Source organism: Brevundimonas sp. (genome assembly GCF_013912005.1).
Lineage (GTDB): Bacteria > Pseudomonadota > Alphaproteobacteria > Caulobacterales > Caulobacteraceae > Brevundimonas.
Map to the genome: position 1 here is coordinate 1 of NZ_JACESB010000020.1, position 46825 is coordinate 46825.

The 46825-nt window shown below is 72.5% G+C and carries 52 protein-coding genes and 1 tRNA gene; 26 read left to right on the plus strand and 27 right to left on the minus strand.

Going from position 1 to position 46825, the window contains the following annotated elements:
- Positions 1 to 116: 116 nt before the first annotated feature.
- From H2038_RS11850 to H2038_RS11870, 5 genes are read right to left on the minus strand one after another with little or no spacing between them, the layout of a single operon-like run.
- Positions 117 to 1445, minus strand: coding sequence for a tyrosinase family protein (locus H2038_RS11850; protein ID WP_292113372.1), 1329 nt, complete (start codon positions 1443 to 1445; stop codon positions 117 to 119).
- Between the two features lie 36 nt (positions 1446 to 1481).
- Positions 1482 to 2027 (minus strand): hypothetical protein, encoded by a 546-nt coding sequence (locus H2038_RS11855; RefSeq protein WP_292113375.1) that lies wholly within the window; start codon positions 2025 to 2027, stop codon positions 1482 to 1484.
- A 15-nt stretch (positions 2028 to 2042) separates the two neighbouring features.
- Positions 2043 to 3443: an MBOAT family protein gene (locus H2038_RS11860; protein ID WP_292113378.1), complete on the minus strand. Its 1401-nt coding sequence runs from the start codon at positions 3441 to 3443 to the stop codon at positions 2043 to 2045.
- A complete protein-coding gene (locus H2038_RS11865) occupies positions 3444 to 4703 on the minus strand; it encodes a GDSL-type esterase/lipase family protein (RefSeq protein WP_292113381.1) in 1260 nt (419 codons plus the stop codon).
- A gap of 2 nt (positions 4704 to 4705) precedes the next feature.
- Positions 4706 to 5575 carry a DUF459 domain-containing protein gene (locus tag H2038_RS11870; RefSeq protein ID WP_292113385.1) on the minus strand — a complete coding sequence of 290 codons (870 nt, stop codon included), beginning with the start codon at positions 5573 to 5575 and terminating at the stop codon, positions 4706 to 4708.
- A 228-nt stretch (positions 5576 to 5803) separates the two neighbouring features.
- Between H2038_RS11870 and H2038_RS11875 the strand changes: the two genes are divergently transcribed.
- The 4 genes from H2038_RS11875 to H2038_RS11890 all read left to right on the plus strand — a co-directional run bounded on the left by H2038_RS11875 (position 5804) and on the right by H2038_RS11890 (position 9433).
- Positions 5804 to 6508, plus strand: a complete 705-nt coding sequence (locus H2038_RS11875; protein ID WP_292113387.1) for a CoA transferase subunit A — start codon at positions 5804 to 5806, stop codon at positions 6506 to 6508.
- Positions 6508 to 7161 carry a 3-oxoacid CoA-transferase subunit B gene (locus H2038_RS11880; protein WP_292113390.1) on the plus strand — a complete coding sequence of 218 codons (654 nt, stop codon included), beginning with the start codon at positions 6508 to 6510 and terminating at the stop codon, positions 7159 to 7161. Before H2038_RS11875 ends, H2038_RS11880 begins: the two co-directional genes overlap by 1 nt.
- Before the next feature lie 52 nt (positions 7162 to 7213).
- The gene (locus H2038_RS11885; protein ID WP_292113392.1) at positions 7214 to 8056 is read left to right on the plus strand and encodes a hypothetical protein; all 843 of its coding nucleotides are present in this window, start codon (positions 7214 to 7216) and stop codon (positions 8054 to 8056) included.
- Between the two features lie 150 nt (positions 8057 to 8206).
- Complete coding sequence (locus H2038_RS11890; protein WP_292113396.1) at positions 8207 to 9433, plus strand: DUF2254 domain-containing protein; 1227 nt, start codon at positions 8207 to 8209, stop codon at positions 9431 to 9433.
- Positions 9434 to 9466: 33 nt separating this feature from the next.
- On the opposite strand, the gene H2038_RS11895 is transcribed toward H2038_RS11890, so the two are convergent.
- From H2038_RS11895 to flgK, 9 genes are all read right to left on the minus strand, one after another.
- The gene (locus H2038_RS11895) at positions 9467 to 10567 is read right to left on the minus strand and encodes an HWE histidine kinase domain-containing protein (RefSeq protein ID WP_292113398.1); all 1101 of its coding nucleotides are present in this window, start codon (positions 10565 to 10567) and stop codon (positions 9467 to 9469) included.
- A gap of 21 nt (positions 10568 to 10588) precedes the next feature.
- Positions 10589 to 11206 carry an ABC-type transport auxiliary lipoprotein family protein gene (locus tag H2038_RS11900; protein WP_292113401.1) on the minus strand — a complete coding sequence of 206 codons (618 nt, stop codon included), beginning with the start codon at positions 11204 to 11206 and terminating at the stop codon, positions 10589 to 10591.
- Positions 11203 to 12141 carry an MlaD family protein gene (locus tag H2038_RS11905; RefSeq protein ID WP_292113404.1) on the minus strand — a complete coding sequence of 313 codons (939 nt, stop codon included), beginning with the start codon at positions 12139 to 12141 and terminating at the stop codon, positions 11203 to 11205. The genes H2038_RS11900 and H2038_RS11905 overlap by 4 nt, the downstream gene beginning before the upstream one ends.
- Positions 12142 to 12156: 15 nt before the next feature.
- Positions 12157 to 12921, minus strand: a complete 765-nt coding sequence (locus H2038_RS11910) for an ABC transporter ATP-binding protein (RefSeq protein ID WP_292113406.1) — start codon at positions 12919 to 12921, stop codon at positions 12157 to 12159.
- Complete coding sequence (locus H2038_RS11915) at positions 12918 to 14033, minus strand: ABC transporter permease (RefSeq protein ID WP_292113408.1); 1116 nt, start codon at positions 14031 to 14033, stop codon at positions 12918 to 12920. The genes H2038_RS11910 and H2038_RS11915 overlap by 4 nt, the downstream gene beginning before the upstream one ends.
- Positions 14034 to 14151: 118 nt before the next feature.
- The gene (locus H2038_RS11920; protein ID WP_292113409.1) at positions 14152 to 15585 is read right to left on the minus strand and encodes a UdgX family uracil-DNA binding protein; all 1434 of its coding nucleotides are present in this window, start codon (positions 15583 to 15585) and stop codon (positions 14152 to 14154) included.
- The gene (locus tag H2038_RS11925; RefSeq protein ID WP_292113412.1) at positions 15585 to 16826 is read right to left on the minus strand and encodes a putative DNA modification/repair radical SAM protein; all 1242 of its coding nucleotides are present in this window, start codon (positions 16824 to 16826) and stop codon (positions 15585 to 15587) included. Before H2038_RS11925 ends, H2038_RS11920 begins: the two co-directional genes overlap by 1 nt.
- A 66-nt stretch (positions 16827 to 16892) precedes the next feature.
- Positions 16893 to 17819, minus strand: a complete 927-nt coding sequence (locus H2038_RS11930) for a flagellin (RefSeq protein ID WP_292113415.1) — start codon at positions 17817 to 17819, stop codon at positions 16893 to 16895.
- A complete protein-coding gene (gene flgK, locus H2038_RS11935) occupies positions 17819 to 19933 on the minus strand; it encodes a flagellar hook-associated protein FlgK (protein ID WP_292113418.1) in 2115 nt (704 codons plus the stop codon). Before flgK ends, H2038_RS11930 begins: the two co-directional genes overlap by 1 nt.
- A 381-nt stretch (positions 19934 to 20314) precedes the next feature.
- Here flgK and H2038_RS11940 point away from each other — a divergent pair, with 381 nt between their 5' ends.
- From H2038_RS11940 to H2038_RS11965, 6 genes are all read left to right on the plus strand, one after another.
- On the plus strand, positions 20315 to 21331 hold the full coding sequence (locus tag H2038_RS11940) for a flagellar hook-length control protein FliK (RefSeq protein ID WP_292113421.1): 1017 nt from the start codon (positions 20315 to 20317) through the stop codon (positions 21329 to 21331).
- 4 nt (positions 21332 to 21335) lie between these two features.
- Positions 21336 to 22019 (plus strand): flagellar hook assembly protein FlgD, encoded by a 684-nt coding sequence (locus H2038_RS11945; protein WP_292113423.1) that lies wholly within the window; start codon positions 21336 to 21338, stop codon positions 22017 to 22019.
- 20 nt (positions 22020 to 22039) lie between these two features.
- A complete protein-coding gene (gene flgE / locus H2038_RS11950) occupies positions 22040 to 23494 on the plus strand; it encodes a flagellar hook protein FlgE (RefSeq protein WP_292113426.1) in 1455 nt (484 codons plus the stop codon).
- A 161-nt stretch (positions 23495 to 23655) separates the two neighbouring features.
- A complete protein-coding gene (locus H2038_RS11955) occupies positions 23656 to 23940 on the plus strand; it encodes a DUF1153 domain-containing protein (RefSeq protein ID WP_092313331.1) in 285 nt (94 codons plus the stop codon).
- Between the two features lie 106 nt (positions 23941 to 24046).
- The gene (mnmA, locus tag H2038_RS11960; protein WP_292113431.1) at positions 24047 to 25249 is read left to right on the plus strand and encodes a tRNA 2-thiouridine(34) synthase MnmA; all 1203 of its coding nucleotides are present in this window, start codon (positions 24047 to 24049) and stop codon (positions 25247 to 25249) included.
- Positions 25242 to 25811, plus strand: coding sequence for a hemerythrin domain-containing protein (locus H2038_RS11965; protein WP_292113434.1), 570 nt, complete (start codon positions 25242 to 25244; stop codon positions 25809 to 25811). The genes mnmA and H2038_RS11965 overlap by 8 nt, the downstream gene beginning before the upstream one ends.
- Here the strand turns inward: H2038_RS11965 and H2038_RS11970 are convergent.
- Positions 25808 to 26647, minus strand: coding sequence for an acyl-CoA thioesterase II (locus H2038_RS11970; protein ID WP_292113437.1), 840 nt, complete (start codon positions 26645 to 26647; stop codon positions 25808 to 25810). The two genes, H2038_RS11965 and H2038_RS11970, sit on opposite strands and share 4 nt — an antisense overlap.
- 180 nt (positions 26648 to 26827) lie before the next feature.
- Between H2038_RS11970 and H2038_RS11975 the strand changes: the two genes are divergently transcribed.
- From H2038_RS11975 to H2038_RS11985, 3 genes are all read left to right on the plus strand, one after another.
- Positions 26828 to 27325 carry a helix-turn-helix domain-containing protein gene (locus H2038_RS11975; protein ID WP_292113438.1) on the plus strand — a complete coding sequence of 166 codons (498 nt, stop codon included), beginning with the start codon at positions 26828 to 26830 and terminating at the stop codon, positions 27323 to 27325.
- Between the two features lie 243 nt (positions 27326 to 27568).
- The gene (locus H2038_RS11980) at positions 27569 to 28156 is read left to right on the plus strand and encodes a DNA-3-methyladenine glycosylase I (protein ID WP_292113440.1); all 588 of its coding nucleotides are present in this window, start codon (positions 27569 to 27571) and stop codon (positions 28154 to 28156) included.
- Between the two features lie 68 nt (positions 28157 to 28224).
- Positions 28225 to 28824: a ribonuclease HII gene (locus H2038_RS11985; protein ID WP_292113512.1), complete on the plus strand. Its 600-nt coding sequence runs from the start codon at positions 28225 to 28227 to the stop codon at positions 28822 to 28824.
- A gap of 19 nt (positions 28825 to 28843) precedes the next feature.
- Here the strand turns inward: H2038_RS11985 and H2038_RS11990 are convergent, their stop codons facing one another.
- From H2038_RS11990 to pyk, 4 genes are all read right to left on the minus strand, one after another.
- Positions 28844 to 29254: a hypothetical protein gene (locus H2038_RS11990; RefSeq protein WP_292113442.1), complete on the minus strand. Its 411-nt coding sequence runs from the start codon at positions 29252 to 29254 to the stop codon at positions 28844 to 28846.
- Positions 29255 to 29359: 105 nt separating this feature from the next.
- Positions 29360 to 29611 (minus strand): hypothetical protein, encoded by a 252-nt coding sequence (locus H2038_RS11995; protein ID WP_292113445.1) that lies wholly within the window; start codon positions 29609 to 29611, stop codon positions 29360 to 29362.
- A 58-nt stretch (positions 29612 to 29669) separates the two neighbouring features.
- Positions 29670 to 30698: a DNA adenine methylase gene (locus H2038_RS12000; protein ID WP_292113448.1), complete on the minus strand. Its 1029-nt coding sequence runs from the start codon at positions 30696 to 30698 to the stop codon at positions 29670 to 29672.
- Positions 30699 to 30715: 17 nt separating this feature from the next.
- Positions 30716 to 32161: a pyruvate kinase gene (pyk, locus tag H2038_RS12005; protein WP_292113451.1), complete on the minus strand. Its 1446-nt coding sequence runs from the start codon at positions 32159 to 32161 to the stop codon at positions 30716 to 30718.
- 140 nt (positions 32162 to 32301) lie between these two features.
- Here pyk and H2038_RS12010 point away from each other — a divergent pair, with 140 nt between their 5' ends.
- Positions 32302 to 32484: a DUF3606 domain-containing protein gene (locus H2038_RS12010; RefSeq protein ID WP_292113454.1), complete on the plus strand. Its 183-nt coding sequence runs from the start codon at positions 32302 to 32304 to the stop codon at positions 32482 to 32484.
- Positions 32485 to 32487: 3 nt separating this feature from the next.
- Here H2038_RS12010 and H2038_RS12015 read toward each other — a convergent pair whose 3' ends face one another.
- The 6 genes from H2038_RS12015 to H2038_RS12040 all read right to left on the minus strand — a co-directional run bounded on the left by H2038_RS12015 (position 32488) and on the right by H2038_RS12040 (position 35987).
- Positions 32488 to 33057, minus strand: a complete 570-nt coding sequence (locus tag H2038_RS12015) for an alpha-ketoglutarate-dependent dioxygenase AlkB (RefSeq protein WP_292113457.1) — start codon at positions 33055 to 33057, stop codon at positions 32488 to 32490.
- Between the two features lie 39 nt (positions 33058 to 33096).
- Entirely contained in the window at positions 33097 to 33567 is a 471-nt protein-coding gene (locus H2038_RS12020; protein ID WP_292113460.1) for a host attachment protein, read from the minus strand.
- A gap of 88 nt (positions 33568 to 33655) precedes the next feature.
- Positions 33656 to 33740 (minus strand) — tRNA-Leu (locus H2038_RS12025).
- Between the two features lie 52 nt (positions 33741 to 33792).
- The gene (locus tag H2038_RS12030; protein WP_292113462.1) at positions 33793 to 34119 is read right to left on the minus strand and encodes a hypothetical protein; all 327 of its coding nucleotides are present in this window, start codon (positions 34117 to 34119) and stop codon (positions 33793 to 33795) included.
- 76 nt (positions 34120 to 34195) lie between these two features.
- Positions 34196 to 35641: a M20/M25/M40 family metallo-hydrolase gene (locus H2038_RS12035; protein WP_292113465.1), complete on the minus strand. Its 1446-nt coding sequence runs from the start codon at positions 35639 to 35641 to the stop codon at positions 34196 to 34198.
- A gap of 106 nt (positions 35642 to 35747) precedes the next feature.
- Entirely contained in the window at positions 35748 to 35987 is a 240-nt protein-coding gene (locus H2038_RS12040) for a DUF3297 family protein (protein WP_292113468.1), read from the minus strand.
- A 128-nt stretch (positions 35988 to 36115) separates the two neighbouring features.
- Between H2038_RS12040 and H2038_RS12045 the strand changes: the two genes are divergently transcribed.
- The 8 genes from H2038_RS12045 to H2038_RS12080 are packed head-to-tail and all read left to right on the plus strand — an operon-like array spanning position 36116 to position 44234.
- Positions 36116 to 36994 (plus strand): alpha/beta hydrolase, encoded by an 879-nt coding sequence (locus H2038_RS12045; protein ID WP_292113471.1) that lies wholly within the window; start codon positions 36116 to 36118, stop codon positions 36992 to 36994.
- A 26-nt stretch (positions 36995 to 37020) separates the two neighbouring features.
- A complete protein-coding gene (locus H2038_RS12050) occupies positions 37021 to 37872 on the plus strand; it encodes an aldo/keto reductase (protein ID WP_292113473.1) in 852 nt (283 codons plus the stop codon).
- Positions 37873 to 37910: 38 nt separating this feature from the next.
- A complete protein-coding gene (locus H2038_RS12055; protein WP_292113476.1) occupies positions 37911 to 38159 on the plus strand; it encodes a helix-turn-helix transcriptional regulator in 249 nt (82 codons plus the stop codon).
- 42 nt (positions 38160 to 38201) lie between these two features.
- Complete coding sequence (locus H2038_RS12060; RefSeq protein WP_292113479.1) at positions 38202 to 39731, plus strand: UbiD family decarboxylase; 1530 nt, start codon at positions 38202 to 38204, stop codon at positions 39729 to 39731.
- Between the two features lie 59 nt (positions 39732 to 39790).
- Positions 39791 to 41626 (plus strand): M14 family metallopeptidase, encoded by a 1836-nt coding sequence (locus H2038_RS12065; RefSeq protein ID WP_292113482.1) that lies wholly within the window; start codon positions 39791 to 39793, stop codon positions 41624 to 41626.
- Positions 41627 to 41628: 2 nt separating this feature from the next.
- A complete protein-coding gene (locus H2038_RS12070; protein ID WP_292113485.1) occupies positions 41629 to 42033 on the plus strand; it encodes an MAPEG family protein in 405 nt (134 codons plus the stop codon).
- Positions 42034 to 42081: 48 nt separating this feature from the next.
- Positions 42082 to 43434, plus strand: coding sequence for a TldD/PmbA family protein (locus H2038_RS12075; RefSeq protein ID WP_292113487.1), 1353 nt, complete (start codon positions 42082 to 42084; stop codon positions 43432 to 43434).
- Positions 43431 to 44234 carry a 3'(2'),5'-bisphosphate nucleotidase CysQ gene (locus tag H2038_RS12080; protein WP_292113491.1) on the plus strand — a complete coding sequence of 268 codons (804 nt, stop codon included), beginning with the start codon at positions 43431 to 43433 and terminating at the stop codon, positions 44232 to 44234. Before H2038_RS12075 ends, H2038_RS12080 begins: the two co-directional genes overlap by 4 nt.
- Here the strand turns inward: H2038_RS12080 and H2038_RS12085 are convergent.
- Complete coding sequence (locus tag H2038_RS12085; protein WP_292113494.1) at positions 44221 to 44484, minus strand: hypothetical protein; 264 nt, start codon at positions 44482 to 44484, stop codon at positions 44221 to 44223. The two genes, H2038_RS12080 and H2038_RS12085, sit on opposite strands and share 14 nt — an antisense overlap.
- A gap of 101 nt (positions 44485 to 44585) precedes the next feature.
- On the opposite strand from H2038_RS12085, the gene H2038_RS12090 reads away from it, so the two are divergent.
- The 3 genes from H2038_RS12090 to H2038_RS12100 all read left to right on the plus strand — a co-directional run bounded on the left by H2038_RS12090 (position 44586) and on the right by H2038_RS12100 (position 45296).
- Positions 44586 to 44828: a DUF4170 domain-containing protein gene (locus H2038_RS12090; RefSeq protein WP_292113497.1), complete on the plus strand. Its 243-nt coding sequence runs from the start codon at positions 44586 to 44588 to the stop codon at positions 44826 to 44828.
- Positions 44829 to 44889: 61 nt separating this feature from the next.
- Entirely contained in the window at positions 44890 to 45075 is a 186-nt protein-coding gene (locus H2038_RS12095; RefSeq protein WP_292113500.1) for a hypothetical protein, read from the plus strand.
- Positions 45072 to 45296: a hypothetical protein gene (locus H2038_RS12100; RefSeq protein ID WP_292113503.1), complete on the plus strand. Its 225-nt coding sequence runs from the start codon at positions 45072 to 45074 to the stop codon at positions 45294 to 45296. The genes H2038_RS12095 and H2038_RS12100 overlap by 4 nt, the downstream gene beginning before the upstream one ends.
- Here H2038_RS12100 and H2038_RS12105 read toward each other — a convergent pair whose 3' ends face one another.
- Positions 45297 to 45962 carry a sulfur transferase domain-containing protein gene (locus tag H2038_RS12105; protein WP_292113506.1) on the minus strand — a complete coding sequence of 222 codons (666 nt, stop codon included), beginning with the start codon at positions 45960 to 45962 and terminating at the stop codon, positions 45297 to 45299.
- Between the two features lie 119 nt (positions 45963 to 46081).
- Between H2038_RS12105 and H2038_RS12110 the strand changes: the two genes are divergently transcribed.
- A partial coding sequence (locus H2038_RS12110) for a hypothetical protein (protein ID WP_292113509.1) occupies positions 46082 to 46825 on the plus strand: 744 nt, incomplete at its 3' end.

The window sequence follows — 46825 nt, forward strand, 5'->3', positions numbered from 1 at the left end:
GGGCGGCGGCGGGGCCGGCGCATAGACCGGCGGCGGCTCCTGCAGCCAGCTGCACCCGCCCGCGGGCGCCACAGCCAGGCCCGCCAGCAACAGAAACAGGACGATCCTCAGCCGCTTCATGCCCAGCGGGTCTCCGTCAGCGTCAGCTTCAGCTCGATCCACGCGCCCTGCGGCGCCGGCCGCCCCGCCTCCGGCAGCAGGTCCTCGGCCGCGACCGACACCACGGCCGGCCCGTCGGCCGCGGCGAGCAGGTTCAGCACCTCCTCCCCGAAGCGGAACGGCAGCACGTACGGTCCCCGGTGGGCGTGATGGCCGCCGGCCTCAGGGATGTGCACGAAGGTCGGCGACGACCCCAGCGACCGCTCGCGGCCTCCGCTGGCCAGGCGGATTTCCAGCGACCGGTCCTCCAGCGCCGCCTCGCGCGCATAGGCGACGGCGCCGACGGCCTCGATCATCAGGGTGTCGTCCGCCTCCCGCATCCGCGCCACCGCCTCGTCAGGCAGAGCCAGGGTCATGCGGTCCGACCCCGGCTCCGCCGCCGCGCGCAGGGTCCAGCTCCGGCCGCCGAGGGGAACGCGCCGGGTCGCGCCGGGCGGCCCCGCCTCGGGCACGTTGAACACCGGAAAGGGATAGAGACGGTCGTACTCGTACCCGAGCGCCCGGGTCTCCAGCGCCCCCGACACCGGCAGATCGCCCACCGGCTCGCCCGCGGCGTCGACGAAGCCGGTGACCGTCAGGGCGGTCCAGTCCGCCGGATACAGGTTCTTGCCGCGCAGTCCGTGCCACGTCGCCCAGACCCGGTCGACGTTGCTGTGGTGCAGCCAGAACATCGGATCGCGCGCCGAGGTGCGCGGATGCCGCATGGCGCCGCCGATCAGGGCGTGGATGTGGTTGTGGCCGTAGCCCTCGACCATCCCCTGCCCTTCCGGCAGCTTGCCGCAGAAGGTCTCGAAGTCGTCCGACGCCAGCCGCGCCGTATAGGGCGACTCCGCCCACCGGGCCGCGGCGAAGTCCAGCTCGTCCACGCCGCGGGCCCGCTCGCGCTCGTACAGCGGCGAGTCCCGGTCCGTCACCCAAGCCGGCAGGAAGCGGTGCTCCTGCCAGTCCCAGTAGGGCATGGCGAAGCTCTCGTGCCCCGTCAGCCGCGCCACGATGCGCTCCAGATGCGCCAGCTGCAGCCGGTGCCACGGCAGGAACAGGCCGTTGCCGTGCCGGGCGTCGACGTGGTGGATGCGGACCTGCCGGTCCCACGACAGGCCGTCCCGGCGGCGCTTCATCAACCGCACGGCCTCGCCGAAGGCGACCACATCGTCGCTGGTCGCGGTCAGATCCCCGGCGCTCCTGCGGATGCGCAGCGGCGTCTGCGCCCCCGCCGTCCCCGCCACCAGTCCGGCCGCGACTGTCGCTCCCGCGCCCAGCAGCGCCGCCCTGCGGTTCAGCCTCATCCGTACCCCCCGGTCCCCGACGGCCCGGACGTTGGCTCACTCGCCGCGCGGAGTCGACCCCGCACCGGGCGCCGGCGCCTGGCCGATGAAGCGCGCGTCCCGCGCCGCATCCCAGGTCTCGCGCAGGCCGCGCCGCGGCATGTCGACCCCGAACACCGCCAGCTGCTGCGTCCACACCTCCGACAGCCGCTCGACCGTCTGCGGAACCCAGCCCGGCGGCTGCTGCCGGGCCCAGTTCAGCGGCGAGACGGCGTTGAACACCAGCAGGAAGACGGCCGCCGTCACGATCGCCCGGCTGGTCCAGCGCCGGTCGCGGGCCGCCACCCCCTCGTCGTCCAGCGGCGGCGCGGGCGGAAAGGCGAACCGGCCCAGGGCCACGAGGGCGTTCTCGCGCGTCGGCAGGTCGTGGGCGTCGGCGGTCTCGATCCAGTCGCTCGGCGGGTCCGGCGGCGGCTCCTGCGGCGGCGGCAGGCTCTCGTACAGCGGCGGGAAGGGCGACTCCGGCCGGTGCGTCGGGAACGGCTCGAGCGGGATCTCTCCCTCTCCGGGGCCGCTCCCCGTGCTGTTCCGATCGTCGCTCATCGCAGCCTCAACGCCTCAGAACTGGAAGTAGATGAAAGGCGCGACGCCTTCGGGCCGCACCGCCTCGACCAGCAGGATGGCCGCGCCGATCAGAAGGCCGAGGGTGATCGACGGCGCCGCCTGCAGCCGCTCGGCCATCCCTTCCACCGCCCGCGGCGGCAGCCAGTGCATGGCCAGTCCGCCGACGATCAGGGTCAGCAGCAGCGGCGTCAGCACCTCCACCGGCCCGATCCGGCCCAGCCCCTCCAGCATGGCCAGCGCCAGTTCGAAGCTTTCGGCCCGGAACAGGATCCACCCCAGGCAGACGATGTGGAAGGTGACCAGCACGCCGACCGCAGTCGGCAGCACCCGCCGGTCGCCGAAGGCGGCCCTGCCCAGCCGCTCCACCACCTGCACCCCGCCGTGCAGCGCGCCCCAGGCGAGGAAGGTCCACGCCGCCCCGTGCCAGAGGCCGCCCAGCACCATGGTGATGAAGACGTTGACGCAGCTGGCGAACAGCCCCTTCCGTCCGCCGCCCAGCGGCACATACAGGTAGTCGCGCAGCCAGCTGGACAGGCTGATGTGCCACCGCCGCCAGAACTGCTGCATCGAGGCGGCGCGGTACGGCTGGTCGAAATTGCGCGGGAAGGAATAGCCCAGCAGCGCCGCCAGCCCGATCGCCATGTCCGAATAGGCCGAGAAGTCGCAATAGATCTGCACCGCATAGCCGTAGACGGCCGCGGCGATGTCGAAGGCCGAATGCGCGGTCGGGTCGAAGAACACCGGATCGACCAGGTTCACCGACAGCTCGGAGGCGATAACCGTCTTCTTGAACAGCCCCCAGACGATCAGCAGCAGGCCGTGGGTGGCCATCACCCGCGTCAGCCGCGGCGCCCGCTCGAACTGCGGCAGCAGGTCCGACGCCCGCACGATCGGCCCCGCCACGAGGTGCGGGAAGAAGCTCATCAGCAGCATGACGTCGAGCAGGCTCTTCGCCGGCGGCGTCTTCCCGCGATGCACGTCGACCAGGTAGCTGATGCCCTGGAAGGTGAAAAAGCTGATCCCCACCGGCAGGATCACTTGCAGCAGCGGCAGGTCCCGCTCCCAGCCGAAGCGGGCCAGCAGCTCGCCCGCCTGTTCGACGAAAAAGCCGTAGTATTTGAAGAAGCCGAGGATCAGCAGGTTGGCCGCGACGCCCAGCCCGACCAGCCAGCCGTTCTTGCGCCCGGGCCGGCCGGCGATCAGCGCCGCCACCCCCCAGTTCAGCACCGCCGACAGGATCAGCAGGCCGACGAAGCGCCAGTCCCACTGGGCGTAGAAGAACCAGCTGGCCAGCAGCAGGAACACCTTGCGCCGCCCGTTCTCCCGGTCCAGCGACCAGGCGGTGAAGTAGACGAACAGGAAGAAGACGCCGAAGGCGAGCGTGGGAAACAGCATTCAGCGCCCCGCCTTCCACGCCGCGTAGGCGCCCAGCAGGTCGTCGGCGAGCACGCCGCCGATCCAGTCCGCGCCGGCGCTGGTGAAATGCACCCGGTCGCCGCGCATCAGCGGCTCAGGCAGCAGCGCCAGACGATCCGACGAACAGTCTCCCCCCATGCGCCCGCGCCAGTCCCAGAACGCCACACCCGTGTCGGCGGCGACCCGTCGCTGCACGTCCCGGACCACCGCCAGCGACGGCGGCGGGGCCCGCCGGCCGTCGGCGCTGCAGCCGCCCTCGACGCCGCTGCGCAGCGCGTCCGGCGCGCCGAGGATCATCAGCGACGCCGCCGGCGCCAGCCGCCGCAGCCGCCCGATCTGGCCGCGCAGCAGCGCCTCGTAGGCGGCCGGATCGAGTCCGTCCTCGAACCCTTCATTGGTCCCGTAGGCCAGCACGATCAGCGACGGCCGCCAGTTCGCCAGTTGCAGGGCGACCACCGCCTCGTCGCGGGCGGCGAGGTCGCGCAGCGTCGCCCCGACGACGCCGAGGCTGGACAGCACGACCCCCGCCCCCCCGGAGTCCAGCCGCACGTCGTGCAGCTTCAACGATCCGTCCACCGGCCGCAGCACGATCTCCTCCGCCGGACCGTCGGCCCGGCGGTGGACGCAGGACCGGACGGCGCCGCCCCCGTCGAAGCCCTGCTCGAACCGGACCTCGCCGCCGGCCTCGACCCGGAGGCGGCCGGTTCCCTCCCCGCACGCCGCGATCAGCCGGGCCGCGGCCTCCCCCCCTTCCGGCCGCAGCCTCAGTTCGCCGCCGGGCTCCAGCGCCAGCGCCTGCACGCCGGCCAGGCCGACCCCCGCGAGACCGAAGCCCTCCGGCCCCGCCAGCGGCGCCAGCACCGTCCGCCAGCCGGTCGCCGTCACCTCGACCCCGTAGGGCGCATAGCCCTCGTAGGGGATCCCCGGCGGGAGCACGCCCCGTCCGGCGTCGCCGAAGCGCCTCTGCAGCACGGCCCGCACCTTGCCGGTGATGCGATCGCCGGCGGTATGGCTGTCGCCCAGCTGGAGAATATGCACCGCCGTCGCGCGCCGCCCGGCCTCGGTCTCCGCCAGGGCCTCGAAGAGCGTCTCCAGCGCCGCCGGCTGGCAGATGCCGCCCGGGCAGATCGGGGAGCCGGGTTCGGGCAGGGGCGAGGGGGCGTAGGGAACCTCCTGGCCGGCGGCGGCGGCCGCCACCGCCCACAGACCGACGGCCAGGCCCGCCGCGACGCCTTTCATGCTCAGGCGGCGGGCGAGGCGGCGGCGGCCGGGGCCGCCCGATCCAGGCCGGCGTCCCGCTTCAGCCGCGCCGCCACCGGCGCGCTGATGCGCAGATAGCCGGCCATCGACATGTGGATGCCGTCGTTGGCCCGCATCAGCACCCGGCGGCCGGCGTCGTTCGGCAGATAGGCCTCATAGCCGCCGTCCTCGCCGGAGGTCAGCGACACGGTCTCGATATACGGCACGCCGAGAGCCCTCATGCGCGCCTCGACCACCCCGTTGATCAGCGCCATCCGCCCGTCGAACCGGTCCCCCTTCATCCGCGGCAGGCCGACCCAGTAGACGGCGACGTCGCGGCTGCGCAGCAGGGCGACCAGATCGTCGATGCGCCGCGCGTAGGCCGCCTTCCAGCCCTCGCCGCCGAACGGGTGCACCTGCCCGTCCATCTCGATGCCCTGGGCGTCGTTGGTGCCGAACAGGATCACCGCGGCGTCGATCGGCTGCTCGTCCAGCTGCCGCCGCGTCTTCTCCTGGATGTTCACATAGTCGTAGCGGCTCAGGCCGGTGGAGACCTCAGAGAACTTCGCCACCGTCACGTCCGGCTCGCCGCGCAGGTCCCGGTACAGGCCGGCGTAGAGGCCGTCCGCCATGGAGTCGCCGAACACCCCGATCCGGAGCGGTCCCTGCGCCAGGCGCGCCGCCAGCGGCGTCACCGCCGGCGCCATGGGGCGAGCCGCCGGCGCGACGGCGGCGGGCGCGGTCGCGGCGGGCGCCGCCGCGTCCGCGGGCGGGGCCGAGGCGGCGGCCCGCTCGCCCAGCAGAAGGGTCGGCTCGCGCATCCAGGCGCGGCCGTCCGGCGTCAGCGCCAGTCCGGCGACGACCCCGACCACGAAGGCCGCCGTCAGTGCGTTGATTCCGGCTCGCAACCCGTCCCCCGAACAGCGCTCACCCGGCCTTTTTACCCTATCGGCGACGCCCCGCCACCGTGCGCCCCCCTTGGGCGAAGAAAAAGGTTAACGCCCGACCCGACGCCGCTCCCCTTGCCCCGTCTTCCGGCCCGCGTTAGGGACCATCAAGGCCGTCGATATTCATCAGGCGGTGAAAAACACGAGGAAGCGATGCGGAAGATCTTCCCCGACGCGAAGTCGGCGCTGGAGGGCCTGACCTTCGACGGCATGACCGTCATGTCCGGCGGCTTCGGCCTGTGCGGCATCCCCGAGCACCTGATCGCCGCCCTGCGCGACAGCGGGGTCAAGGGCCTGACGGTCATCTCCAACAACGCCGGCGTCGACGGCTTCGGTCTCGGCCAGCTGCTGGAGACGAAGCAGATCGCGAGGATGATCTCGTCCTACGTCGGCGAGAACAAGGAGTTCGAGCGCCAGTACCTGGCCGGCGAGCTGCAGCTGGAGTTCAACCCGCAGGGCACCCTGGCCGAGCGCATCCGCGCCGGCGGCGCCGGCATCCCGGCCTTCTTCACCGCCACCGGCGTCGGCACCCTCGTCGCCGAGGGCAAGGAGGTGCGCGAGTTCGACGGCCGCCAGTACGTGATGGAGACCGGCCTCGTCGCCGACCTGTCGATCGTCAAGGCGTGGAAGGCGGACGAGCGCGGCAACCTCGTGTTCCGCAAGACCGCCCGCAACTTCAACCCGATGATGGCCACGGCCGGCAAGGTCACCGTCGTCGAGGTCGAGGAGATCGTGCCGACCGGCTCGCTCGACCCCGACTGCATCCACACGCCGGGCGTCTACGTCGACCGGATCGTGAAGACCGTGCCCGAGAAGCGCATCGAACAGCGCACCGTCCGCCAGAGGGAGTCCGCCTGATGCCCCGCACCCGCGAACAGCTCGCCGAACGCGCCGCGAAGGAGCTGCAGGACGGCTTCTACGTCAACCTCGGCATCGGCATTCCGACCCTGGTGGCCAACTACATCCCGGAAGGGATGACGGTGACCCTCCAGTCCGAGAACGGCATGCTCGGCATGGGGCCCTTCCCCTACGAGGACCAGGTCGATCCCGACCTGATCAACGCCGGCAAGCAGACCATCACCGAGATCCCCGAGAGCAGCTACTTCAGCTCGGCGGACTCCTTCGCCATGATCCGCGGCGGCCACATCAACCTGTCCATCCTCGGGGCCATGGAAGTGGCCGAGAACGGCGACATCGCCAACTGGATGATCCCGGGCAAGCTGGTGAAGGGCATGGGCGGGGCCATGGACCTCGTCGCCGGCGTCAAGCGCGTCGTCGTGGTCATGGAGCACGCCAACAAGCACGGCCAGTCCAAGGTGCTGAAGCGCTGCACCCTGCCGCTCACCGGCGCCGGCGTGGTCAGCCGCATCATCACCGACCTGTGCGTCTTCGACGTCAAGCCGGACGGCGCCGGCCTCGAGCTGGTCGAGCTGGCCGACGGCGTGACCCTGGACGAGGTCGCTGCGAAGACCGAGGCCAGCTACACCGTTGCCGAAGGGCTGAAGGCGTAGTCATACTCCCGCCCGCACCGGCCGCAGAGCCGGGCGGGTGGGAGTTCGCGACATGGCTGACGGGGCCTACCGGTGGCAGGGCTGCGCGCCCGAACCTGACCCCGCGCGGGTCGAGGCCCTCGACGCCGCCTTCGACGGGACGCAGCCGCACGCCTTCAGCGAACCCGTCCGGGCCGCCGCGCGCGAACGGCTGGAGCGGGCCCTGGCCGAGGTCCGCACCGCGGCGTTGGGCGGGGCGGCCGCCCGGCTCGCGGAGGCGCGCCAGACCCTGGACGCCCTCCGTCCCGCGGAGCTGGAGCCCCGCCGCGGCCTCGCCGGCCTGTTCGACAGCCGCCGCCGGCGGCTCAGGCGGTTCCGCGACTCTTACGGCCGTGCCGCCGCCGCCCTGTCGGAGGCGGCCGCCGACCTCGCGGAGCGGCTGGAGGGCGTCGCCCGTCGCTCCGCCGTCCTCGACGGCCTGTGGTCCGGGCTGCGCGACGCCGTCGTCGACCTCGACGCCCACCGGCTGGTCGCCGCCCGACGCCTCGCCGACCGGCCGCCCCCCGAGGGGGAGCCTCACCCGCTGGACGCCGACCTGGCGGTGCTCGACGCCTGCCGCGCGTCCGTCCTCGCCGCCCTGCCCCTGCTGCGCAGCGTCCAGAACGCCGAGGCCCGCGCCGCCGCCCGTCTGCAGGGCTGCGCCGACGGCGTGGCCGCCTGGCGGGACGACTGGAAGGACGCCCTCGGCCTCGCCGGCCGCCGCCCGAAGCGGGTGCGGCCGGACCCGGAGCGCCTGCTGCGCCTGCGCGACGACCTGCGGGGGCGGATCGACGGCGCGCTCGCCGAACTGGCGGCGGCCGGGGCGCGCCGCGGCGCCGCCGAGCGCCGGCTGTCGGAGCTGTCGGCGACCTCCTGAACCGTCGCGCCGCGGAACGATTCCGCCCCGTGGCGCGCTCCACGCCCGCAGCCCGCCGGTCCGCCTGCGTCGCCCGGGTCCCCGCTGCTGCGGTTGGAGGCCGTCTTGAGGAAGCGACCCGGCGGTCGGAAGGCGTTCATTCTCGCGCGCATGGGCCACGTTCTCTGGCTGCGCGCCTCCCTGTTCACCGCAGGGGCCGTGGGCGCGGCGTTGCTGGCGCAGGTGCTGGGGCCGCTGGTTCCCCGCAGCCTCGTCGACTTCGTCGGCGAGAAGCCGGCCGAGGAGCTGCTCAAGGTCATGGCCTCCAGCATGCTGGCGGTCGCGACCTTCTCCCTGACCGCCGTGGTGGCGGCGGCCGGCTCCATCACCAGCAATGCGAGCCCGCGCGCCGCCGCCCTGCTTCTCGAGGACAAGGCCGCCCAGAGCGCCCTGTCCACCTTCGTGGCCGCCTTCATCTTCAGCATCGTCGGCCTGATCGCCCTCGGCACCGGCCTCTACGACGCCCCGGCGCGCTTCGTCCTGTTCTGCGCCACCCTGGCGGTCCTCGCCCTGGTGGTGATCCGCCTGCTCGGCTGGATGGACCGGGTCTCCCGGATGGGCCGGGTCGGCGCCGCGGTCGACCAGGTCGAACGGGCCCTCACCGACTCCCTCCGGCGGCGCAAGCCCTTCCTCGGGGCCCGCCCCGCCGACGATGCGGCCTCCGGCGCGCCGCTGCTGCCGGAGAAGGTCGGCTATGTGCAGCATATCGACGTCGGCCGCCTCGACGCGGTCGCCCGGCGGCGCGGGCTGCAGATCCACATCCGGGTCCTGCCCGGCGCCTTCGTGCGCCTGTCCACCCCCGTTCTTCTGGTCGAGGGCGTGGAGGCGATCGGGGAGGACGTCGCCTCGGCGCTGCGCGCGGCCGTCCTGGTCGGCGGCCGGCGCACCTACCAGCAGGATCCCCGGTTCGGCCTGGTGATGCTGGCCGAGATCGCGTCGCGGGCCCTGTCGCCGGCCCTGAACGACCCCGGCACGGCGATCGACGTCATCGGCACGGCGGCCCGCGTGCTGAGCGTCTGGGGTGAAAGGCACTGGGAGGAGGAAGAGGCGCCGCAGCCGGAATACCGGCGCGTCACCGCCCCGGGCCTGTCCGCCGCCGACTGCTTCGACGACGTCTTCTCGCCCATCGCCCGCGACGGGGCCGGCTTTGTCGAGGTCGGCGTCGCCCTCCAGAAGACCCTCGCCGACCTCGGCCGCTCCGGCGCCGCCGGGTTCAGCGAGGCCGCACGGCGCCACGCGGCCCGCGCCCTTCGGCTCGCGGCCCGGGCCTCGCTGTTGCCTGAGGACCTGCAGCTCCTGAAGGACCTGGCCGCCGCCGGGGAGACGTCGCCCACGTGAGGACGGCCGCGGCTCCGTCGGCGATCTGTCCCGTCAGCGATCCCCGGGGCCGTCCGGCGCAACCCGGCGGTCCTGCGATCCGCCCCGGTCGGCCCGGTCTGCGGGGAGGGTCCCGACGATCACGCAGCGCAGGCCCTCCGGCGCGAACTCCAGCCGCGCCTCCCCGGCGATCTCCATCGCCAGCGCCCGTTCGATCATCCGACTCCCGAAGCCCCGCCGCTGCGGCGCCTGCACGGGCGGCCCGCCCGTCTCGGTCCAGAGAATCTCGAGCCGCTGGCCTCGCTCCTCCGGGCTGACCCTCCACGTGCAGCTGACGGAGCCGCCGTCCCGCGACAGCGCCCCATACTTGGCGGCGTTGGTCGCCAGCTCGTGCGCCGCCAGGGTCAGGGCGACGGCGCTCCTCGTCTCCAGCCGCGCCTCCGGGCCCGCCAGCGATATGCGCGCGCCCAGCTCGCCGAACGGGCCCAGCGCCGCCTCCAGCACCTTGTCGAGGGTCGGGGCCAGCCGCCCCTCCCCGGTGAGCAGATCGTGGGCGGCGCCCAGGGCCAGGAGCCGCGCCTCGAACGCCTCCACCCGCTGGTCCGCCCGCGGGCTCCCGAAGGTCTGGCGGGCGATGCTCTGCACCACGCTGAGCGAGTTCTTCACCCGGTGGTTCAGCTCGTTCACCAGCAGCTTCCGCTCCTCCTCCGCCTGCCGGCGCTCGCTGATGTCGCGGACGATGAGCACCCCGCCCATGACCCGGCCCCCATGGACGATGGCGGCGTTCGAGCAGGCGACCGGCGTCGCCTGACCGTCGCGGCGCCAGAACACGTCCTCATGCTGTCGCAGCGTGGTTCCGCTGGAGAACACCTCGCCGAGCGGGCACTCGCACATCGGGTAGGCCGACCCATCCGGTCGCTTGTAGTGGATCAGATCGTGCAGCTTGCGGCCCAGCAGCTCGGCCTGGCTCCAGCCGAACATCCGCTCGGCCTCGGGGTTGGCGAAGGTGGTGCGACCCTCGGGATCGAGATGGAAGATGGCGTCGGCCGCCGCGTGGACGATGGTCCTCGCCAGCCTGAGCTCGGCTTCCAGTTCGCGCAGGTGATCGCCCGGGGGCTCCGCCGCCGTTTCACCGGTCCCTCGCCCCTCGGTCACCGCCACGCCCCCTGCCGCCCTCTATCGCGCGTTCTGGTCCGTCCAGGCGACGATCTGCCCGTTCAGGTTCCGGGTCGCCGCGTCGAAGGCCTCGACGATGGCGCCGACCCGGTTGGCCGCGGCGGGCTCCTCCACCGCGAAGATGCGCTCCGCCGCCACCGTCCGCTCGCGCGAGTCGAGCAGCCGCACGCGGGCGACGATCGTCACGGTCGGCGCCGTCTCCGGGGCCGGATAGCGGGCCTCGAAGGTGCGCACGTCGACGTCCAGGGTCTGGCTGGACCGGGTCAGCTCGCGCGGCCCGATCAGGCGCACCCGCTGCGCTCCGGCCGCGAAGGCGTCCTCCAGCGCGTCGCTGAACAGCACGTCGGCCGAGGCCACCCAGCGCGCGCCCGCGATATAGGCGGCGTCGGTGCCGGTCACGCCCAGGATCCGGTCGTCGCGGGCGGCCTGGGCGAACTCCGGCCGCCCCATGGCCACCGCCACCTGCCCGGCGGGCGCGCCCGAGGCGCCGACCTCGGCGGTCGGGGCCGCGCCGAAGCGGTATAGTCGGACCGGCTCGGGGCTGGACAGCAGGGAGCAGCCGCCCAGGGCCGCCAGCGCGGCGGCGGCGACGGCGGTTCTCGTCAGGGCGCGGATCAAGGCTCGACCTCCATTTCGACGGACGGCGGACGCTGGATGAATTCGCGCGGGCTCTCCCGCACGTCGTCGATCAGCGACTGCAGCGAGCGGGTCGCCTCCTCCAGCTGCTGGATCGTCTGCTGCAGCTGCGGCAGGCCGGTGGTCGCGAAGTCGCCGATCGGCTCCTCGAGGCTGGTCGCCGAGCGGTTGATCGAGGCGATGGCCGAGCGGGCGTCGCGGGCGGCGGAGTTGATCTCGGCGATCGCCTCCTGCCCGTCGGTCTCGACGATGCGGCGCGTGCTGACCGCCAGCTGCTCGTACTCGGCGACGGCCGAGTTCGCCCGCGTCAGCGCCTGCTCGAGCTGCTCCAGCATGCCCTTGCGCGCCTCCAGCTCGGTGGTCAGGCTCTCGATGTTCTTCAGGCTGGTCGAGAACGAGCGGACGTTGTCGTCCGACAGCACCCGGTTGATCCGGTTCAGCGCGTCGACCGTCTGGGCCAGCACCGTGCCCGAGCCCGACAGCAGTTCCGAGATCGGCGACGGCTGGCTCTGGATCACCGGCACCACATTGTCGGGGTACTGGGCCTTGAGGATGGCGCTGTTGGGATTGCCGGCGGTGATCTGGATGTAGTTCAGGCCGGTGATGCCCTGCGGCTCCAGCTGGGCGCGCGAGGTCACCCGCACCGGGGTGGTCGCGTCGACCCGCACCCGGGCGATGACCTGGTCGCCCTTGTTCGGGTCGAGGTTCAGGTCGGTGACCTCGCCAACGCGGATGCCGTTGAAGTGGACCTCGCCGCCTTCCGACAGGCCGCGCACCGGACCGTAGAAGACGATGTCGTACTGGTCGAACTCCTCATTGAACGACAGCCGGGCCAGCCACATGGCGAACACCGCCAGCGCCGCCAGCAGGGCGACGGTGGCGATGCCGACGGCGGCGTAATGGGCGTCTCTTTCCATCTCGTCCCGCTCTCCTCAGGCGGCCTTGTGGACGGCGCGTCCGCGCGGTCCGAGGAAGTACTCGCGGATCCAGGGATGGTCGGAGCGCTCCAGCTCCTGCACCGTCGCCTTGGCCACGATATGCTTGTCGGCCACGACCGCGACCTTGTCGGTGATCGCATACAGGGTGTCGAGGTCGTGGGTGATCATGAACACCGTCAGCCCCAGGTCGTCCGACAACTGCCGGATCAGGTCGTCGAACGCCCCGGCCCCGATCGGGTCGAGCCCGGCGGTGGGCTCGTCGAGGAACAGCAGCTCCGGATCCAGCGCCAGCGCCCGGGCCAGCCCGACCCGCTTGCGCATGCCGCCCGACAGTTCGGCCGGCTTCAGGTGGTGCGCCTCCGGCTTCAGGCCCACCATGGCGATCTTCATCTCCGCCAGCTCGCGGATCACGTCCTTGGGCAGGCGGGTGTGCTCGACCAGCGGCGAGGCGACGTTGTCGATCACGCTCAGCGACGAGAACAACGCGCCCTGCTGGAACAGGATGCCGGTGCGGCGTTCGATGTCGGCCGCCTGCTCCTTGGTCAGCTCCGCCCGGTCGTGGCCGAACAGCCGCACGCTGCCCCCGTCCGGCTCCTTCAGCCCGATGATGGAGTTCAGCAGCACGGTCTTGCCCGATCCCGAGCCGCCGACCACGCCCAGCACCTCGCCGCGCTCGACCGTCAGGTTCAGGTCGTCATGGATGACCCGCTCCCCGAACTGGCTGCGCAGGCCGCGCACCTCGACCACCGCCTCGCTCATATGCCGAGCTCCAGATAGGTCAGGGCGAACAGGGCGTCGAGGAAGATGATGGCGAAGATCGCCTGCACCACGGCGGCGGTCACCCGGCGGCCGAGGCTCTCGACGTCGCCCGCCACCGCCATCCCCTGCCGGCAGCCGATGCCGGCGACGATGATGGCGAAGACCGGGGCCTTCGACAGGCCGACGAACAGGTGGTTGCCGATGTCGGGAATGTCGACCATGCGCTGGATGAAGAAGGCCGGCCCCAGCGACAGCTGGCTCCAGGCCACCAGCAGCCCGCCCAGCAGGCCGGCCAGCATGCCGAGGAAGGTCAGCAGCGGCAGCATCAGCACCAGCGCCGCCAGCCGCGGGATGACCAGCGCCTGGAACGGATTGACGCCCATCACCTGCATGGCGTCGATCTCCTGGTTCATCTTCATCGACCCCACCTCGGCGGCGAAGGACGAGGCCGAACGGCCGGCCAGCAGGACGGCGGCGATCACCACCGCGAACTCGCGCAGCACCGAGATGGCGATCAGCTCGACCGCGAACACGTCGAAGCCGAACTGGCTGAGCAGGTCGGCCCCGATGAAGGCCACCACCGCGCCGATGAAGAAGCTGGTCACCACCACGATCGGAATGGCGTCGAGGCCGGACCGCTCGGTCTGGCTCACCCACGCCGGCCAGCGAATGCGCCCCGGGTGTCTGAGAGCGGCGCCCGCGGCGACGATCAGCCGGCCGAGGAAGGCCAGCGACAGGGTCATCTCCGCCGCGATGTCCTGCACGCCCCGGCCGATCTTGGCGAAGCCGCGCACCCAGCCCGGCGAGCGGCGCGGCGGCTCGGCGCTCTCGCGCTCCAGCCGTTCGACCATGGCGTAGATGCGGCCCGCCTCCGGCCGCTGCGTCCAGGCGGTCTCCGGCAGCACGCAGTTGCTGGCCTGCACCAGCGCCAGCGCGCCGGCGGTGTCGAAACGCCCCAGCGCGGTCAGGTCCACCGCCGCCACGCAGCGCTGCTCCAGCTCGCGGTCCAGCCGCTGCGAAATGCGGCCGAGCTCGGTTGCGGTCCAGTCGCCGGTCAGACGCAGGGTCAGATCCGGTCCGCCGTCCTCGATCTCGAATCCCGCTGCGGCCATGCCCCTACCTAGATTGCGCCGTCCGCATTGCCTATCCGGGAGAAACGGCGAAGCTGCGGCGTGCAGCAGAACGCCGCCGCACCGTATTCGTTCAGCCACGCTTTCAGAGGCTTGCCGCTCAGAGCAGCGACCGCGCCTGCACCAGGTCGGCGACGAACCGCTCCCGCTCAGCCGCCTTCGCCGCCGCGTCGGGGATACGCAGCAGATAGGACGGGTGCACCGTCAGCAGCGCCGTGGCGCCGTCGGCCAGCGGCACGGGCCGTCCCCGCTCCTTCGTCACCGCCGGCTTGCGCCCCAGCACCCCGAGCCCGGCCGTCGCGCCCAGCGCCAGCACCACCTTCGGCTTGACCAGCCGCCGCTCGGCCTCCAGCCACCAGCGGCAGGCGCTCACCTCCCCCGCATTGGGGGTCTTGTGCAGCCGACGCTTGCCGCGCGGCTCGTGCTTGAAGTGCTTGACCGCATTGGTCACGAACACGTCCCCGCGGTCGATCTCCGCCGCCTCCAGCGCCGCGTCCAGCACCTTGCCGGCCGGCCCGACGAAGGGATGGCCGGCCAGATCCTCCTGGTCCCCCGGCTGCTCGCCGACGATCATCAGCCGCGCCCGTCTCGGTCCCTCGCCGCACACCCCCTGGGTCGCGTCGCGCCACAGCGGACAGCGGCGGCAGGCCTGGACGGCGGCGTCCAGCTCGCCGAGCGTCGAGGGGACGAAGCCCTCCTCGAAGCTGGCGTCGCGGGCCAGTCGCGACAGGGTGCGGTCGAGGCGGCGGTTGGGTTCGGGAGCGGGGGCGGCGACCATGGCCTCGGTCCGAACCGCCGACTGCGCCACCAGTTCCGGGATCAGCGCCGCCTCCGGCAGGTTCTTCCAGTAGCGCTTCGGCATCTCGGAACGCATGGCCCGGGTCTTCAGCCGCGCCGGATTGAAGGTCGAGGCGTAGTAGGTGCGCCAGAATTCCTCCATCTCGTCGGCGTCCGGGGCCATGTCGCGCGTCGCCGGGGGACCGAAGCCCAGACGCTCCGTGTCCCAGCGCGCGGTCCCGTCCGGCGTCAGGATCGACCACCGCATCGGCGTGAAGCGGCGGACGAAGAAGGGCGCGGTGATCTCCAGCACCCGGTGCGCCGGTTCGAACCAGGCGACCCAGGCCTCGCCCTGCCCGTCGTCCACCTGACGGAAGCGCACGAAGGCCTTCATCTTGTGCGAGGCGCGCGAGACGTTCTTCGCCCGCTCCAGCGCGTCGGCGACGTCCCGGTCCGACGCCACCCGCATCAGCTCCGGCGCGTCGCGGAGCCGCCACAGCAGCCGGTACAGCAGGTCGAAACGATCGGCCGACCGGTGCAGCACCACCGCCTGCGCCGTCTCCACGAAGGCCCGCGGCACGGAGAAGGCGGCGCCGCCGGGCTCCGGCGGAGGCGCGGCGTCGTCGAACAGCCCGCCCTGCCCCGCGCCGACCACGAAGCGCGCCTCGGCCGGGGCCACGCCCGCCTCGCGGAAGGCCCGGGCCGCCTTCCGCCAGCCCTCGAAATCGGTCTCGCCCGCCAGCGATGCGACCGCCATCAGAACAGGCTCAGCTGCACCGGCGCCGCCGGCGGCGCCAGCCGCGCCCGCAGGTCCGCCGCGTCGGTCAGGCCGCCCGGCGTCCAGTCGAGCGCGGTGATGAACGGCCGCACCTTGTCGACCCCCCGGCACAGGCGCGCCACGTCCTCCAGCCGCAGGGTGCGGTAGCGGCGCACCGACAGGATCCGGTCCACCGACTTCACCCCCAGCCCCGGCACGCGCAGCAGCATCTCCCGCGCAGCCGTGTTGACGTCGACCGGGAACAACTCGCGCCGGTTCAGCGCCCAGGCCAGCTTCGGGTCGACCGCCAGGTCGAGCATGCCGCCGGTCGCCGCCTCGCCGATCTCCGGCGCCGAGAAGCCGTAGAAGCGCATCAGCCAGTCGGCCTGGTACAGCCGGTGCTCCCGCATCAGCGGCGGCTTCTGCAGCGGCAGGGCGGCCGAGGAGTCGGGGATCGGGCTGAAGGCCGAGTAATAGACCCGGCGCAGGCCGTAGCCGCCGTACAGCGCGGCGCTGCGCTGCAGGATCTCCGTGTCCGGCGCCCCGTCGGCGCCGACGATCAGCTGGGTGCTCTGCCCCGCCGGCGCGAAGCGCGGCGGCCGCGCCCGGTCCCGCTTCTGCGGCTTCGCCGCCTCCACCTTCAGCCGCACCTGGCCCATGGCCTTCTTGATGACGCCGACGTCCTTCTGCGGGGCCAGCCGCCGCAGGGCCTCGTCGCGCGGCAGCTCGATGTTGGCCGACAGCCGGTCGGCGTAGAGGCCCGCCGCCTCGACCAGCTTCGGATCGGCTTCCGGGATCAGCTTCAGATGGATGTAGCCGCGGAAGTCATGGACCTCGCGCAGGGTCCTCGCCACCCGCACCAGCTGCTCCATGGTGTAGTCGCCGGAGCGGATGATCCCCGACGACAGGAACAGGCCCTCAATGTAGTTGCGGCGGTAGAACTCCAGCGTCAGCCGGACCACCTCGTCGACCGAGAACCGCGCCCGCTCCACGTTCGAGGACGCGCGATTGATGCAGTAGGCGCAGTCGTAGATGCAGAAGTTGGTCAGCAGCACCTTCAGCAGCGACACGCATCGCCCGTCCGGCGTGTAGGCGTGGCAGATGCCCATGCCCTCGGTCGAGCCGACTCCGCGCCCCCCGGTCGAGTCCCGCTTGCCCGTGCCCGAGGAGGCGCACGAGGCGTCGTACTTGGCCGCGTCGGCGAGGATCGAGAGTTTGCGTCGGAGGTCCAGCTGCGCCATCTGTTCGCATTATGTTCCCCATCGGGAATGCGCGTCCAGCGTGGCCGTTGCGGGCGATTTGTCGCGTCAGCGCAGGTAGTTGAGCAGCGACACCTGCCGCAGCTGGCTGATCACCTGGGCCGAGGCCTGGATCGCCACCTGGGACAACTGCAGGTCCGTCACCGCCTGCGCCATGTCCGCATCGGTGCGGTCCGCGACGAGGGCGTCGAGCGAGGTCAGTTGCGCCTCGTGGGCCTTGGTGACGTCCTCGACCTGGTTGGCCATCGAGCCGGTGCGGGCCGTCTTGTCGATCACGCCGTTGGCGGCCTGTTCGAGCCGACCCAGCTGGGTCTGCAGGAAGGCCTTCTGCGCTTCGGTCATCTTGCCGGTCAGCGGGCCGGCGGCGCTGGCGTGATAGGTCTGGATGTCGCGCAGGATCGACATCACCTCGGTCCCCACCTCGTCGGCGAGGAAGCCCGTCTCCAGCGTCGTCCCCTCCGCCACCCGGCTGACCGTCTTCAGGGTGTCGTTGGCGAAGACCGACGCGACCGAGGGCGCCGCCGCCAGGTCGGCGAGGCTTTCGGCCGTCATCGGCGTGGTGTTCACCTTGGCGCCCGAGAACAGGTAGCCGCCCTGGTGGCGCATGTTCAGGCCGCCGCGGATGGTCTGGAAATGTCCTTCCAGCTCCTGCATCAGCGCCCCGCCGGAGTCCGTCGCCAGCACGCTGCCCACCGCCTCGCGCAGGCCGGCGATGCCGTCCCCGATCCGGTTCAGCGCCAGGTCCTGGGTCGTCAGCCGGGACGACACCGCCTCGCCGGTGTCGATGAACCCCTGGATGCGGCTCTGGGCGCCCTTCAGCGCGGTCAGGGTCTCCGACTGGCGCCCGAAGCCCGTCAGATCGGTCGCGTTCTTGTGGGTCGAGACGCGCTCCTGCGCCTCGACCGCGCGGGTCTGGGCCTTCATCAGGTCCAGCAGGGCCGACTGGTAGTTTCCGAAGGTGGCGACGCGGGTCATCAGGTCATCCCCAGAAGCGTGTCGTACATGTCCTTCACCGCCTGGATGAGCCGGGCGGAGGCGTTGAAAGCCTGCTGGTAGGTGGTCATCAGCACCAGCTCCTCGTCGAGGTTCACCCCCTCGTGCGCCGTCTGGCGCGCGCTGGCCTCGGCGTAGAGAGCCTCCGCCGTTTCCTTGCGGTTCTCCGCCGCCGCCGCCCGTCCGCCGATCTCCCCCGACAGCTCCGCGGCGTAGCGCGACACCGAGATCGCGCCGCCGGCCGCCCCGCCCGCCGGCTGGAACGACGCCGCCCGCTCCCCCGCGTCGGCCAGCAGCAGGGCCCCGCGTCCGTCGCCGGTGCTCAGCGCCGAGGCTCCCGGAGCCGCCGACAGGTTCAGCTGCGCCAGCGCCAGCCGCGACGGGCTCTGCCGGATGTCGGTGCGCAGGGCGAAGCCGTCGGCGCGCGAGGCGCGGACCCCGCCGCCGATCCCGAACAGCTCGGTCACCGAGACGCCCGACGGAACCTGGGTGGTGCGATCCTCCAGCACGGTCATCACCGGCGGCGGACTGCCGAAGCCGGTGAACGACAGCGTTCCGTCGGCGGCGAGGGCGAAGGTCCCGAAGCGGCCGACGCCGGTGGCCGGGTCGTTCAGGGCCGCCACCAGGTCCCCGACGGTTCCGCCCGCGGGAACCGCCACCTGCAGGTCGCGCAGGGTGGAGCCGCTCTCGCCGGTGAAGCGGAGGGTCAGGGTCTCGCCGGCGGTGAAGCCATGCGGCGAGGCGGCGGTCAGGCCGGTGTCGTAGATCGCCGGGCGGTCGGTGGTGATCAGGTCGTTGAGCCCGAAGTAGTGCGAGAAGCCGCGCCCGACCTTGGACGAGGGCGAGGCCGCATCGTCGGCGATCACCACGCCGTTGGTCCCGGTGGCCGACAGCGTCAGCCGGCCGTCCGTGAAGCTGGCCGTCGCCGCCCCGCCCAGCTGGGCGTTCAGCACCGTGAGGAAGGTCGCCGGCGTGGCGGCCACCCCGTTGACGGTCATGGTCGCGCCGCTGAACACGATGTCGGCGCGCGCCTGGATCACGCCTGCGGGGTTGGTCACCGCCACCGTGGTCTGGCCGCTGAAGCCGGCGATGGCGCTTTCGAACGTCTGGCCGACGTTGCGTCCGGTCAGGCTGGTCGGCGCCGGGACCGCGGAGTTGGCGTTGTGGGCGCGGTTGAGCTCGTCGGCCATGTGGCTGACCAGTTCCGCCAGGCGCTCGGCGGCCGCCGGCGCCTCCACGTCCCGCAGCTCCACCAGACCCTTGATCTCGCCCGAGCTGATGTTGTCGAGCAGGGCGCGCTTCTGGCCGCCCGGCTCGGTGATCCAGATCTGGTTGAAGGCGGTCTCGCCCGTCACCGTGCCGGCCCGGTGGTACTCCAGCGTCGCCGCCCCCTGTCCCGCGAGGAGCGCGCCCGCCCCCGTGCGGATCGACACCCCGCCCACCGACCGGGGCGTCACCCGCACGTCCATCAACTCGGCCAGCTGGCCGATCAGGGCCGACTGGGCGGTTTCGGCGCCGGAGGCGTCGCCGTTGACCACCGTGGCGCGGGCGATCTCGACGTTCAGCCCCTCGATCTGCTGGAGCAGGCTGTTGGCCTTCTCGACGGCGCTCTGGATGCGCCCGTCGGCGTCCTCGCGCACCGCCTGGATCTGCTTGCCGATGCGGCTCGCCTCGTCGAACAGGGACTGGGTGCGGAACAGGGCGTCCTGCCGCCGCGGCGACGAGGTCGGGTCCTCGGCGCTGGCGGCGAAGGCCGCGAACACCGCGTCGACCTGGCCGAAGAAGCCGCTGTCGCCGCCGGGATCCCCGAACAGCGACTGGATCCGGTCGTAGAGCTCGTGCCGCACGCCCTGCCGCGCCGACTCCGCGCCGGCGTTCAGGCTGGCGGCCTGCAGGAAGCGGTCGGTGGCGAGGCGGATGCGCGCCACCTCGACGCCGGAGCCGATGCCCTGGCTGACCAGGGTCTGCTGCTCCGCGATCTTGCGGACGTAGCCGGGGGTGTTGACGTTGGAGACGTTGTCCGAGACCACGCGCAGCTGGGTCTGGGCCGTCGTCAGTCCCGACGTCGCCGTGTTCATGATCGCGTTCAGCGACATTCGCGCACCTCCACAGCCTCGACGCCCGGCAATCCCTGCCAGCCGCCGCGCGCTTTTTGCCCGGCCGCGCGGGGGCTGACGTCCGCCAACCCTCTGAAATCACGGGATTTCGTTTTCCGCACTCGGATCATGACCGGCAAGGCGCGCAAACGGCGGGCCAGCCGCGAAAGGCCCTGCGGCGCCGGGCAAGATTCGTCGGCACGCGGCAAGAATCGACCGTGCCGCGCCGGGCGAGGCCGCCCAAGCCTCGACACGATACCGTGGAAAATCAGCAACTTGTCGGACGCGACCCGATTGGCCCGGCTCTTGCGCCAGAGGGTCCGAATGTCCGGCGCAGCAGGCGCCACCGCCCCGTCGCTCCGGCGACCCCGCCCTGGTCCCATGTCCGCACAGATCCTCCTCTCCATGCTCGCGCCTGCGTCGACGGCGACCCCGCAAGGGTCGACGACGTCGGCCGCCGGCGAGTTCGAGGGCCTGCTCGCCGGCCTCGCCCGGGCCGGGGCCGGCGACGGGTCCGGGGCCGTCCCTGAACCCGAGGTCGAGGTCGCCGCGGACAAGGGTGTCCCGACGGACGGAACAGCCGGCTATCTGACGCCGCCCCCGGTCGCGCCCCTGCTGGTCACGCCGGCCGACGCCTCCGCGGGCCTCCCGGCCGGAGCCGCCGACGATACCGCCGATCCCGCCGTCCTCGCCGACGCGGCCGAGTCCGGATCCGCCGCCGCGCCGACGACCCCGGCGTCGAACCCGCCCGCGACCGCCGCCGCCCCCGCTCCGGCGGGCGTCGCGCCGCCGCCCGCCGAGGGCGATGCAGGCCCCGAGGCCGCCCTACCCGCGCCGGCGCCGGCGCCGGCGGCCAAGGCCGCGACCGCGCCCGCCGAGGGGCCGCCGCCCGCCGAGAGCGGCTCGGCCGGAAGCGACCCCGCCACGGCGGCGGCGCGCGAGGCCGCCCCCGCGAGCATGTCCCGGGCCGCGGTCGAGGCGACCGCCCAGATCGCCGCCCAGATCCTGCGCCGCCTCGACAGCCGTACCACCCGGTTCGAGATGGCCCTGCTGCCCGAGGAGCTGGGGCGCGTCGACGTGAAGCTCGACATCGATTCCGAGGGCCGTCTCGCGGCCCGCCTCGCCTTCGACAACCCCGCCGCGGCCGCCGACCTGCGCGGCCGCACGGACGAGCTGCGGCGCCAGCTCGAACAGGCCGGCTTCCACCTCGCCGACGACGCGTTCGAATTCGCCGACCGCGACAGCGGCTCCAGCGCCTTCGACCGCGGCGAGGATCCGCGCCGCGGCTCCGGGCGCGCCTTCACCGCCGCCGCCCGCCTGAACGCCGAGGCCGACGCGCCGGTCGCCCGCTGGACATCCCTCTCCCTCGCGCCTGCGGGCGTGGATCTGAAGGTCTGATCGCATGGTCGACGCCGTCACCACCGCCAACAACGCGACCGGCCGCATCAACTCCGGTCAGACGATGCTGGCCTCGAACTTCGAGACCTTCCTCAGCCTGCTCACCGCCCAGCTGAAGAACCAGGACCCGCTGTCGCCGGTCGACTCCAACCAGTTCACCGCCCAGCTGACCCAGATGGCCGGCGTTGAGCAGCAGCTGCTGACCAATGAGCTGCTGAAGGGCATGCTCGCCGCCCAGGGCGGCGGCCTCAGCGACGCCGCCGACTTCATCGGCAAAGAGGCCACCGCCGCCTGGCCCGCCACCCGCTTCGAGGACGGCGCCGCCAGCTGGAGCTACGAGCTGGCCGGCAAGGCCGCCTCCGCCACCCTCCAGGTGCTCGACGGCTCCGGCAAGGTGGTCTGGCAGGGCGACGCCCCGGACAAGACCACCGGCGTGCACGACTTCACCTGGGACGGCGAGACCCTGACCGGCGGGAACGCCCAGGACGGCGAGGTCTACACGCTGAAGGTGGTGGCGAAGGACGCCGCCGGCGGCGACCTCGACGCCCAGGTCCTGACCCGCGGCCGCGTCACCGGCGTCGAGATGTACGACGGCGAGGTCTACCTGACCGTCGGCCCCTCGGTCCTCCCGCTGTCCTCCGTCATTGCGCTCGAGGAGGCCAAGGCCCCCTCCGGCGCCTCATCCTGATCTCGTAAGGAGCCCGCGCCATGAGCATCAACAGCGCCCTTCTGGCCGGCGTGTCCGGCCTGACCGCCAACTCCGCCGCCCTCGCGGCCATCTCGCAGAACATCGCGAACGTGAACACCGTCGGCTACAAGCGGTCGGCGGCCGAGTTCTCGACCGTGATCAACAGCCAGGTCCAGGGCGCCGGCTACTCCGCCGGCGGCGTCCTGGCCAACGCCCGCCACTACACCAGCCAGGCCGGCCAGCTGCAGCGCACCACCCAGAACACCGACCTCGGCATCGCCGGCCAGGGCTTCTTCGTCGTCACCGAGAAGGCCGAGAACCTGCAGGTCACCGACGCCCGCCTCTTCACCCGCGCCGGGGCCTTCCGCGTCGACAGCCTCGGCTACCTGAAGAACACCTCGGGTCTCTACCTGCAGGGCTGGCCCGTCGACTCCGAGGGCAACATCACCACCGACCCCTCGGACCTGAACCGGCTGCGCACCATCAACGTCGGCTCCGTCGGCGGCACCGCCGAGCCCACCACCCGCGTGCAGCTGAACGCCAACCTGCGCTCCAGCCAGGCGGTCTCGGCCGAGGCGACCGACGCCGCCGCCGTCCCGCCGGGCGCCAACGCCTACGACCCGGCCACCAACTCCATGGCCATGTGGGATCCGGACAGCGGCGCCGGCGTGAAGCCCGACTTCGAGCTGACCATCCCTGTCTCCGACTCCAAGGGCGGCCAGCGCACCATCGCCGTCTCCTTCCTGAAGAGCGCCACGCCGAACCAGTGGTACGCGGAAGTCCGCGCCATTCCGGCCTCCGACGTGGTCACCGGGGCCGGGCTGACCAACGGCCAGATCAAGACCGGCATCGTCGCCTTCACCCAGGACGGCCGCCTCGACGTCGACGCCATGGCGGCCCTCGGCGCCAACGCCCTCTTCGCCGATCCGGCCGCAGCCAGCCTGACCTTCGCCTCCTCGGACTCCGCCGCGCCCGGCGCAGGCCAGGTCAACTGGGCGCCGGGCCTCGGCATCGACGACCAGGTGCTGACCTTCGACCTGACCGCGGGCGCCGGCGGCCTGACCCAGTACGACAGCGCCTCCGTCGTCCAGGCCGTGCTCACCAACGGCACCGCCTTCGGCAACCTGTCCGAGGTGAAGATCGACGAGACCGGCTTCGTCACCGCCATCTTCGACAACGGCGTGACCCGGCGCATCGCCCAGATCGCCATCGCCACCTTCCCGAGCCCGGACAATCTGCTCGAGGCCAGCGGCAACGCCTTCCGCGTCAGCCAGGGCTCCGGCACCTACAACCTTAAGACCGCCGGCTCCGGCGGCGCCGGCACCATCGGCTCGTCCCAGCTGGAGGCCTCGACCGTCGACCTGTCGGCCGAGTTCACCGGCCTGATCACCACCCAGCGGGCCTATTCGGCCTCTTCCAAGATCATCACCACGGCTGACGAGATGCTGGCCGAACTGATCAGCATCAAACGCTGATCGCCGACAGATCACGACGCGATCCGATGAATCCTTCGTTGAGCAATGGGCCGGTGCACAGGCGGGCGGTTAGGCTTTCCTTCACCACGACGCTTAAACGGCCTTTAGCGGGGTCTCGCTACCGTTCCGCTCTACGGTGGTGGTGAATGAGGCATAAGCCCATGTTGCAAGAGCGACGTCTCAACAGTCGAGGCGAACAGTATGTGGTCGGTCCGACCGGCACGCCCCTGACCCTGCGCGATCTGCCGCCGGCGAACACCGACCGGTGGGTGATCCGCCGCAAGGCGGAGGTCGTGGCGGCCGTGCGCGGCGGCCTGATCAGCCTCGAGGACGCGCTCGAACGCTACCGCCTCACCGCCGAGGAATTCATCGCCTGGCAGAAGGCGATCGACAAATGGGGCATGCAGGGCCTGCGCACCACGCGGATCCAGCACTACCGCGGTTAAGGTCCCTCCCCGACCGACGCCTGACGGCCGCCTCCCGACGGGGGGCGGCCGTCGTCGTTTCCGGCACGCCTCGAAATCGCGCGGCTTTGCCCCTAGATAGCGCGCCATGACCCTCGCCGAGGACATCTGCCCGGTTCCGACCATCGCGCCCGCCGACACCGACGCGGCGATCGCCGCCGCGCGCGCCGCGGTCGGTCTGCCGGCGGGGACCCGGATCGTTGCGGCCATGTCGGGCGGCGTGGACTCCACCGTGGTCGCGGCCCTGCTGCACCGGGCTGGCTACGACGTCGTCGGCGTGACCCTGCAGCTCTACGACCACGGCCAGGCGCTGAAGAAGAAGGGCGCCTGCTGCGCCGGGCAGGACATCCACGACGCCCGCCTCGCGGCCGAGACGATCGGCATCCCGCACTATGTGCTGGACTACGAAAGCCGCTTCCGCGACGCCGTCATCGACCAGTTCGCCGACAGCTACCTGCGCGGCGAGACGCCGGTGCCGTGCATCCGCTGCAACCAGACGGTCAAGTTCCGCGACCTGCTCGACGTCGCCCGCGACCTCGGCGCCGGAGCCATGGCCACCGGGCACTATGTGCGCCGCGCCGTCACGCCGGACGGCCGCGTGCAGCTGCGCAAGGCGATCGACCCGTCGCGCGACCAGTCCTACTTCCTCTTCGCCACCACGGCCGAACAGCTGGACTACCTGCGCTTCCCGCTCGCGGATCTGGAAAAGCCGCAGGTGCGCGGCGTCGCGCTGGACCTCGGCCTGCGCATCGCCGCCAAGCCGGACAGCCAGGACATCTGCTTCGTCCCCAACGGCGACTATCGCACCCTGATCGACCGGCTCCGCCCTGAAGGCCGGCAGGCCGGCGAGATCGTGCACATGGACGGCCGCGTGCTCGGTCAGCACGAGGGCGTCACCGACTACACCATCGGCCAGCGCCGCGGCCTGAACGTCGCCGTGGGCGAGCCCCTGTTCGTGACGAAGCTCGACCCGGTGAAGCGCCACGTCATCGTCGGCCCGCGCGAGGCCCTGCTCACCGCCTCGCTGGCGCTGGAGGAAACCAACTGGCTGGGCGACCAGCCCTCGCTCCAGGCCGCCGCCGCCGAAGGCGCGCCGGTGCTGGCCCGCGTGCGCTCGACCCGCGCCCCTTCCCCGGCCCGGCTGGCGCTCGCCGACGGCGCGGTGTCGGTCGTCTTCGACCGCGGCGAGGAAGGCGTGGCCCCCGGCCAGGCCTGCGCCCTCTACGACCCCGCCGACCCCGACCGGCTGCTGGGCGGCGGCTTCATCCGCACGACCACCGCCGTTGGCTGACCGCGCCGACCCGTCGGCGCTCGCCGCCCGCGCCGGCCTCCCGGCCGAGTTCTGCTGGCTGCGCGACGAACTGCCCCGCGAGCGCTGGACCGGCCTGCACGAGGTCGCCGGCCACTGGCTGCAGATGCACGCCGGCTTCCGCCATCACCAGGCGCACATGGACGCCCTCGTCGCCCGCTGGCGCGTCGACGGCGACCTCGCGGCCCTGCACCGCCAGCTGACCCCGGCGCTGCAGGCCTTCCTGCAGCACCTCGACGGCCACCACCGCATCGAGAGCGGCCACTACTTCCCGATCATGCGGACCGTGGAGCCGAAGATCGCCGCCGGCCTGGACCTGCTCGACCGCGACCACGACGCCGTCCACGCCCATCTGGAGGCCCTGTTCCGGTCGGGGCTCGCCTTCCACCGGGCCGTCTCGGCGAACGCGCCCGACGCCCGCGACCACGCCGCCCGCCTCGCCGACGCCCTCGCCGCCGCGGGCCCGCCGCTGGCCCGCCACCTCGACGACGAGGAGGACATCGTCATCCCCCTGATCCAGCTGCGGGGGCTGCCGGGCGCCTAGGCCCGCGCCGGCAGGATCTTCCGCCGTTGCCGCACCACCGCCAGCGGCCGGCCGTCCGGCGCCCAGGCGGCGCCGTCCTCGACCGCCCAGCCGCCGCCGACGTCGCGGCTCTCGAAGACGAACCAGGCCCAGCCCTCGGGCGAGGTCTCCGGCGTGGTCTCCGCCAGCAGGTCGGCGCGCAGGTCGACGCTGGTCGAGATCGCCGGCGGGGCCGGGAAGGCGGTGAAGTAGGTCGGATACAGGCCGTCCAGCAGGAACAGCAGCCGCAGCTCGTCCAGCGGCGCGCCGTCCACGCAGCGCATCCAGCAGCCCAGCACCGGCGGGCGGCCGGCGTTCTGGCCGAACAGCTTCGGCCCGTCGGCGAAGCGGTGCTCGATATACCGGGTGAACCAGGGTCCGAAGGCCGGGTCCATGGGCGTGGCCGGCAGGGTCTCCACCGCCGGCGCCTGCGCGACCAGAGGGGTCAGCGTCGGCCCGTCGACATCGCGGCCGAAGGTGGCCAGCGCCTGCACCGCCGCCCGCTCGCCCTGGGCTCCGGTCACATGGGCGTAGGCGACGTTGCGGCCGCCGCGGGTCAGGGTCGGGACGAACCGCACCGCCTCGTCGAACCGGGCCGCCGCCAGATACTGGATGGACAGGGTCTGCAGCGGGGTCCCGGGCGCCAGCCCCTGCCGCGCCGCCCCGGCCGCCAGCGCCGCCATCAGCCCGCCGAACGGCGCCCCCCTGGCCGGGTCCGTCGCCTGCGGCGCGTTGGAGAAGCCGGGGTCCAGCCGCGCGAGCAGGCCGCCGCTTCCGTCCTCGGTCAGGGTCAGGGCTTCGGCGAGGCTCGGGGTCATGGGCAGCGGCTACCGCGAACGAAAGGCGGGCGGAAGGCCAGCGCCCTCCGCCCGGAGTTCAAGGGACGAGGATACGCCGCGGGCGGCCCGCGAGGTGTCCGTATCGAAACAAGACTGACTCAGTGCGTTCCGAATGGCAACCCTCTTGCCAAACAGCTGACGCAGGGTCACTTTCCACTCATGGGACGCACCGCCGACTATTCGCGCCAAAGCTGTTCGATCGCCGCCACCCTTGAGGTGATCGGCGACCCTTGGACCCTGCTCGTGGTGCGGGACGCCTTCAACGGCGTCAGCCGCTTCGAGCAGTGGCAGGAGCGCCTCGGCGTCGCGCGCAACGTGCTGGCGGCCCGGCTGAAGAGCCTCGTGCAGCACGGGGTGCTGGAGCCCCGCCTCTACTCCGAACGTCCGCCGCGCAACGAATACGTGCTGACCGCCAAGGGCAAGGACCTGTACGGCGTGCTGGTCACCCTGCACGGCTGGGGCGCCAAGCATGTCTATTGCGGCGCCGACGCCGGCGTCTCGATGACCCACAAGACCTGCGGCCACGAGCTTACGCCGCGCATCGCCTGTGGCTGCTGCGGCGAACTGGTCAAGCCGCGCGACATCCAGCTGAACCTCGCCGAGAACCGCCCCACGGTCGGCGAGCTGATGCCCCGGGCGCAGGGCGAGGAAGCCTGATCACCTCTCCACGAGCGTAGGCGAGTGGAGAGGACAGATCGGCGCGCAGCGGCGATCAGGAGAGGGCTGCGCCGGCCTCTCCCGCGGCCCTCCGTCCTCCGTCTGCGCCGCCCCCTCCACCATGCTCCGCCAGCGGCTCCGCATGGTCCCCCTCCCCGTCTGCGACGGAGAGGTGAGCGCACGCCTCTTCCCTCTTCCCTCTTCCCTCTTCCCTCTTCCCTCCCCCCGCCGCACCCTGCGGCCATGCCCGACTCGCTTCACCGCTGCGCCTGGTGCGGGACCGATCCGCTCTACGTCGCCTACCACGACGAGGAATGGGGCGTGCCCGAGCGCGACCCCCGCGCCCTGTGGGAGAAGCTGGTGCTGGACGGCATGCAGGCCGGCCTCGCCTGGATCACCATTCTCCGCAAGCGCGAGGGCATCCGCGACGCCTTCCACGGCTTCGATCCCGAGGTCGTCGCCCGCTACGGCGAGGCCGATATCGAACGCCTGCTCGCCGATCCGCGCATCATCCGCTCCCGCGCCAAGATCGCCTCGGCGATCAAGGGCGCGCGGATCTGGCTCGACATGCGCGACAGCGGCGACGACTTCTCCGAATGGCTCTGGTCCTTCGTCGACGGCCGGCCGATCCAGAACGCCTGGCCGGACAGCGCCGCCCGTCCCGTCTCGACGCCCGAATCCGAAGCCATGGCGAAGGCGCTGAAGCGGCGCGGCTTCACCTTCTGCGGCCCGGTCATCGTCTACGCCTTCATGCAGGCTGTGGGCATGGTCAACGATCACGGCGTCGAGTGCTTCCGTCACCGGCAGGTTCGTGCGATGGCCGGCGCGTGAAGTCCCCGTCCCCGAAACCGAAGCCGAAGGGCAGGGCCGCGCCGAAGGCCGCCCGGACCCTCCCCACCCTGGCTCTCGAGACCCTGCTGGTCGGCAGCCGCGGCGGGCCGGTGTGCGGCGTCGACGAGGCCGGGCGTGGTCCGTGGGCGGGGCCGGTGTCGGCCGCGGCGGTGATCCTTCACCCGCACGACCTGCCCGAGGGCATCGACGACTCCAAGGCGCTCACCGCCGACCGGCGCGCGGCGCTGGAAGTCGAGATCAAGGCCCGGGCGCTCGCCTGGGGCGTCGGTTTCGCCTCGGTGGACGAGATCGCCGAGCTCAACATCCTGCACGCCACCGGCCTGGCCATGTGCCGCGCGATCGAGGCGCTGTCGGTCCCGCCGGTCGCCGCCCTGGTCGACGGCAACTACCGCTTCAAGCTGCCTTGCGACGTGCAGACGGTCGTGGGCGGGGACGGCCTCTCGCTGTCGATCGCCGCCGCCTCCATCCTGGCGAAGACGGCCCGCGACCGGCTGATGATCGAGATGGACGCGCTCTACCCCGGCTACGGCTTCGCCAGCCACAAGGGCTACAACGCGCCGGTCCACCAGCAGGCCCTGCGCGAGCTCGGCCCCTGCCCCGAACACCGCCGCGGCTGGGCGCCGATCCGGGCGCTGCTGGAAGGCTGACCGTCCGCGGGCCGGGCCCTCAGCCCTGGCCGGGCGCCGGCGGGCAGCTGGGCTCGTCCAGATCCTCCTCCGCGGCCCGATACCCGCCCTCGCCGTCCGGCACGATGCGGACCGCGCTGTTGGCGAGATAGCTTCCGCCGTTCAGGGCCCGATCGGAGAAGCAGGCGACGACGCCGTCCGCATCGCTGCGGATGATGCGCAGACCGATCACCCAGTCATCGCGGCCGTCGAGCCGCCGCGTCAGACGGAAGACCTCGCCGGACGCGCTCGCCTCGGTGAAGCGCCAGTCCGCCGGCCGCTTCAGCCCGGGCGCGCGGCTCGGACGAAGCGAGTTGGCGAACGACATCATGTCCAGGCCCCGGAGGATCTCCTCGGCGGAAGGCTGGGCGACAGACAGGCCGGCGGCCAGCGCGACGGAGGCGAGGAACATGGTCAGCTCGATTTCATGAGATGGAACGGGCCTGTACGAGAGCACGTCCGGCCGGCATGTCCAGTCACGAACGGTTGTGTCGGGGCCCTGCCCCCGGAAAACCGGTCAGAGCTGCAGCAGCCCGCCCGCGAGGGCGCCCGCCAGGGCGGCGAACAGCCCGCCGAACACCACGACGCCCCAGCCCGGCGCCGCCGGACGCGCGGCCGGAACCGGCGGCGCCGGCCGGGTCCAGCCGGCGTCGTTGGCCGGCCGGTGATCGAAGCGGGGCGTCGCCGGCGGCCGCCAGGCGACGGCGTCGAAGGCGTCGACGGGACGGTGATAGGCGCGGTAGCCGTGCAGGCGGTTCGAGGGGCTCATGGCGTCTTCCATGGCTGCCGAAACGGTCGACGAGTCGTCCCGTTCCGTACGTTGCCGTTCACGCGGCGTCCGCCAGCGCGATGCGGCGCTCGCCGACCACGAACAGGTATTCGACGTTCCGCAGCCGGCCGACCGCCCCGACCTTCTCGCCCCTCGGATTGTGGATCCCGATGCGGGCGCCGACGTAGCGCGGCCGCGCGATCTCGATCACCTGCACCTCGCCCCGGGGCGACAGCATGCGCACCAGCTCGTCGCGCGACAGATAGCCCTCGTCGTTGAACGAGACGACCAGGTTCGGCGCCCTCAGGCCGGCGATCACCGCCTCCAGCGCCGGGCCGATGCCGCGCTTGGTGTTGAACGGGCTCTTGCGGGTGCGGACGTCGATCCGCTTGTTGGCGACGCCGTAGGTCTCGGGCTTGTCCCACAGCACCAGGCTCTCCCAGCAGTGGTAGTTCCCGAGATAGGAGTGCTGGTTGTAGGGCGGGTCCAGATAGACCAGATCGGCCTCGATCTCCGGCGCGATCTCCACCGCGTCCGCCCGCGTCGCCCGGCCCTCGCCCGGCAGCAGCTCGGGCGTCCGCAGCTCCAGCGGCCTGAGGGCCCGCGGCGCCCAGCGCTTCATGTAGGCCATCTGCAGCCCGGCGGTGGAATCCACCCGGTCGGCGGCCTCCATCAGGCTCACCAGGGCGATCGCCTCCAGCTCCGGCTCCAGCGCCATCGCCGCGATCCGCTCGCGCACCGCATCGACCACCGCGCCGTTGTCGGGATGGAAGAAGCGGGCCCGCTCGCAGTAGGCGCGGGTGAACCAGCCGGCCTCCGGCTTCACCGTCCGCAGCTCGGCCAGCACCCGCTCCGCCCGGTCCAGCCACCGGTCGCGGTCGGCCTGCACATAGCAGGTCGCCAGCGCGTGGGCGTAGGCGTTGTGGTCGTTCGACCAGACCCGGCGGCCCTGCTTCTTCAGCGCATGCCCGACCCGCGCCGTGCCGGAGAACAGGTCGCACGCCGTTCCGCCCGCGGGCAGGAGCGCCGCCGCCGCCGCGGTGACATGGCCCAGAAGCGCGCGCTTGGAGCCGATGTACTTGATCATCCCGACCCTTTTCGGGGTCAGGCCCGGCCCTTGCCGCCCCTCGCCCGCGACGGAGCATGCGCCAGCCGCAGCAGATTCGCAGCCCCCGGGGCCCCGAACGGGGTGCCGGCGAGGATCAGCACCCGCTGCCCCGGCTGGGCGAGGTCGTTGTCCATGGCCGCCTGCACCGCGTCCTCGGTGACCTCCTCCAGCGACGAGGGCTCCCGCCCCAGCCGCGACTCCAGCCCCCAGACCAGCGCCAGCCGCCGGGCGGTGGAGGGGTTGGGCGTCAGCGCCAGCACCGGCTGCAGCGGCCGCTCGCGCGCCATCCGGCGGGCCGTGCCGCCCAGGGTGGTGAACACCACGATGCAGGCCGTCGACTGCGCCTCGCCGGCCTTGCGCGCCGCCGCCACCAGGGCGTCGACGTCGTGCTCGTCCATGCCGGCGTGCTCGGCGTCCATCAGCCCCGGCCACAGCGGGTCGCGCTCCACCCGCTCGATGATCCGGTTCATGATCCCCACCGCCTCGAGCGGATAGTCGCCGGACGCCGTCTCGGCCGACAGCATCAGGGCGTCGGCGCCCTCGTAGACCGCATTGGCCACGTCCGAGGCCTCGGCCCGGGTGGGCGCCGGGGCGCTGGTCATCGATTCCAGCATCTGGGTGGCGACGATGGCCGGCACGCCGCGCTGGCGCGCCGCCCGCAGGATCTGCTTCTGGGCCACCGGCACCTCCTCCGGCTCCAGCTCCACCCCCAGATCGCCGCGGGCCACCATGACGCCGTCGCAGTAGTCGAGGATCGAATCGAGCTGGTGCAGGGCCTGCGGCTTCTCGATCTTGGCCAGACACGCCGCCCGGCCGTCGACCAGCCGCCTCAGCTCGGCCATGTCCTCGGCCTTCTGCACGAAGCTCAGCGCCACCCAGTCGACGCCGATGCGCAGGGCGAAGGCGAGGTCCTCGCGGTCCTTCGGGGTCAGGGCCGAGACCGGGATCACCGCCTCCGGCACCGCCACGCCCTTGCGGTCCGACAGTTTCGTGCCGCTCTCGACGGTGACCTCGGCCCATTCGTCCGAGCGTTCGCCGACCCGCAGCCGCACCCGCCCGTCGTCGAGCAGCAGCAGCATGCCCGGCCGCAGCGCCTTGAAGATCTCCGGATGCGGCATCTGCACCCGCGTCTCGTCCCCGGGCGTCGGGTCGAGGTCGAAGCGCATCACATGCCCCGGCTTCACCTCGATCTCGACGTCCTTGAAGCGGCCCAGCCGCAGCTTCGGCCCCTGCAGGTCCGCCAGCACTCCCAACGGGCGCTTCAGCGCCATCTCGGCGCCCCGCACCGCCTTCAGGGCGGCGGCGTGGTCCTCGTGCGAGCCGTGGCTGAAGTTGAGGCGGAACACGTCCACCCCGGCCTGGGCCAGGGTCTTGACCATGCCGGGTGCCCGCGAGGCGGGCCCCAGGGTCGCGACGATGCGCGCGCGCCGGGCTCTCTTCATCGAATATCCATGCGGCCGGTGGGGACGATGCCCCCTTGTGCCTCTCAAAGCGCCTGCGGTTAAGGCCGGTTCATTCCGCGAAACACGAAGTTATGCGCTAGGCTGCCGCCGCGGCGCCACGCCGCCGCAGGAGCAGGACCATGGCCGGACTCAAGGACAAGCGCGGCTTCATCGACAAGGACCGGCTCGACCTCTCCGAGCGGCAGGCGGTCGAATACTGGATGAAGCGCTGGGGCGTCACCCGGGACCAGATCGTCACCGCCCACCGCAAGGCCGGCCGCATGGTCAAGGACATCGCCGCCGAACTGGGCAAGAAGCGCTGAGCCTCACCGCAGGCTGCGGAAGGTCACCGAATAGCGCAGCCGGTCCCCCGGCGCGATGCTGTGCTCCCATTCGCGCCGCGCCGGCCCGTCCAGAAGATAGGCGGAGCCCGGCGCCAGCCGCAGGGCGGCCCGCTCCCAGCCGTCCCCCCGTCGGCGGCGGAACCGCAACGTCGTCGCCGAGACGAAGGACAGCCCCGCCACCCGGTCGAACTCGGGCCGGTCGCGGTGCCAGCCGATGCCGGCGCCCGGGGCGTATTCGGTGACCAGCGCCTGGACCAGGGCCTCCGGCGCCAGGCCGGCGAAGGCGGCGGCCGCCGCGCGGGCCCCGAGCAGCAGGTCCGGGATCGGCTCGGCCGCCTCCAGCCGCCCGGCGGCGAAGTCGTAACGGCCGCCGAACGAGACCACCCGCCGCAGCCCCCGGAAGCCGTGGAAGTCGAAGGGGGCGAACGGCAGGGCGGCGAAGCCCTCGACCAGCCGCGCCGCCGCCTCGGGCGCGATCGCGTCCTCCGCGTAGTGCAGGCCCTCCGGGAGCCCGGACGGAACGGCGAACAGGTCGGGCTGGCGCGGCGACATCCGCCGGAAACGCGCGCCGCGCCGGAAGGTGCGGCGGCCTCAGTCGCGCGGGGTGACCGCCGTCAGCGCCCGCTCCAGCGGCGCCAGCCAGCGCTCCAGCTCCGCGTCCGGCGCCTTGACCAGGTCGCGGTCGAGGTCGGCGACGATCGGCGCCACCTTGCCGATCGCCTCGCGCAGGCTGGCGAGGGTGCGGGCGGGGGCGACGAGGATCAGCCCGTGATCGCCCCGGGCGCGAGAGGCCTCGACCGCGGCGGCCGCGACCTCGGCGGCGAAGGCGGCCTTGGCCGGGCGGTAGGGATCCTCCTGCCCGGTCGTGTGGCCGACGCCGGTGGCCGACTGCACCGAGCGCACGGAGGGGTTGCGACGCGCCGCCTCCCGCACCGCCTCCAGCGCCTCCAGCCCGTCGATCTCCCGCAAGGTGCGGAAATCGCGGCTCTCCGGGTCGCGCGCCACGAGGCGGGCGCGGCCGCCGTCGGCGATGACGAACAGGGCGGTTCTACGGGCGGGCATGGGTCTCTCCGGTCTGCGGGCGCCGTCGGCGCCCGGTCCGACACTGCCCTCGCCCGCCGCCGGCGCCCTTGATCTCCCTCAAACCGGATGGTGCGAGCGGCGGGGATCGAACCCGCATGACCGAAGTCGAGGGATTTTAAGTCCCTTGCGTCTACCAGTTTCGCCACGCTCGCGGGCTGCGGCGCGGTCTAGCAGCGGCAGGCGGCTTCCGCCATGCGGCGACGGTCAGGCGGCGCCGATCGCGGTCACCGCGCCGATCAGCACGACCCAGCCGATGCATCCGAGCAGGCCGATGGCCGAACAGACGACGCCGGCGATCGCCACGCCCCGCCCCGGACCGGTGGGCCGCTTCAGCGCCACGAGGCCGAGGATCAGGCCGAGAGGGGCCAGGATCCAGGCGATCAGGCCCACGAACGGGATCCACACCGTGCAGATGGAGAAGACGCCCAGCACCAGCGAAGCGACCGCCAGCCCGGTATCCTGCGGCGCCACATGGATGTGGACGCTGGTCGCCCCGGCGTGGGGCCCCGTCGTGACGTTCGGATCAGTCATCTGCCCCATCCCCCTGCATGGACGACTTCCACTCTGACGTGAAATCCGCCCCGGTCAACTGATCTCGCCGCGCCGCCTACGGGGCGGCGACCGTCGCCCCCGACGCGCGGAAATCCACCTCGGAATTGGCCAGCAGCCACAGGAAGGCGGCCCAGGCGGCGACGTTCTGATCCATCGCCTCCGGGTCGATCCGGTCCAGCACGTCGTCGGCCGTGTGGTGGGTGTCGAAATAGTCGGTGCCGTCCTGGTTCAGCCGGAAGGCCGGCACGCCCGCCGCCACGGTCGGGCCGGTATCCGGCCCGCCGCCGGTCGCCGGGGCCGGGTCGAACAGCACGCCCAGCGGGGTCAGCACCGCCTGCGCCGCGCGCCGGAAGTCGGTGTCGGCCGCGCCGGCCGGCAGGTTGAGGCTGTAGATCGGCCCCGCCCCGAAGTCGCTCTCGCTGATCGCCACATGGTTCGCCATCTCGCCGCTTCGGCTGGCGGCGTAGAAGCGCGCCCCGGCCAGACCCTGCGCCGGCGGCGGCTGGCTGACCTCTTCCGAGCCCCACCAGACCACCCGGATGGTCCGGCGCGGCCGGCGCGGCATGTCCTCGATCAGCTTCAGCGCGGCGGCGGTGATCGCCACCCCGGCCCCGTCGTCGATGGCCCCCGTGCCGAGGTCCCAGCTGTCGAGGTGGCCGCCGATGACGATGACCTCGTCGGCCGCCCCCGAACCCCGCACCTCGCCGACGACGTTCTGGCTGTGGCTGTCGGCGGTGAAGCCGGCGCTCGAGAACAGCCGCATCCGCACCGGCTGGTCGGTCATCGCCGTCATGCGGCGCAGCTGGTCGGCGTCCGGCGGGCTCATGGCGAAGGCCGGCACGGTCCCCTCGCCCACCCGGGTCGCGCCGGTGTGGGCGAAGCGGTGGTCGTGGGTGCCGAGCGAACGCAGCACATAGCCGACCGCGCCCCGCTTCGCCGCCTCGAACGGCCCGTTGCCGCGGATCGGCGAGGTGGCGCCGTAACCGCGCCCGTCCTGGGCCTGCACCGTGTCCTGCAGCACCACGGCGATCTTGCCGGTCAGCGACCCCTCCGGCTGGTCCAGCAGCTGCTGGTAGGTCTCGAAGATGGCGGCCTCGCCCTCGATCCCCTCCGCCGGCGTGGCCATGGAGCCGCCCAGCGCCACCACCTCCAGCGGCTGCGGGAAGGGCGACAGGATCTCCACCCGCGCCTCGCCGCGGGTCCACAGCGCCAGCGGGAACTCCTCGACCGAGACGTTGTCGAAACCCATCTCGCGGAACTTCGCCGCCCCCCAGGCGGCCGAGGCCTGCTCCGAGGCCGAGCCGGCCAGACGCGGCCCGAAGCGCGTGGTCAGCTCCTCGACCAGCTCGTACGCCGCATTGTCCCGCAGCGCCCGGTCGCGCAGCTGTTCGGCCTCGCGGACGGTGCGGGCGTCCTGGGCCAGCGCCGGGGCGGCGGCGAGACCCAGCGCCAGGGTCGCGCCCAGCGCGCTGGCGGCGAGAAGGCGGGCGGTCAGGGACATCGGCGGCTCCGGGGACTCGGGAGGGAAGGCGGCGAACCTAGACCGGAGTTCCGGGGCCGGAAAGCGTCAGCGGCCGGAGTGTCCCCGGCCGCGCCCCGAGCGGGGATCACTCGCCCTTGACGTAGGGCTCCACCGGCCCCTGCAGCTTGACGGTCAGCGCCTTGCCGCGACGGTCGACGCGGTTGCCCACCGCCAGCCGCACCCAGCCTTCCGAGACGCAGTATTCCTCGACGTTGGTCTTTTCCTCGCCCTTGAAGCGCACGCCGATCCCCTTCGCCAGCAGGTCGGCGTCGTGGAACGGGCTGTCGGGGTCGACGCAGAGGCGGTCGGGAAGGACGTCGGTCATGGCGGGTCTCGCAGGCGAAATCAGCCGCCGCCTTTAGCCGAGGCGGCCGCGCGCTCCAAGGCTTGACCTGACGCCGCGTCATCGGCCTAGGTTCGTTGCGAAACAGGACGGACCTCGGAACCTGCGCCGTGAGCGACCTCGAATCCCGCGACTTCATCGCCCCGGCCGGCGACGGCTTTCCCCTGTCGATGCGCCTCGTCTCGCCGCCCGACCCGCGCGCGGCGGTGCTGGTCAGCTCCGGCACCGGCTTCCCCAAGGGATTCTACGACCGCTTCGCCCGCCATCTCGCCGGCCAGGGCGCGGCGGTCCTGACCTATGACTTCCGCGGCGTCGCCGCCTCGCGGCCGGAAGACCTCGCGGCCATGGCCATGGACTACACCGACTGGGGCCGCCTCGACATGCCGGCGGCGCTCGACGCTTTGGCCGGCGCCGCGCCCGGCCTGCCCCTGCGCCATGTCGGACACAGCGTCGGCGGCCATTTCGCCGGCTTCATGCCCAACCACCACCGCATCGACCGCCACGCCTTCGTCTCCGTCGGCAGCGGCTGGTGGGGCGGACACCACCGGACCTACAACCCGCTGGAGCTGTTCTTCTGGCACGCCTACGGGCCGTACAGCCTGGCCCGGCGCGGCTACGTCCGCGGCGGCGGCCTCTGGGCCGGGACCGACCTGCCGCGCGGGGTGTTCGAGACGTGGAAGCGCTGGTGCCTGAAGCCGGCCTACTTCCTCGACGAGCTGCAGGACCGGCTCCGGCCCCACGATTTCGACTCTGTCGCCGCCCCGATCCGCTCGTGGATCTTCACCGACGACCCGATCGCCACCCCGGCCGCCTCCGAAAGCCTGCTTCGGATCTATCCCAATGCGCCGAAGGAGACCCTCGTCCGCGCCCCCGCCGACTACGGCGTCCGCCGCATCGGTCACGAGGGGGCCTTCCGCCGCGGGATGGAGCCGCTCTGGAACGAGATCGCCGACTGGCTGCTTGAACCGGCGTCGGCGCGGCCCAGATAAGCCGCCCCCCACCACCGGAGCCTCCCATGACCGACCAGCCCGCGATCACCGTCGATGGAAACCGCATTCCCCTGCTCGGCTTCGGGACGTGGATGCTGGAGCCCGAGGACGCCCGCCGGATGGTCGCCGAGGCCCTGCGCATCGGCTATCGCCACATCGACACGGCCTGGATCTACAGGAACGAGAAGGCGGTCGGCGACGGCATCCGCGATGCGATCGAGGCCGGCCAGGTCGCCCGCGAGGACATCTGGCTGACCACCAAGATCTGGGTCGACCACTTCGAGCGCGACGCCCTGCTGAAGCAGGCGGAGGAGTCCGCCTCCAGCCTCGGCCTCACCCCCGACCTGCTGCTGCTGCACTGGCCGAAACCGCAGCCGTCGTTCGAGGAGACCCTCGGCGCCCTCAACGAGGCGAAAGACCGCGGCCTCACCCGCAGCATCGGCCTGTCCAACTTCCCCTCGGCCGAGTTCCGTCAGGCCCAGTCGCTGTCCCCGGCCCGGCTGGTCACCAACCAGGTCGAGTACCACCCCTACCTCAAGCTCTCGAAGCTCAAGGCCACGGCGCGCGAGCTCGGCTCCTCCATCACCGCCTGGTCGCCGCTGGCCCAGGGCAAGATCGCCGACGACGCCACCCTGGTCGAGATCGGCCGCGCCCACGGCAAGACCCCCGGCCAGGTCACCCTGCGCTGGCTCATCCAGCAGGAGGTGATCGCCATCCCGCGCACGGCGAAGGAATCCCGCGCCGCCGAGAACCTCGACATCTTCGACTTCGAACTCTCCGCCGAGGAGATGGACCGCATCCACGCCCTCGCCCGTCCCGACGGCCGCCTCGGCGACTGGATTGATCCCGCCTTCAAATGGGATGAAGAATGGGCGTGACGCCCGGCGGCTGAACCGGGCGCGCGGAGGCGACGCTTATGGGTTCGGTGACGGGTTTCCCCGGCGTCGATCCGTCCGACGCGGCGGTCGGCGCCCGGCTGAGGCGATGGCGCGAGCAGCGCGGCATGACGGTCGACGACCTCGCCCGCCTGATGGAGATCACGCCGGAGGAGGAGCGCCGCGCCGAGGCCGGGCGCGCCCACCTCGACAGCGCCTCGATCGCCGCCGCCACGGCCGCCCTGCGGCTGCCCCTGTGGGCGCTGGTCTCCGACACCCGCGCCTACTGATCGCAGGTGACAGCCGGCGCGGCCCCGCCTAAGCCTCGCCGCATGGCCTACAAGTCCCTGCGCGATTTCATCGCCCTGCTCGAAGCCGAGGGCGAGCTGGTCCGGGTTTCCGAGCCCGTCTCCACCCATCTGGAGATGACCGAGATCCAGACCCGGCTGCTGCGCAACGGCGGCCCGGCGGTGCTGTTCGAAAAGCCGGTCATGCCCGACGGCTCGATCAGCCCCATCCCCTGCCTCGCCAATCTGTTCGGCACGGTGAAGCGCGTCGCCATGGGCGTGACCATGGAGAAGAAGACCCGCACCACCGCCGCCGAACTGCGCGAGGTCGGCGAGCTGCTGGCCTTCCTGCGCAACCCGACCCCGCCGCGCGGCCTCGGCGACGCCATGGAGATGCTGCCGCTGGCCCAGACGGTGATGTCGATGCGCCCCAAGGTGGTGAAGTCGGCCCCGGTGCAGCAGGTGGTGCTGACCGGCGACCGGATCGACCTGACCGCCCTGCCGGTCCAGGGCTGCTGGCCCGGCGAGCCCGCGCCGCTGATCACCTGGGGCCTCGTCGTCACCAGGGGTCCGTCCGACGCCCGCGAGGACGACTTCAACCTCGGCATCTACCGCATGCAGGTGCTGGGCAAGGACCGCGCCATCATGCGCTGGCTGGCCCACCGCGGCGGGGCCCAGCACTACGCCCGCCACCGCAAGGCGCGCCCGACCGAGCCCCTGCCCTGCGCCGTCGTCCTCGGCGCCGACCCCGGGACCATCCTCGCCGCCGTCACCCCGGTGCCCGACACCCTCAGCGAGTACCAGTTCGCCGGCCTGCTGCGCGGCGCCAAGGCCGAGCTGGTCCCCTGCAAGACCGTGCCGCTGATGGTCCCCGCCAACGCCGAGATCGTGCTGGAGGGCCACGTCCTGCTCGACGAGCACGCACCCGAGGGCCCGTACGGCGATCACACCGGCTACTACAACTCGGTCGAGACCTTCCCGGTCTTCCAGGTCAGCGCCATCACCATGCGCCGCGATCCGATCTATCTGACCACCTTCACCGGCCGCCCGCCGGACGAGCCCTCGGTGCTGGGCGAGGCCCTGAACGAGGTCTTCATCCCCCTGCTGCGCCAGCAATTTCCCGAGATCACCGACTTCTGGCTGCCGCCCGAGGGCTGCTCCTACCGCATCGCCGTGGTGTCGATGAAGAAGGCTTATCCCGGCCACGCCAAGCGGGTGATGCTGGGCGTCTGGAGCTATCTGCGCCAGTTCATGTACACCAAGTGGGTCATCGTCGTGGACGACGACATCGACGCCCGCGACTGGAAGCAGGTGATGTGGGCCATCTCCACCAAGATGGACCCGGCCCGCGACATCACCGTCATCGAGAACACCCCGATCGACTATCTCGACTTCGCCAGCCCTGAGAGCGGCCTCGGCTCCAAGATCGGCCTCGACGCCACCGACAAATGGCCGCCCGAGACGAAGCGGGAATGGGGCGAGGAGATCCGCATGGATCCCGCCGTCGTCGACCGCGTGTCGGACATGTGGGAGCGGCTGGGCCTGCCCGGCGACGGCGCCCCGATCTGGAAATAGCCGCAGCCCGCCTGGACGCCCGGGCTTGCCTCCCGCCGACAGACGGCGGATGAGGGGCCATGCGCTCCACCCTGATCCTCGCCGCCCTCGCGGCCCTCGCGTCGAGTCCCGCCATGTCCCAGTCCGCGTCCCCGTCCGTCCCCAACGCCGCGCCCTGGGACCAGCCCTTCCTGCCGCCGGCGCCGGCATGGGACGGGGCCAGCCGGGCCCTGCTGCGCGACGCTACGGACCCGTGGGTCACGCCCTTCGAAGCGGACCCGGAGCATGACTTCAGCCCGAGCTACGCCGACACCCGCGCCTGGTTCGACCGCCTCGACGCCGCCTCGGAGCTGATCCGCATCGAACAGTTCGGCGTCTCGCCCGAGGGCCGGCCGATCTACGCCGTGATCGCCTCGAAGGACGGCGCCGCCCTCGATCCGGCCAAGCCGGTGCTGCTGGCCCAGGCCGGCATCCACCCGGGCGAGATCGACGGCAAGGACGCGGGCATGATGCTGCTCCGCGACATCGCCTTCCACGGCAAGGACGAGCTGCTCGACCGGGTCAACCTGATCCTGATCCCCATCCTGTCGGTCGACGGCCACGAGCGCGCCTCGGCTTACAGCCGCCCCAACCAGCGCGGCCCCCGCATCCAGGGCTGGCGCAACACGGCGACCAACCAGAACCTCAACCGCGACTACCTGAAGCTCGACCAGGCCGAGATGCGCGCCGTCCGCGGCCTGATCCTGAAGTACCGGCCGGACCTCTACGTCGACATCCACGTCACCGACGGCATGGATTACCAGTACGACGTGACCTACGGGTACAACGGCGAGGACGGCGGCTGGTCGCGCTCGCCGGCCATCGCCCGCTGGCTCGACACGGCCTTCAAGCCGGCGATGAACGCGGCGCTGGAGGCGCAGGGCCACATCCCGGGCGAGCTGGTCTTCGGCGTCGACGACAGCAACCCCCGCGCCGGCCTGTCCGACGGCGGCCTCGGCGAGCGCTTCTCGAACGGCTGGGGCTCGGCCGCCCACGTCCCGACCATCCTGATCGAGAACCACAGCCTGAAGCCGCACGAGCAGCGCGTGCTCGGGACCTACGTCTTTCTCGAGGAGGCGCTGCGCCGGCTCGCCGCCGACGGCGACAGCCTGCGCGCCGCCATCGCCGAGGACCGCGCCCTGCGCCCGCAGGAGATCCCCGCCAACTTCGTCGCCGACGACCAGCCGACCCGCACGCGCGAGTTCAAGGGCATCCGCTTCGAGACCTACGAAAGCCCGGCCTCCGGTCGTCAGGAGGTGCGCTGGCTGGGCGAGCCCGATCCCGAGCTGTGGCGGATGCCCTTCTACGGCTCGCACCCGACCCTGACCCTGAAGCGGCCCGAAGCCTACTGGGTGCCGGCCCACCGCGCCGACGTCATCGAGCGGCTGCGCCTCCACGGCGTGGCCATGGAGACCCTCGAGGCGCCGCGCACCGTCTCCGTGGAGATGCTGCGGCTGGACGACCCCCGCCTCGGAACCCGGGCCAACGAGGGCCACGTGCCCGTCACCGTGACCTCGGTGACGCCGGAGCGCCGCGACTGGACCTTCCAGCCCGGCTCGGTGCGCGTCCCGACCGACCAGCCCCTCGGCGACGTCGTCGTCCTGCTGCTGGAGCCGCAATCCTCCGAGAGCCTGTTCGCCTGGGGCCTGTTCCCCGAGGTGCTCAGCCGCGTCGAATACATCGAGGGCTACGCCATCGCCCCGCTGGCCGAGCGGATGATGGCCGCCAACCCCGCCCTCAAGGCCGAGTTCGAGGCGGAGCTCGCCGCCGACCCTGCCTTCGCCGCCGACGGCGACGCGCGATTGCAGTGGTTCTACCAGCGAACCCCGTTCTATGATGACCGGCATCGCCTCTATCCGGTGGCCCGGGAGCCCTGATCATGATCGTCATGACCGCCCTCCAGGCTGCGGCTTTGTGGAGCGGTCTGCTGATCCTGCTGCTGGTCGGCCTCGCCTTCCGGGTGATCGCCAACCGCCGGCGGCACCGGGTGCTGTTCGGCGACGGCGACGTGCCGCAGATGACCGTGGCCGCCCGCGCCTTCGGCAACGCCGCCGAATACATCCCGGTGGGGATCGGCGCCCTCGTGCTTCTGGCCCTGACCGGCTCCGCCCCGGGGATGGTGCACGCCGTCGGCGGCGTGCTCCTCCTCGGCCGGCTGATCCACGGGGTGGGCCTCAGCCATGGCCGTGGTCCCGGCCCCGGACGCATGATCGGCATGGTGCTGACCCTGACGGCGCTGATCGCCGCCGCCGTCCTGCTGCTCGTCGCCGCGTTCGCGAGCTGAGACGGCCCGGCCGGTTGCGCCGCCGCGGACGCCCGGCCATATCGGGGCATGCCCTCCCCGCGTGACGCCGCCTCCCCCGACATCCTGTCCGATCTCGTCGCCGCCGCCCTGAAGGCGGGCGCCGACGCCGCCGAGGCGGTCGCCTCCGAGCGCGCCTCCCTGTCCGTCGGCGTCCGCAACGGCCGGCTGGAGGACGTCGAGCGCGAGGAGAGCCGCGATCTCGGCCTGCGCGTCTTCGTCGGCCGCCGCCAGGCCACGGTCTCGGCCTCCGACCTGTCCGACGCCACCCGCGCCCGGCTGGTCGACCGCGCCGTCGCCATGGCCCGCCTCGCGCCCGAGGATCCCTACGCCGGCCTCGCCCCGGAAGAGCGCCTGGCGCGCGGCCCGTTCGCCGATCTCGACCTTCACGACCCGACGGGGCGCAGCGCCGCCGATCTGGAGGCCGCCGCCGCCGCCGCCGAGGCCGCCGCCCTCGCCGTCGACGGGGTGGCGAAGTCCGAGGGCGGCCACGCCGCCGCCTCCTCCAGCCGCTGGCGGCTGGTCACCTCCCACGGCTTCGACGGCGCGTACCGCGGCACCGCCTTCTCCCTGGGGGTGGGCGTCATCGCCGAGAAGGACGGCGCCATGGAGCGCGGCGGCGAACACCGCGCCACGCGTCACCTCGCCGACCTGCCCGCCGCCGAAGCCATCGGCGCCGAGGCCGGCCGCCGGGCCGTGGCCCGGGTCGGCCCGCGCAAGATCGCCTCGACCACCGCCCCGGTGATCTTCGAGAACCGCATCGCCGCCCAGGTGCTGTCGCCCCTGCTGGGGGCGATCTCCGGCCCCTCCGTCGCCCGCGGCTCCTCCTTCCTCAAGGACCGGCTCGGCCAGGCCGTGCTGCCGGCGGGGGTCGACCTCCTCGACGATCCCTTCCGCCCCCGCGGGCTCGGCTCGACGCCGTTCGACGACGAGGGCATCGAGGTCGCGCGCCGCGCCATCGTCGAGGACGGGGTGCTGACCACCTGGCTGCTGAACACCGCCTCGGCGGCCCAGCTCGGGCTCGCCTCCACCGGCCACGCCTCGCGCGGCCTCGCCGGCCCGCCGGGCGTCTCGGCCCACAATCTCCACCTCGCGCCGGGCGGACGCGATCTGGCCGGGCTGATGGCCGACGCCGGAACCGGCCTGCTGGTCGCCTCCATGTTCGGTCCCTCGCTGAACGCCAACACGGGCGACTGGTCCGCCGGCGTCTCCGGCTTCTGGTTTGAGGGCGGCGAGATCGCCCATCCGGTCAGCGAGATCACCGTCGCCGGCAATCTGAAGGACCTCTGGGCCCGCCTCGTCGCCGGCGCGGACCTCGAGTTCCGCGGCAGCTTCAACAGCCCGTCCCTGCTGTTCGACGCGGTCGCCATCGCCGGCAAATGAACCCCTTCGCCGACGACCTCGCGCTGATCCGCGACGCGGCGGCCGAGGCCGGCCGGCTGGCCCTGGCGGAGCGGGACCGCGGGCTGAAGATCTGGTCCAAGTCCGGCGGCTCCCCGGTGACCTCCGCCGACATGGCCGTCGACCGCCTGTTGCGGGACGCCCTGCTCGGGGCCCGCCCCGACTACGGCTGGCTGTCGGAGGAAACCGCCGACGGCCCGGACCGGCTGGCCCGCCGGCGCGTCTTCGTGGTCGATCCGATCGACGGCACCGTGGCCTATATGAAGAACAGGCCGTGGTGGTGCATCCCGGTCGCGGTGGTCGAGGACGGCCGCCCCGTCGCCGCCGTGATCCACGCGCCCGCCCTCGCCGAGACCTTCGTCGCCACCCTCGGCGGCGGCGCCCGGCTGAACGACGCCCCGATCTCCGCCGCCGACACCGTCGATCTCGACGACGCCGCCGTGCTGGCCGACGCCCGCCTGCTCGAGGGGCCGCACTGGCCCGAACCGTGGCCGGCCATGCGCTTCGAAAAGCGCAACGCCATCGCCTACCGCATGGCGCTGGTGGCGGCGGGCGCCTTCGACGCCGCGATCGCCCTGACGCCGAAGTGGGACTGGGACGTGTGCGCGGGGGCCCTGATCGTCGAGGAGGCCGGCGGGCGGGTCAGCGACCACCACGGCGGCGCCTGGCGCTTCAACCGGCCCGACCCGCGCCAGAACAGCCTCGTCTGCGCCGCCCCGGGCCTTCATCCCCAGATCGTGCGCCGCACCCTGCCCATCCCGCTCCCCGCTACCGCGGGCTAGGCGCAGGCTCCCCGGCGAGCCCCAGCCGGCGCTCGATCCGGCCGACGGCCTGCCTCAGCCGGTCGAAGGCGGACTGGAGGCGGGCGTCGGCTTCGACCAGACGCCCCAGGTCCCGGCGTACCGAGGCCACGGCGGTTTCGAGAGAGGAGACGCGCTCCTTGAGCTCGTGAATGTCCCGCGCCAGAGCGTCGACCTTGGCGTCGATGCGGCGCAGACAGACCAGAACCCGGTTTTCGGCCTCTTCCGCCACGCCTGCAGGATGCCAGACGCGCCGGAATCGGCCAAATCCTTGAACCGGCGGCCTGCAGCGCCTATTCCGCTGGCGCCGCCCCTCCCCTGTCCGGACCGATCATGACCGCCGAAACCGAAACGCCCCAGTTGCTCCACCTCGTCATCGGCGGAGAGCTGCGTCACCTCGACGCCCCGGTGTTCCGCGACCTGTCGAAGGTCGAGTTCGTCGGCGCCTTCCCGAACTACGAGGAGGCCCGCAAGGCGTGGAAGGCCCGCGCCCAGGCGACGGTGGACAACGCCCACATGCGCTACTTCATCCTGCACGCCCACCGGCTGATCGATCCGCGCGGCGACGCCCACTAGGCGGAACCTTGGCCGCGGCTGACGCGCTTCCCTTCCGACCGCCGCACAGGGAGAGCCGCCCATGACCACCGCCCTCATCGTCGTCGTGCTGCTGGGCGTCGGCCTGGCCATCGTGCTGTGGGCGGCCCGCCGCAAGCCGTCCGACCGGCCGAACGTGCTGCCTGACGAGCCCGACACCGGCTGGAGCGATCCGCTGACGCCCGCCGACGCCCCGCCGCCGCCCGCCGATCCGGACCGCCGTCCGTGACCCTGTTCGGGCGGACGCTCGGCGGCGAGGAGATCGCCGGCCTCGCCTTCATGCTGGCCACGCTCGTCCTGTGGCTGTTCGTGCTGCGCGGCGAACGCGACTGGCGGCGCTGGTTCCGGGGCTGGGAGGCTGACCGCAAGGCCCGCCGCGAGGCGGAGACCGCCCAGCGCCCCCGCTCCGACGATCCGCCGTCCGGCTCCGCCCGCGGCCCGTGGGGCTGATCACTCCCGCCGGAGGAACTTCTCGGTCAGCAGCGTGCCCCACCACTGCGCCTTGAACTCCGCGCGGATCGCCTTCGGGTCGTAGGCCTCGCTGTCGATCCAGTCGATGAAGCTGACCCCCGTCGGCTCCACCTCCTTCAGATACTTCTCGAGGGTGTAGTCCAGCACTCCGGTCAGCCCCTCCCGGTGGTGCAGGTACTTCTTGTCCAGCTGCCGGATGGCCTCCGAGATGGGCTCGCCGAGGTGGAAGTGGCGGTACAGCACCGCCATCATCCCGGCCCGGTCGGCCCCCGACTTGCAGTGGATCAGCACCGGATACTCGATGGTCCGGAACAGCTCCCGCGCCCGGTGGACGCGGTCCCGCTGCGGCGGATCGCGGCTGTCCAGCGGCGCGTCGATCAGGGTCAGCCCCAGCCGCGCGCAGGCGTCCTTCTCCAGCGCATAGTAGGCCTCGTCCCGCGCCCCGCGCAGGTTGATCACCGTGCGGATTCCCTGCCCTTTCCAGTACGCCAGCTGCCGCGGCGACGGCTGGTTGGTCCGCACCAGGTCCGGCCCCAGCCAGTGGGCGTTCATGAACCACCGCCTCAGGAAGGCGTGGTCCTTCCAGACGTAGTCCCATCGCGCCCGGAAGCGCCCGGCGGGGGTGGAGAGGTCGTAGCGCGACATGGACCGGAGATAGCGGCTCGGCGCCCCCGCGTCATGTCCCGCCGCGGACCGTGCCGGACCGGGCCGCATCGGCGGCCCGCCGCTTGCCCGATCTCCTTCCAGTTGAAGGAGTCTGTCCCATGTCGAAACACGCCCTGCTCGCCGCCGCCGGTTTCGCGCTCGTCCTCGCCGCCGGTCCGGCCGCCGCCGGCGACCGCGGCGGCCATGGGGGACCGCCGTCCTGCGGCGGCGGCTGCGGTCACGGACCGCACCGCCCGCCCCAGCCGCCGCCCCACTACGGCGGGAACGTCAACATCAACGTCAACGCCTCGGCGCGCGCCTCCGCCTCGGCCTCGGCCAGCGCGCGCAGCTATCTGAACGCCCGCACCTGGACCGGCGGCTCCGGCTTCGGCCGCGGCGGCGGCGGGGGCGCCGTCTACGTCGGCGGCGGCGGCTATGCCGAGGGCGGCGCCATCGGCTACGGCGGCGGCTGGTACGCCCCGATCGAACATCTGGGACCGGCGCCCGTCAGCGCCCCGTTCGGCTACGCCGTCTACGGCTTCGGCCGCGAATACCTCGGCTGGCGCGGCGCGCCGGCCTACCGCCGCGACTGCGACTGCCGCGGCGGCCGCCGTGACCACGACTACGCCCGCGAACGCGCCTGGTACGAGGAACAGGCCCGCTACGAGGCGGAGTCCCGGTACGAGGCCGAGAGCTACGAGCGCTCGGAAAGCTACTACGAGGAGGAAGCCGAAGTCTGGGTGGAGCATGAGCGGCGCGAGGGGCCGCCGCCCCCGCCGGTCTATCGCGCGCCCCCGCCGCCGCTCATGCTCCTCCCAGACTTCGGCTTCCTCCTCGTAGTAGCTTTCCGAGCGCTCGTAGCT

What these genes read in the sequence shown, in the direction of transcription:
- H2038_RS11850 (WP_292113372.1), bottom strand. Translation starts at nt 1,445, where the DNA reads ATGAGGCTGAACCGCAGGGCGGCGCTGCTGGGCGCGGGAGCGACAGTC.
- H2038_RS11855 (WP_292113375.1), bottom strand. Translation starts at nt 2,027, where the DNA reads ATGAGCGACGATCGGAACAGCACGGGGAGCGGCCCCGGAGAGGGAGAG.
- H2038_RS11860 (WP_292113378.1), bottom strand. Translation starts at nt 3,443, where the DNA reads ATGCTGTTTCCCACGCTCGCCTTCGGCGTCTTCTTCCTGTTCGTCTAC.
- H2038_RS11865 (WP_292113381.1), bottom strand. Translation starts at nt 4,703, where the DNA reads ATGAAAGGCGTCGCGGCGGGCCTGGCCGTCGGTCTGTGGGCGGTGGCG.
- H2038_RS11875 (WP_292113387.1), top strand. Translation starts at nt 5,804, where the DNA reads ATGCGGAAGATCTTCCCCGACGCGAAGTCGGCGCTGGAGGGCCTGACC.
- H2038_RS11880 (WP_292113390.1), top strand. Translation starts at nt 6,508, where the DNA reads ATGCCCCGCACCCGCGAACAGCTCGCCGAACGCGCCGCGAAGGAGCTG.
- H2038_RS11885 (WP_292113392.1), top strand. Translation starts at nt 7,214, where the DNA reads ATGGCTGACGGGGCCTACCGGTGGCAGGGCTGCGCGCCCGAACCTGAC.
- H2038_RS11890 (WP_292113396.1), top strand. Translation starts at nt 8,207, where the DNA reads ATGGGCCACGTTCTCTGGCTGCGCGCCTCCCTGTTCACCGCAGGGGCC.
- H2038_RS11905 (WP_292113404.1), bottom strand. Translation starts at nt 12,141, where the DNA reads ATGGAAAGAGACGCCCATTACGCCGCCGTCGGCATCGCCACCGTCGCC.
- H2038_RS11910 (WP_292113406.1), bottom strand. Translation starts at nt 12,921, where the DNA reads ATGAGCGAGGCGGTGGTCGAGGTGCGCGGCCTGCGCAGCCAGTTCGGG.
- H2038_RS11915 (WP_292113408.1), bottom strand. Translation starts at nt 14,033, where the DNA reads ATGGCCGCAGCGGGATTCGAGATCGAGGACGGCGGACCGGATCTGACC.
- H2038_RS11920 (WP_292113409.1), bottom strand. Translation starts at nt 15,585, where the DNA reads ATGGCGGTCGCATCGCTGGCGGGCGAGACCGATTTCGAGGGCTGGCGG.
- H2038_RS11925 (WP_292113412.1), bottom strand. Translation starts at nt 16,826, where the DNA reads ATGGCGCAGCTGGACCTCCGACGCAAACTCTCGATCCTCGCCGACGCG.
- H2038_RS11930 (WP_292113415.1), bottom strand. Translation starts at nt 17,819, where the DNA reads ATGACCCGCGTCGCCACCTTCGGAAACTACCAGTCGGCCCTGCTGGAC.
- flgK (WP_292113418.1), bottom strand. Translation starts at nt 19,933, where the DNA reads ATGTCGCTGAACGCGATCATGAACACGGCGACGTCGGGACTGACGACG.
- H2038_RS11940 (WP_292113421.1), top strand. Translation starts at nt 20,315, where the DNA reads ATGTCCGCACAGATCCTCCTCTCCATGCTCGCGCCTGCGTCGACGGCG.
- H2038_RS11945 (WP_292113423.1), top strand. Translation starts at nt 21,336, where the DNA reads ATGGTCGACGCCGTCACCACCGCCAACAACGCGACCGGCCGCATCAAC.
- flgE (WP_292113426.1), top strand. Translation starts at nt 22,040, where the DNA reads ATGAGCATCAACAGCGCCCTTCTGGCCGGCGTGTCCGGCCTGACCGCC.
- H2038_RS11955 (WP_092313331.1), top strand. Translation starts at nt 23,656, where the DNA reads ATGTTGCAAGAGCGACGTCTCAACAGTCGAGGCGAACAGTATGTGGTC.
- mnmA (WP_292113431.1), top strand. Translation starts at nt 24,047, where the DNA reads ATGACCCTCGCCGAGGACATCTGCCCGGTTCCGACCATCGCGCCCGCC.
- H2038_RS11970 (WP_292113437.1), bottom strand. Translation starts at nt 26,647, where the DNA reads ATGACCCCGAGCCTCGCCGAAGCCCTGACCCTGACCGAGGACGGAAGC.
- H2038_RS11975 (WP_292113438.1), top strand. Translation starts at nt 26,828, where the DNA reads ATGGGACGCACCGCCGACTATTCGCGCCAAAGCTGTTCGATCGCCGCC.
- H2038_RS11980 (WP_292113440.1), top strand. Translation starts at nt 27,569, where the DNA reads ATGCCCGACTCGCTTCACCGCTGCGCCTGGTGCGGGACCGATCCGCTC.
- H2038_RS11990 (WP_292113442.1), bottom strand. Translation starts at nt 29,254, where the DNA reads ATGTTCCTCGCCTCCGTCGCGCTGGCCGCCGGCCTGTCTGTCGCCCAG.
- H2038_RS11995 (WP_292113445.1), bottom strand. Translation starts at nt 29,611, where the DNA reads ATGAGCCCCTCGAACCGCCTGCACGGCTACCGCGCCTATCACCGTCCC.
- H2038_RS12000 (WP_292113448.1), bottom strand. Translation starts at nt 30,698, where the DNA reads ATGATCAAGTACATCGGCTCCAAGCGCGCGCTTCTGGGCCATGTCACC.
- pyk (WP_292113451.1), bottom strand. Translation starts at nt 32,161, where the DNA reads ATGAAGAGAGCCCGGCGCGCGCGCATCGTCGCGACCCTGGGGCCCGCC.
- H2038_RS12010 (WP_292113454.1), top strand. Translation starts at nt 32,302, where the DNA reads ATGGCCGGACTCAAGGACAAGCGCGGCTTCATCGACAAGGACCGGCTC.
- H2038_RS12015 (WP_292113457.1), bottom strand. Translation starts at nt 33,057, where the DNA reads ATGTCGCCGCGCCAGCCCGACCTGTTCGCCGTTCCGTCCGGGCTCCCG.
- H2038_RS12020 (WP_292113460.1), bottom strand. Translation starts at nt 33,567, where the DNA reads ATGCCCGCCCGTAGAACCGCCCTGTTCGTCATCGCCGACGGCGGCCGC.
- H2038_RS12030 (WP_292113462.1), bottom strand. Translation starts at nt 34,119, where the DNA reads ATGACTGATCCGAACGTCACGACGGGGCCCCACGCCGGGGCGACCAGC.
- H2038_RS12035 (WP_292113465.1), bottom strand. Translation starts at nt 35,641, where the DNA reads ATGTCCCTGACCGCCCGCCTTCTCGCCGCCAGCGCGCTGGGCGCGACC.
- H2038_RS12040 (WP_292113468.1), bottom strand. Translation starts at nt 35,987, where the DNA reads ATGACCGACGTCCTTCCCGACCGCCTCTGCGTCGACCCCGACAGCCCG.
- H2038_RS12050 (WP_292113473.1), top strand. Translation starts at nt 37,021, where the DNA reads ATGACCGACCAGCCCGCGATCACCGTCGATGGAAACCGCATTCCCCTG.
- H2038_RS12055 (WP_292113476.1), top strand. Translation starts at nt 37,911, where the DNA reads ATGGGTTCGGTGACGGGTTTCCCCGGCGTCGATCCGTCCGACGCGGCG.
- H2038_RS12060 (WP_292113479.1), top strand. Translation starts at nt 38,202, where the DNA reads ATGGCCTACAAGTCCCTGCGCGATTTCATCGCCCTGCTCGAAGCCGAG.
- H2038_RS12065 (WP_292113482.1), top strand. Translation starts at nt 39,791, where the DNA reads ATGCGCTCCACCCTGATCCTCGCCGCCCTCGCGGCCCTCGCGTCGAGT.
- H2038_RS12070 (WP_292113485.1), top strand. Translation starts at nt 41,629, where the DNA reads ATGATCGTCATGACCGCCCTCCAGGCTGCGGCTTTGTGGAGCGGTCTG.
- H2038_RS12075 (WP_292113487.1), top strand. Translation starts at nt 42,082, where the DNA reads ATGCCCTCCCCGCGTGACGCCGCCTCCCCCGACATCCTGTCCGATCTC.
- H2038_RS12080 (WP_292113491.1), top strand. Translation starts at nt 43,431, where the DNA reads ATGAACCCCTTCGCCGACGACCTCGCGCTGATCCGCGACGCGGCGGCC.
- H2038_RS12090 (WP_292113497.1), top strand. Translation starts at nt 44,586, where the DNA reads ATGACCGCCGAAACCGAAACGCCCCAGTTGCTCCACCTCGTCATCGGC.
- H2038_RS12095 (WP_292113500.1), top strand. Translation starts at nt 44,890, where the DNA reads ATGACCACCGCCCTCATCGTCGTCGTGCTGCTGGGCGTCGGCCTGGCC.
- H2038_RS12105 (WP_292113506.1), bottom strand. Translation starts at nt 45,962, where the DNA reads ATGTCGCGCTACGACCTCTCCACCCCCGCCGGGCGCTTCCGGGCGCGA.